The following is a 57,671-nucleotide window of genomic DNA, read 5'->3' on the forward strand; positions in this document are numbered from 1 at the left end:
GATCCGTTTCATCATTCAACGGTAAAAAGCATTCATGGTGTAAGGTTAACCACCGGAATAGTAACAATTAAAGAAGGTATGGAAATAACAAATAACCAAAATGACTAACCGATTTTTCGGGTAAAACATAGTGTTAAAAGTGATTAATTAATTCATTGATTTATAAGAGTTTAAAAACACATTCCTGCTTAAAATAGGCAATACCGGACAGATGCTAGTTTTTGTTAATGCGTAAAATAGTGGTTTCCGGTACTATTCGGCGGTTTTTCGCCCTACTGAGACTGAAATCATGACCACCACCCTGTTTAAAGATTTTACCTTCGAAGCCGCTCACCGCCTGCCACATGTGCCAGAAGGTCACAAATGCGGTCGCCTGCACGGCCACTCGTTTATGGTGCGCCTGGAAATCACTGGCGAGGTCGATGCTTATACCGGCTGGATTATGGATTTCTCCGAGCTGAAAGCGGCGTTTAAACCGACCTATGACAGGCTGGATCACTACTATCTGAATGATATTCCAGGTCTTGAAAATCCGACCAGCGAAGTGCTGGCAAAGTGGATTTGGGATGAGATGAAGCCGCTGGTGCCGCTTCTAAGCGCGGTGATGGTGAAAGAAACGTGTACCGCCGGTTGCGTGTATAAGGGTTGACTCCTCGGCGGTAATGTCGGGTGGCCGCTTATGCCTTACCTGACCTACATGCGAAAAAGAAAGGCACCGTAAAGGTGCCTTTTTTGTTTTAAGCGATATTCAAATACTTATGTGTCTGCATCGACAGTCGCCAGTTACGGGCGATACAGGTTTCGATACACAGACGCGTAGCGTCTTCTTTCTGGCTGATAGGTTGGAGTGCAATCACCCGCTTTTTATCATCAACCAGCGTTGCCAGCAGTTCGTCCAGCGCTTCTATATCACGCATACGTCCTACCGGATGTTTAATTTCATCAGCGCGCTCCAGCGCCTGGGAAAGCACGTCGTAGCCACCGCGCATGTTCACTTTAGGGGAAACCGTTACCCAGGTTCCTGCGGTGCAACGCACTTCATGAGTGCCGCTGGTTTCAATCTGACAGCTATAACCATGATGCTCAAACAGCGAGGTTAACGGGGTGAGATCGTGAATACACGGTTCGCCGCCGGTAATCACCACGTGGCGCGCGGTGTAATCCTGGCGCTGGAAAATCGCCAGCAGGTCTTCAGCGCTGGCGCTGCCCCATTTGTCGCTTTCTTTGGTTTTGGCCAGAATGCTAAACAGAGAGACTTCACGATCCGCGAGTTTTTCCCAGGTGTGTTTGGTATCGCACCACGCGCAGCCCACCGGGCAGCCTTGTAGGCGAATAAAAATGGCGGGCACACCAGTAAAATAGCCCTCCCCTTGCAGGGTCTGGAACATCTCGTTAATCGGATACTGCATAGTCTTCTCAAAAAAGGTGTAAAGAGTAATTATCGCAGATGTGGCGGCTGAGATCATGCAAATGGCCGGGATTATCCCAGCCATTTTAAGTTCACTACAAAAATGCTTACTTCTTAGTTTTAAAATCAATCACCATACGGCCTTTGATTTTCCCTTCTTCCATTTCTTTGAAGATGGCATTGATATCTTCCAGAGGGCGCAGGGTGACTTTAGGCACTACTTTACCTTCGGCAGCAAACTGGAAGGCTTCGGCTAAATCATGACGGGTTCCCACTAATGAACCCACCACTTCGATCCCATCGAGAACCAGACGTGGAATGTTCAAGCTCATAGATTCAGATGGCAAACCCACCGCAACAATACGCGCGCCTGCGCGTACGGCGTCTACCGCAGAGTTAAATGCCGCTTTCGCCACGGCAGTCACTACCGCCGCATGTGCGCCACCCACTTTCTCCTGAATGACTTTGGCAGCATCTTCATTGCGCGAGTTAATGACCAAATCCGCCCCGCTCTCTTTGGCGAAATCTAACTGAGCATCATTCACATCAATAGCAATGACTTTGGCATTAAAGACATTTTTAGCGTATTGCAGCGCGAGGTTGCCAAGGCCGCCTAAGCCATAAATCGCGATCCACTGACCCGGCTTAATGTGGGAAACTTTCACCGCTTTATAAGTGGTGACGCCTGCACAAGTCACACTACTCGCAGCAGCAGATTCAAGCCCATCGGGAACTTTTACTGCGTAATCTGCCACCACGATACACTCTTCAGCCATGCCACCATCGGCGGTATAACCCGCGTTCGTGACGCTGCGACAGAGGGTTTCGTTGCCGGTGTTACAGTATTCGCAGTTCCCACAGCCCCGGAAGAACCACGCAACGCTTGCGCGGTCACCTACTTTCAGGGACGTGACGCCAGGCCCCACCGTCTTCACAACACCAATACCTTCATGCCCGAGGGTAATGCCGGTTACGTCACCAAAATCTCCATTTTTTACATGTAAATCGGTGTGGCATACGCCACAACATTCCATGTTAAGCAATGCTTCGCCGTGTTTAAGGGCGCGAACGGGTTTATCAATGATCCCTACAGAGTGGTCTTTATTCACAACTGCTGCTTTCATGTCGGTCTCCTGACCTGTGATTGAAAAAGTCCCCGTAAGCCTGGTCGACAGGCCAGGGTTGTGCAAACTTTACCCTCAAGGGGAGACATAAAGTGTTCAGAAGCCGACAAAAAAAGAGATAAAAAAACCCGCCGAAGCGGGTTTTTTGTAAGAATTTAAGGCAGTAACGAATTACTGACCTTTAACTTCTTTCAGACCGTTGAACGGTGCTGGAGTACCGGCAGCAGCCAGAGCTTCTTCGATACGAATCAGCTGGTTGTACTTAGCAACACGGTCAGAACGGCTCATAGAACCTGTTTTGATCTGGCCTGCAGCAGTACCAACAGCCAGGTCAGCGATGGTAGCATCTTCAGTTTCGCCTGAACGGTGAGAGATAACTGCAGTGTAGCCAGCATCTTTCGCCATTTTGATCGCAGCCAGAGTTTCGGTCAGAGAACCGATCTGGTTGAATTTGATCAGAATGGAGTTAGCGATACCGTTGTCGATACCTCTTTTCAGGATTTTGGTGTTGGTTACGAACAGGTCATCACCAACCAGTTGAAGTTTGTCGCCCATTACTTTGGTCTGGTATGCGAAACCATCCCAATCAGACTCGTCCAGACCGTCTTCGATAGAAACGATTGGGTACTGTTTGGTCAGCTCTTCCAGGAAGTGGGTGAATTCTTCAGAGGTGAAAGCTTTGTTGCCTTCGCCAGCCAGAACGTATTTACCGTCTTTGTAGAATTCAGAAGCAGCACAGTCCATAGCCAGAGTAATGTCTTTACCCAGCTCGTAACCTGCAGCTTTAACCGCTTCAGCGATTACAGCCAGTGCTTCAGCGTTGGAACCCAAGTTTGGCGCATAGCCACCTTCGTCACCAACAGCAGTACCCATGCCTTTAGATTTCAGAACTTTAGCCAGGGTGTGGAAAACTTCAGAACCCATACGGATGGCTTCTTTCAGAGTTTTCGCGCCAACTGGTTGAATCATGAACTCTTGGATATCAACGTTGTTATCAGCGTGCTCGCCGCCGTTGATGATGTTCATCATAGGCAGTGGCATAGAGAATTTGCCTGGGGTGCCGTTCAGTTCAGCGATGTGTGCATACAGCGGCAGGCCTTTAGAGGCAGCAGCAGCTTTAGCAGCAGCCAGAGAAACAGCCAGGATTGCGTTAGCGCCGAAGTTGGATTTGTTTTCGGTACCGTCCAGGTCGATCATGATCTTATCGATGTTAGCCTGGTCTTTCGCATCTTTACCAGTTACAGCCGCAGCAATCGGGCCGTTAACTGCAGCAACGGCTTTCAGAACGCCTTTGCCCAGGAAGCGAGATTTGTCGCCATCGCGCAGTTCCAGCGCTTCGCGGGAACCAGTAGAAGCACCTGATGGCGCCGCAGCCATACCTACGAAACCGCCTTCCAGATGAACTTCAGCTTCAACAGTCGGGTTACCACGGGAGTCGATGATTTCACGACCGATGACTTTAACGATTTTGGACATTAGATTTTCCTCAGTACAAGTTAAACTAAAACTCCAGACAAACAACGCGCGAACATTCGCGCGTTGTCGTTCTAACTTTCTGCTTACTTCGCCTGACGCTTTTGGTACTCACCTGCGGCTTTAACAAAGCCTGCAAACAGTGGGTGCCCATCACGCGGAGTAGAAGTAAATTCCGGGTGGAACTGGCAAGCAACAAACCACGGATGATTTGGCACTTCGATGATTTCTACCAGTTGGTCATCACCGGAACGGCCCGCAACGCGCAGACCTGCTGTTTCAATTTGCTTCAACAACATGTTGTTGACTTCATAACGATGGCGATGGCGCTCAACGATTGTCGGTTCACCGTACATCTGGCGCACCAGACTACCATCGGTCAACTGACACTGCTGGCCACCAAGACGCATGGTGCCGCCTAAGTCGCTCTTTTCAGTACGAACTTCAACGTTACCTTCTTCGTCGCGCCACTCGGTGATTAAGGCGACCACCGGGTATTTACAGTCTGGCACAAATTCAGTTGAGTTGGCGTTAGCCATGCCTGCAACGTTTCGTGCGAACTCGATCAGCGCAACCTGCATACCTAAGCAAATGCCCAGATAAGGAATGTTTTGCTCACGAGCATAGCGCGCGGTGGCGATTTTGCCTTCCACACCACGGTAACCGAAACCGCCAGGGATAAGGATAGCATCCAATCCCTTCAGCACTTCTTCAGCACCGCGAGTTTCAACATCCTGCGAGTCAATCAGCTTGATGTTAACGGTCAGGCGATTTTTCAAGCCACCGTGTTTCAGCGCTTCAATCACAGATTTGTAGGCGTCCGGCAGTTCGATGTACTTGCCGACCATACCAATTGTGACTTCGCTTGTCGGATTCGCTTCTTCGTAGATAACCTGTTCCCATTCGGACAAGTTAGCTTCAGGAACGTTCAAGCTGAATCGTTTACAAATATAATCGTCCAGCCCCTGTGATTTCAACAGGCCTGGAATTTTATAGATGGAATCGACATCTTTCAGAGAAATTACCGCCTTCTCCGGTACGTTACAGAACAATGCAATTTTTGCACGTTCGTTTGCCGGAACCACGCGGTCAGAGCGGCAGATCAGCACGTCTGGCTGAATACCGATGGAAAGCAGTTCTTTTACGGAGTGTTGAGTCGGTTTAGTTTTCACTTCACCGGCAGCGGCCATGTACGGCACCAAAGTCAGGTGCATATACAGGGTGTGCTCACGACCCACTTCTACCGCCATCTGACGAATCGCTTCGAGGAACGGCAGGGATTCGATATCACCTACAGTACCGCCGATTTCTACCAGTACGACATCGTAGCCTTCGCCACCTTCAAGGATGCGTTCTTTGATAGCGTTCGTGATATGTGGAATAACCTGAACGGTCGCGCCCAGGTAGTCGCCACGGCGCTCTTTACGCAGAACTTCTGAGTAAATACGGCCAGTGGTGAAGTTGTTACGACGCGTCATTTTGTTGCGAATGAAACGCTCGTAGTGACCTAAATCCAGGTCGGTTTCAGCGCCGTCTTCTGTAACGAACACTTCCCCATGTTGAATAGGGCTCATGGTACCCGGATCGACGTTAATGTACGGATCGAGTTTCATGATGGATACGTTGAGGCCACGGGCTTCGAGAATAGCTGCGAGGGAGGCTGCGGCAATGCCTTTACCCAGAGAGGAAACGACCCCGCCGGTCACAAAAATATAGTTCGTTGTCATGCTGAACCTGAAGAGTTAGGTTTAAAGACGATGGAAGTACCAGGACGGGAAAGTAGTATACCCGAACAGTATCGGCGCCACAAACTTTCATTCTGTCTGCAAAGCCCTGACCTCGCACTTTGTCAGGGCAACGAAAATAGCCCGTTTGGCATAAATGTTTTTGACTCAAATCAAGCGCTTGTTAAATCGAAAATGCCATTAAAAGCGCTTGACCACAAAAACACGTTAGATATCAGTTTCCTGGCGTTTAACTTCTTGCCAGACTTCTTCCATGATTTCCAGGTCGACACCGGTCATTGTCAGGCCTCTGGCGGCAATAATCTGTTCCACCTGGCGGAAACGGCGCTCGAATTTGAGGTTAGCTTTTTGTAATGCCGTTTCAGCTTTAGTCCCTAAATGGCGCGCAAGATTGACGGTGGCGAACAATAAATCACCGACTTCTTCTTCCAGTTTTGTTTCATCAACGACGGCCTGTTTCGCCTCAAACATCACTTCGTCGATCTCTTCGTAGACCTTATCTAACACCGGGCCGAGCGTGGTCCAGTCAAAACCAACGGTTGAACAACGTTTCTGGATTTTCTGCGCACGCATTAACGCAGGCAGCGCATGTGGAATGTCATCGAGCGCTGAATGTTGTGCTTTTTCGGCACGTTCGTCCGTTTTAATTTGCTCCCAACGCGCCAGCACTTCAGTGCTGTTTTCAGCCGTTGCGTCGGCAAAGATATGCGGGTGGCGGCGCTCGAGTTTGTCGCCGATCGCCTCACAAATATCATCGAAATTAAAGCGCCCTTCTTCCTGAGCCATTTGCGCGTAGAACACAACCTGGAACAGCAAATCGCCCAGCTCACCGCGTAAATCATCAAAATCTTCGCGGTTGATGGCATCGAGCACTTCGTAGGTTTCTTCCAGGGTGTAGGGCGCAATGGTCGCGAAAGTTTGTTCACGATCCCACGGGCAGCCGGTTTCCGGGTCGCGCAGGCGCTTCATGATGCCCAGAAGGCGGGTGATTTGATTCAATGTCGGTCCTTTACATTTTGCATAGGGTGAATAAACAACGCGCCATCCACTAAATAATGTCGGATGGCGCTCGCGCTTATCCGACCTACAAAGTTACAGGCCCTAAATCAGCCGTGCAGTCGCTTCGCATCGATAATATCCGGCACCTGGTTCAGTTTGCCCAGTACGCGACCGAGCACTTGCAGGTTGTAGATTTCGATATTCATGTCGATGGTTGCCAGTTGCTGTTTGGTGTCGCTCCTGCTGGCAACGCCCAACACATTCACCTTTTCATTTGCCAGAATAGTGGTGATGTCACGCAGCAGGCCGCTGCGATCGTTGGCAGTGACGCGCACCACCAGCGAGTAGCCGCTGGAGTAGCTTTCGCCCCAAACGGCATCTACGATACGCTCTGGCGCGTGAGATTGCAGTTCGGCAAGCTGGTCGCAGTCTGCGCGGTGAATCGAGATCCCCCGCCCCTGCGTGATAAAACCGACAATCTCATCGCCCGGAATAGGCTGGCAGCAACGTGCGATGTGGTGCATCAGATTACCCACGCCTTCCACAACCACGCGGCCGTTATCTTTACTGCGCGATTGCGGCGTGTAGGTTTTCTGCTTCAGTTGACGAAGAGCTTGCTCATCCTGTTCGGCAGCGGTTGGCTTATTAAACTGGGCCTGCAGGTAGTTACTCATCTGGTTAAGACGAATATCCCCGCCGCCAATTGCCGCCAGTAACTCTTCAATTTCATTGAAGTTGTAGCGCGGCAGCAGGGATTTTTCAGCCTCTTTCAGGCTGATACCCAGATGCTCAATTTCGTCATCAAGGATCTGCCGCCCAGCCAGAATGTTTTTGTCGCGATCTTGCTTGCGGAACCAGTTGTGGATTTTGGCGCGGCCACGGCTGGTGGTGATGTAACCCAGGTTTGGGTTCAACCAGTCACGGCTCGGGTTCGGCTGCTTCTGGGTAATGACTTCAATCTGATCGCCCATTTGCAGCTGATAGGTAAACGGCACAATGCGCCCGCCGATTTTCGCGCCAATGCAACGGTGCCCGACATCGCTGTGAATATGGTAGGCAAAATCAAGCGGCGTGGAGCCTGCAGGTAAATCCACCACATCGCCTTTCGGGGTAAAGACATATACGCGGTCGTCAAAGACCTGGCTGCGCACTTCATCCAGCAGTTCGCCGGAATCCGCCATCTCTTCTTGCCAGGCAATCAGTTTACGCAGCCATGCGATGCGGTCTTCATGCCCTGTGCTGCCGCTGCGTGCGTTGCCTTCTTTGTACTTCCAGTGGGCAGCAACCCCCAGCTCCGACTCTTCATGCATCTGTTTGGTACGGATCTGGATTTCGATGGTTTTGCCGTTTGGCCCCAACACCACGGTATGAATCGACTGATAGCCGTTCGGTTTTGGGTTCGCCACGTAGTCGTCAAACTCGTCGGGCATATGGCGATAGTGCGTGTGCACAATGCCGAGCGCGGCGTAGCAATCCTGCAAACGCTCCGCGACGATACGCACGGCGCGCACATCAAACAGTTCATCAAAGGCGAGGGATTTCTTCTGCATCTTGCGCCAGATGCTATAGATGTGTTTCGGGCGGCCATACACTTCAGCCTTCACGCCCTCTTCTTTCATCGATTTACGCAGCGCGCTAACAAATTCATCGATGTAATGCTCACGGTCGATGCGACGCTCATGCAGCAATTTTGCGATGCGTTTGTATTCAGCAGGGTGCAGGTAGCGGAAGCAGTAATCTTCCAGCTCCCATTTAAGTTGGCCGATGCCGAGACGGTTGGCGAGCGGAGCATAAATATTGGTACACTCTTTCGCCGCCAGCACGCGTTCATCTTCTGGCGCGTCTTTTACTTCACGCAGATGGGCGATACGCTCCGCCAGCTTGATGACCACGCAGCGGAAATCGTCGACCATCGCCAGTAACATGCGGCGGACGTTATCGACCTGTTCTGCAGAGACGGAATCGGTATGGGCAGCTTTAAGCTGACGGATGGCCGCCATGTCGCGCACACCGTGGATGAGCGTGACAACCTGGCTATCGATGCTTTCGCGCATCACCTCTTCGGTGACCACGCCCGCATCGGCAAGAGGGAACAATAATGCGGCTCGCAGCGTGTCGTTGTCCATGCTTAACATCGACAGGATTTCCACCATCTCGACACCGCGCCACAGTAGCAGTTCAGCGTCAGGATGGCCTTTGGTCTGTTGCTCGCAATACCGCCAGGTTTCGGCTAAGCGTTCACATGACTGCTGGTTAGTGATCCCGAGGCTAGCAATCCATCTATCGGGCGCAAATTCGCCAGCTACATTGAGATGTGCACTTCTTACCGCAACCATTGTTCTCTCCTATTGGGGATTTATCAGATCGTGATCCGATAACACAATCCTGAATAACCCCTTAATTCCGCTCAAATAACGCCATCGATTCCAGGTGACTCGTATGCGGGAACATATCCAGCATAGCGAGTTGGCGTAATTGGTATCCTGCCGCCAGCAATGCCTCGCTATCGCGGGCAAGCGTTGTCGGATTACATGAAACATAGACCACTCGTTCAGGGGCAAGTGCAATCACATGCTGCATGACGCCTGGCGCACCCGCTCGCGCGGGGTCGAGCAATATTTTGTCAAAACCTTGGGCAGCCCACGGCTGACGCGTCACATCATCTTCCAGGTTTTCGTGAAAGAATGTCACATTTTTCAGCGAATTATGTTGCGCATTATATTCACCTTTCGCCACCAGCGCAGCAACGCCTTCCACCCCAACGACACTTTGGGCGCGGGTGGCAAACGGTAACGTAAAATTCCCCATTCCGCAGAACAGATCCAGCACGCGGTCGGTTGGCTGAATATCCAGCCATTCGATGGCACGAGCCACCATCTGCTGATTCACTTCGTCATTCACCTGGATGAAATCACGCGGGCTGAACGTTAAGCGTAGCCCGTCTGAATGATAGCAGGGCTGGTTATCACCCACCGCCGTGAGTGTCTCACTGTCGGGGGCTAAAAACAGCGCGACGCCCACAGAATGCGAAAAGCGTTCCAGTTTTTGCCGATCGTCATCATGAAGTGCATCTAAATGGCGCAACACCATTAGCGGGCCATTATCAGCCAGCACCAGTTCAACATGCCCTAAACGCCGAACCGCTTTTAACTGTGATAAACATTGGTGCAAGGGTTCCAGCAATGCCTCAAGTTGGGGCGCCAAAACAGGGCACTGGTGAATATTGACCAGCTCACTGTCCTGAGATTTACGAAATCCCATCTGTAAGGTTTGTGTTTTAGAGTGGTAATTCAACCCTAAGCGCGCACGGCGACGATAGCCCCACGGCGAACCAGAAATAATGTCATTGACGACCGCCGGCGCTTCTCGTGTTCCCATCATGCGCGCCAGCGCACGGGATTTTGCTTGCTGCTGCAATTCGATGCTGACATGTTGCTGCTGGCAACCGCCGCACACGCCAAAATGGGGGCAACGCGGTGCAACACGTTGTGGGCTGTCGTTTAAGCGGCGCTTAACCCGAGCCTGGGCAAAGTTACGTTTGTCTTCGGTAATCGTGATTTCGACCTGCTCACCAGGCAGCGCGCCCTGGATAAACAGCGCTTTACCGTTATGCCGTGCAACGCCCTGACCGAACGGATCAAGGTCATTAACATTCACGGTTATGATCTGACGAGTCGTAACCCGTCGCTTTGCAGAGTAGAATTGCGCCATGAGCCTGAGTGCTCTCTCAAAATATTAACTATTGCTTCAATTGTCCCATATCGGAACCCCATGACCAACTACAGCCTGCGCGCACGCATGATGATCCTGATTCTGGCCCCGACGTTAATGATCGGTTTATTGCTCAGTATCTTTTTTGTGGTCCATCGTTACAACGACTTGCAGCGTCAGTTAGAAGACTCTGGTACCAATATTATTGAACCGCTGGCGGTCGCCAGTGAATACGGCATGAGTTTTCACAGCCGGGAATCTATTCGCCAGTTGGTCAGCGTGCTGCACCGTCGTCACTCCGACATTGTGCGGGCGATTTCGGTATTTGATGAAAACAACAAACTGTTTGTGACCTCTAATTATCAGCTCAATGCATCTGTTTTGAGGCTGCCAAATAATGAAAAACCGCCGCACAGTCTAAGCATCTCCCGCCATGGGGATTCGATTATTCTGCGAACCCCGATTATTTCCGAGAGCTATTCACCGGATGAATCTGAAGTGACCGACGCTAAACCCGCGGGGAATACGCTGGGCTATGTAGCCATTGAACTCGATCTCAAATCCGTGCGTTTACAGCAGTACCGGGAAATTTTTATCTCAACGCTGATGATGCTGTTCTGCGTGGGCATTGCCATGTTGTTCGCCTATCGCCTGATGCGCGATGTCACCGGCCCGATTCGTAATATGGTGAATACCGTTGACCGGATACGGCGCGGGCAGCTCGACAGCCGGGTAGAAGGTTTTATGCTCGGCGAATTAGATATGCTGAAAAACGGCATCAATTCGATGGCGATGTCCCTTACGGCCTACCACGAAGAGATGCAGCACAATATTGACCAGGCCACTTCCGATCTACGTGAAACTTTGGAGCAGATGGAAATCCAGAACGTGGAGTTGGATCTTGCTAAGAAACGTGCGCAGGAAGCGGCGCGTATTAAGTCTGAATTCCTCGCAAATATGTCTCATGAATTGCGAACACCTTTGAACGGCGTGATCGGCTTTACCCGTTTGACGCTGAAAACAGACCTGAATGCCACGCAGCGCGACCATCTGCATACCATTGAACGCTCGGCAAATAATTTGCTGACTATCATCAATGACGTGCTGGACTTCTCGAAACTCGAAGCAGGCAAACTGATTCTGGAAAGCATTCCATTCCCGCTGCGTAATACGCTGGATGAAGTGGTAACGCTGCTTGCCCATTCGGCCCACGACAAAGGTCTTGAGCTGACGCTAAACATCAAGAATGACGTGCCGGATAATGTGATTGGCGATCCGCTGCGTTTGCAACAGGTAGTCACTAATCTGGTCGGCAATGCGATTAAGTTTACCGAGAGCGGCAATATTGATTTGGTCGTTGAGAAGCGCTCGCAGGGTAACAATAAAGTCCAGGTGGAAATGCGCATTCACGACACCGGCATCGGTATTCCTGAGCAGGAACAGTCGCGCTTATTCCAGGCGTTCCGTCAGGCGGATGCCAGTATTTCACGGCGTCACGGTGGCACCGGATTAGGGCTGGTTATCACCCAGAAACTGGTGAGCGAAATGGGCGGGGATATCTCGTTCCACAGCCAGCCAAATCAAGGCTCAACCTTCTGGTTCTATATCAATTTGGATCTCAACTCCAATGCGGTTCTGGATGGATATTCCACGGAAAACCTGGCAGGGAAACGTATTGCGTACGTTGAACAGAATGCGACTGCCGCCCAAAGCACGCTCAATATTCTGGCGAACACGCCGCTCGACGTGGTTTACAGCCCGACGTTTATGACCCTTGCTGAAGGGCATTACGATATTATGCTGCTCGGCATTCCCGTTACGTTCCACGACACGCTAACGCTTGCCAATCCTAAACTTGCGAAAGCTGCCAGCATGACCGACTGCTTAATTTTTGCTATGCCAAGCCATGCCCAGGTCGATGCTGAATCCCTTAAAAAAGAAGGCGTTGCCGGGTGCCTGTTAAAACCCGTCACCTCTACGCGCCTGCTGCCATTGCTTGCAGAGCACTCCTTCAACAGCCATACGGCTCTGCCAGACGGGCCAGAAAACCGGAAGTTACCGCTTACCGTTATGGCGGTGGATGATAACCCTGCCAACCTGAAGCTGATTGGCGCCCTGCTTGAAGATCACGTTCAAAATGTCGAGTTATGTGGCAGCGGCATTCAGGCCATTGAACGGGCGAAACAGATGCAGATAGACATTATTTTGATGGATATCCAGATGCCAGAGATGGACGGTATCCGCGCCTGCGAATTGATTCGCCAGATGCCACATCACCAGCAGACGCCGGTTATTGCCGTAACGGCGCACGCCATGGCAGGGCAAAAAGAGAAGTTACTCAGTGCCGGAATGAACGACTATCTGGCGAAACCTATCGAAGAGAAAAAGCTCTATAGTTTGCTGATGCGCTACCAGCCGGGTGCCATTACGGCGCAGGCGGCTCCGGCCATTACAGAAACGCCGGTGCAAATCAGCAATCAAAACCAGACGCTGGACTGGGCGCTCGCGCTGCAACAAGCTGCAAATAAACCCGATTTAGCGCGCGACATGCTGCATATGCTGCTGGCATTTTTACCTGAAGTACGCAACATCGTGGAAGAGCAGCTTGTGGGCGAAAATCCGCAAGAGCTGGTGGATATCATTCATAAACTTCATGGAAGTTGTAGCTACAGCGGCGTACCGCGCCTGAAAAGCTTATGTATGACACTTGAGCAGCAGTTGCGCAGTGGCGTCAGCCCGGAAGATCTGGAGCCTGAACTGCTTGAGCTACTTGATGAGATGAATAATGTCTCTAAAGAAGCGCAGCGAATGTTAGGTTAGCGGGTTATTTATGATTTCCGGGAAACGCTTAGCGTTCCCGGATTTTCTGCCCTACGGCGAGCGTTGCCGCAATATTACGCGCCGCTATACGCAGATTTTCCCCGGCGTTTTCCAACGCCTCTTCCAGCGTGCAAATGCGATACAAGACGCTAAATACCGCATCCAGACCATGATCGTGCACCACGCCCACGTCCGGCGTTAAACTTCCGGCAATACCAATGACCGGGATGTTGTAGCGCTTCGCCACTTTCGCCACGCCAATCGGTACTTTTCCTTGAATCGACTGGCTGTCGATACGCCCTTCTCCGGTAATCACCAGGTCTGCGTCTCGCACCTGTTCATCAAGTTTTAATGCTTCGGTAACGATCTCAATTCCTTGCCGCAGTTGCGCTCCGCAAAAAGCAAAAAGTGCAGCGCCCATACCGCCCGCCGCACCACCGCCAGAAAGCTCAAGAACGTTGATATCAAGATCGCGAGAAATGATTTTTGCGTAGTGTGCCAGCCCTTTCTCGAGTTCGCTGACCATTTCAGGCGTCGCCCCTTTTTGTGGGCCAAAAACCGCCGACGCGCCTTCTTTCCCGGTCAACAAATTGGTGACGTCACACGCGACTTCGATACGGCAACTCTTCAGCCGTTTATCCAGGTTACTGATATCAATCGACGCCAGACGCGCCACTTCACGCCCGCCGTACCCCAGCGGTTCGCCTTTGCTATCCAGCAAATGCGCGCCAAGCGCCTGCACCATGCCGATTCCCCCATCGTTGGTAGCGCTTCCGCCAATTCCGATAAGGATATTCTTCACACCGCTATCCAGCGCACAGCGAATCAATTCACCCGTTCCCCAGGACGTTGTTTTCATGGGATTGCGTAAATCAGGAGGGACTTGTTCAAGGCCACTCGCCGCCGCCATTTCAATAAAAGCCTGCTGCTTATCGCTTGAAATTCCGTAGAAAGCATGCACCGGATCGCCGAGCGGCCCGGTGACATCCACTTCAATAATTTCACCGTGGGTTGCGGCGACCATCGCCTCTACGGTGCCCTCGCCGCCATCAGCCACGGGCAACTTTACATAAGTGGCGTTCGGGAATATTTCCTGAAAACCCGCTTCAATCTGCGTCGCAACCTCCAGAGCGCTAAGGCTCTCTTTATAGGAATCTGGTGCGATTACAATTTTCATATGTCGCCCGCCGCTACAGACCTAAACGTCAAATTAATGTCGGATGTCGCTACGCTAATCCGACCTACAAAACCTCTTTCGTGGAAGCTCCCACCATCGGTTTCGATAATAAGGATAGAGTCTATCGCACCATACAAGGGCGCTTATTATTAAACGTCCATTCTGGGATTAAATACTGCATCGCCATCGCATCATCGCGCGCGCCCAAACCATGCTGCTGATAAAGCTCGTGCGCTTTCATCACCTGATCCATATCCAACTCCACACCAAGGCCTGGCGTTGTTGGCACCTGCACCATGCCGCCTTTGATTTCGAACGGCTGTTTGGTCAGGCGCTGATTGCCTTCCTGCCAAATCCAGTGGGTGTCGATAGCGGTGACGTTGCCAGGCGCTGCTGCTGCAACGTGGGTGAACATCGCGAGAGAAATATCGAAATGGTTATTGGAGTGCGAGCCCCAGGTCAGGCCAAACTCATGGCACATTTGCGCTACGCGCACCGAACCTTGCATGGTCCAGAAGTGCGGGTCGGCCAGCGGAATGTCGACGGATTGCAGCGAAATGGTGTGGCCCATTTGACGCCAGTCGGTAGCAATCATATTGGTTGCGGTAGGCAAACCGGTGGCACGGCGGAACTCAGCCATAATTTCACGGCCTGAATAGCCTTGCTCAGCCCCGCACGGATCTTCTGCGTAGGCCAGCACTCCGCGTAATTGCTTGCCAATGCTTATCGCTTCATCAAGCGACCAGGCACCGTTTGGATCGAGCGTCACACGCGCCTGCGGGAAACGTTTTGCCAGCGCCGTTACCGCTTCGGCTTCTTCGCTTCCGGCTAATACACCACCTTTAAGTTTGAAATCGTTAAAGCCATATTTTTCGTACGCCGCTTCTGCCAGACGCACCACGGCATCCGGCGTCATCGCTTCATCGTGGCGAATGCGATACCAGTCGCATTTCTCATCAGGCTGGCTTTGATAAGGCAGTGGAGTCTGCTTCCGGTTGCCGACAAAGAACAGGTAACCAAGCATCTCGACTTCGCTACGCTGTTGCCCATCGCCGAGCAAAGAGGCGACGTTTACGCCGAGGTGCTGCCCGAGCAAATCGAGCATGGCTGATTCAATCCCGGTAACAACGTGAATAGTGGTGCGCAAATCAAAGGTCTGCAAACCGCGACCGCCGGAATCCCGATCGGCAAATTGGGCACGCACGACGTTAAGAATATTTTTGTATTCGCCCAGCGTTTTGCCAATCACCAGCGCCGCGGCCTCTTCCAGCGTCTGGCGAATTTTCTCGCCGCCGGGAATTTCCCCCACGCCGGTGTGCCCGGAGTTATCTTTGATAATTACAATATTACGGGTGAAGAAAGGAGAGTGCGCGCCGCTCAGATTCATCAGCATGCTGTCGTGACCCGCTACGGGAATCACCTGCATCGCTGTGACTAATGGCGTAGATGTTGAAGTTGTCATGTTACTCATTCCTTGTCATCAAGATGAATTAGCTGCGGCCAAATGCCGGACGTTTACGGTCGAATTCCCAGCCTGGAACCAGATATTGCATTGCCGTCGCATCATTACGCGAGCCGCCTGGCAACGATTTATATACTTCGTGGGCTTTCTGCACCTGCTCCCAATCCAGCTCTATGCCTAAGCCAGGTGCATCCGGCACGGCGATTTTGCCGTTAACGATTTGCAGCGGGGATTTTGTCAGGCGCAGGTCACCTTCCTGCCAAATCCAGTGGGTGTCGATAGCGGTCGGTTTCCCCGGTGCAGCCGCACCTACGTGGGTAAACATTGCCAGAGAAATATCGAAATGGTTATTGGAGTGGCAGCCCCAGGTCAGGCCCCATTCGTCGCACATTTGCGCCACGCGAACCGCGCCGCTGAGCGTCCAGAAATGGGGATCGGCCAGCGGAATATCGACGGCGTTGAGCATGATGGCATGGTTCATTTCACGCCAGTTGGTGGCAATCATATTGGTTGCCACCGGCAGGCCCGTAGCGCGACGGAACTCCGCCATCACTTCCCGGCCAGAATACCCTTGTTCCGCACCGCACGGATCTTCGGCGTAGGTCAGGACATCGCCCATCCCCTTGCATAAAGCGATCGCTTCATCCAGCAGCCAGGCCCCGTTGGGATCAACGGTGATCCGCGCATCCGGAAAACGTTTTTTAAGCTCACGAGCCGCCTCGATTTCTTGCTCGCCTGGCAATACTCCGCCTTTAAGTTTGAAGTCTTTAAAGCCGTAACGGTCTTGCGCGGCTTCGGCGAGGCGCACAATCGACTCGCTGGATAACGCTTCCTGATGCCGCAGATCATACCAGGCGTGGCCTGTAGTTTTCCCTTCCAGATACGGCAAATCAGTTTTGTTGCGATCGCCGATGTAAAACAGATAGCCCAGAACGGTGACTTCATCGCGCTGTTTGCCCGGCCCTAACAGCTCACAAACCGGGACGTTTAGCGCCTTGCCGAGCAAATCGAGAAGCGCGGCTTCAAGAGCTGCCACGGCATTGACACGTAATTCAAAAGTCCATGCACCTTTGCCAAAGGTATCGAAATCCGCAGACTGATTACCTTTATGGACGTTTTGCACCACGCGATTCATACGCGCCACTTCCTGACCTACGACCTGCGGAATCGCATCGACCAGCGTCTGATAAATCACTTCCCCGCCGGGCGCTTCGCCTACGCCGGTGTGCCCGGCATTATCGGTCAGCACCACAATATTGCGTGTGAAGAAGGCTCCGTGCGCACCGCCAATATTGAGCAGCATGCTGTCATTCCCCGCAACGGGGATGACTTTCATATCGGTAATTATCGGGCTTGCCTGAGTATTCATGGGGATCATCCTGTCACAACGGGTTTGAGTTCTACGCGTTTGATATCACCGACGATAACCAGGTAGCTGAGTACCGCAACGATGGCATGAATCCCAACGTAAATCAGTGCACCATTGAACGAACCGGATGTACCGACAATGTAACCGATGGCGATTGGCGTCACGATGCCGGAGACGTTACCGAACATATTGAACAGGCCACCGCTCAGGCCGCTGATCTCTTTTGGCGCGGTATCTGCCATCACCGCCCAGCCCAGCGCGCCAATCCCTTTGCCGAAGAACGCCATCGCCATAAAGCCGATAACCATCATTTCGGACTCAACATAGTTACAGAACACCATGCTGACGGAGAGCAACATTCCCAGCACGATTGGCGTTTTACGCGCGATATTCAACGAACCAGTGCGGCGCATCAGGTAATCAGAAATCACCCCGCCCAGCACACCGCCGACAAATCCACACACCGCCGGAATGGAAGCCACAAACCCGGCTTTCAGAATCGACATGCCTTTTTCTTGCACCAGGTAAACAGGGAACCAGGTAATAAAGAAGTAAGTTAATGCGTTAATGCAGTACTGCCCGATGTAGACGCCGATCATCATGCGGGACGCGAGCAGTTGTTTAACCTGGCCCCATTTCTGCGCCATCGGGATATGCTCTTTGGGTTTCTTCTGATCCATATTGATCAGCGCCCCGCCCTCTTCGATGTACTCCAGCTCTTTTTTATTTACGCCCGGATGGTTGTTCGGCTCATGGATCACTTTCAGCCAGACAAAACTAATAATGATCCCCAGCCCTCCCATAAAGAAGAACACATGCGACCAGCCCACTTCGTGCGTCAGCCACCCCATGATTGGCGCGAAGATAACGGTGGCAAAGTACTGCGCAGAGTTAAAAATGGAGACGGCGGTGCCGCGTTCTTGTGCGGGGAACCAGGCAGCGACTATGCGGCTATTACCGGGGAATGACGGGGCTTCAGCGAGGCCAACCAGGAAGCGTAAAGTAAACAGCGCGATGATAATGCCAAAACCGCTGAAGATATCGACGAACCCTTGCAGCAAGGTAAACAGCGACCAGATAAAAATTGACCAGAAATAAACCCGTTTTGAACCAAAGCGATCAAGTAACCAGCCGCCAGGGATTTGCCCTATCACATAGGCCCAGGAAAATGCGGAAAAGACATATCCCATACCAATGGGATCAAGGCCGATATCTTTTGCCATTTCCGAACCGGCAATTGATAACGTGGCACGATCGCCATAGTTAAACGAGGTGACGATAAACAGCATTACGACTATCCAATAACGAGCGTTGGTTCTTTTCTCGGCAACGCTCGCCGTTTGGCTAATGGTATTCATGTTGCACTCCTGAATTGTAGAGCGAGCTACAGTTCATTCTGAAGAGCACTGTAGGGTATCAGAATGAGGTATCGGCTCATCCGCAGTATTTTTATGACGCTGTATCTGCGGTTTTTTTGTTGGCCGAAAGAGAGTATATGAAGGGAGTTAAAACCCCTCATCGTGCAAAGACACAAGTTTAGAGTTCGTTTGGTGAGCACTTTGTGGCTTACGTCCAAACGATTGGGGGATACTTCACGGATTTAAAAACTGTTGGATAAAGCAGCGAGAGTTGAACGAAAAATCGCTCGTTTTGTGAGGCTGTTCGCTTGACGGCTGAAAGTGTGATGAAGCTCAGAGAAGATAAATGCCCTCCGAATAGAGGGCAAATGAAGTTAACTTAGCAATGAACTCCATTGCTCAACCCAAGGGTTAGAAACCGCCTCGGGTTCGGGATGGTCGTTTGCATCAATAGCCAGAACGGTGCCAACACGTTTGGCTCCCTGCTCTTGCAGTAAAGTGTCGAATTGTTTTCCGCCGCCACAAAAATGTTCGTAGTTGCTGTCGCCCAACGCAATCAAACCGTAACGCAATTCAGGCTGATATCCGATCTCATCTTTTATTGCCTGAAACAGAGGCACGATGCTGTCTGGCAAATCGCCCTGGCCGGTCGTCGAAGTCACAATCAGCACATATTGGTCACGAAATTTCTGCCAGTCAGCCAGTTCCGGGTCTTCGAATACTGTCGCTTTATGGCCCTGCTTTTTTAGGATCGCTGCGGCTTCTTCCGCCACCAGCAGCGAGTTTCCATACATGGTACCTACAAAAATCCCCACTTCCGCCATCAGTTAACTCCTTGCGTTACGGCTGTATTATTCATCCTGGCCGTTGCGTGCAACAAACTCAACCTTTTCGATATCACTCAGCAATCCGCTCCAGCCAAACTGTGACATCATCTGCATCCAGGTATCATCAAGGTTGGCGCGAATGCATAACGGCTCACCAGTAACGGGATGATTTAACGAAAGCTGGCTTGCATGAAGCATCAGTCGCTGGCAGCCAAAATGCTCGGCAGCGGCGCGGTTTTGACGCAAATCACCATGTTTTGAATCACCGATCATCGGGTGGCGCAAGTGAGACATATGGCGGCGTAACTGGTGCTTACGGCCCGTTTTGGGCTCAAGCTCGACAAGACTGTAGCGCGCCGTAGGATAGCGCCCAACCGGCACCGGCATTTCAACCGTCGCAAGGCCACGATAGTGCGTCACCGCAGGCTGTGGGTCTTTATTCTGAGTCGCTTTTTTATCAGCGATTTTATCCAGCTCTTCAACCAGTGGATAATCAAGCAGCGCTTCATCTTCCAGCCAGCCGCGCGTCACCGCGTGGTAACGCTTTTGAATTTGATGATTTTCGAACTGCTGAGATAACGTATGCGCGACTTCGCTGGAGAGCGCCATCAGCAATACGCCAGAAGTAGGCCTGTCGAGGCGATGCACGGTAAACACATGCTTGCCGATTTGGTCACGCACGGTTTGCATCACAAAGACGGTTTCATGCCTGTCAAGCCAGCTACGGTGAACCAGCCAACCAGACGGTTTGTTCACCGCAACCAGCCATTCGTCCTGATAAATAATTTCCAGCATCAGTTGGCGTCACGCGCAAATAAAGCATCGAGGTCTTGCAGCGCTTTTAATAGCGGTTCGCGCTCAATCTGTGCGGCATCCAGCGCCATTTCATAATAAGGCGCGATGGCAAAATCGGCTGGCAAAGGAAGTTGGGCATCAAGAAGCGCATGCATTCGAGGGATCAAAACCCATTGCAGCCATTCGTGAGGCTGCAGGGTATCCATGCAAAAAGGCTGGGTGCTTTCAAAGGCGTCAGCGGTGGGGGCTGCGCTCTGCCAAAGTTGATGGTCACGCAAAACGTGTTCAATGATGTGTAGATGCTGGCGTACCAGCGCGTGGCGTTCCATGAAAACCTCGAGCATCAGTCAAAAGAAGCCGGCAAGGATACCACTTCTTACTTTCTTCATTTCTTAGTGCGGGCAAAAAAAGCATAAAAAAAGGGAGCACTGTATAAACAGTGCTCCCGGTTCGTTTCGCAGCTAATCCGGCTACTTTTGGTGCTCCCTGCTCGTCCGTGACAACTATGTCCTGCGGTCTCCTGACCTACATTCCGTCGTACTCGCGTCCTGCTACCTTCATCCTGAGGTGTTCCGGCATCATCCTGATGCGATATCCTTTGGTCTTCCAGACCCACCGAACGTCCTGGCTCGGCTCTCATTCTCCATCCTGGAGGTGTCCCTTACTCTTCCTGAGTGATCCTTGCTTCGTCCTGAAGCCTTCCTTGCAACACCATCCTGGTGTGTTCCGCTTCTTCAATGAAGTGACATCATCCTGACATCTCCTTCACTTCCCGACTTCCTGTCGACGGACATAGAATCTACTAATTCGTTCAGTCTCGCAAGGCACTCACAACCAATGCTTACGATAACTTTCATTCAAAAGTCGAATAGATAATCATTAACTATATGATAATTAATGGTTATCCGTTCTATCACCAAGAAAAGTCTGCAAGCAAAGTTAGAGATCTCTTACAGCTTGTGTAAGAGATCTCTCACACGCCCAATAGCCATTAACGCTTAAATGACCTGCGGCTGGAGATCCTGAAGGAACACACTCAGTGAAGGCGCGAGCGTAGTACGCTGTTTGGTACCGATTTTCTCCAGCACCACTTCGCCGGTTAAATTGCACAGAGAGACCACTGCCATTTCATCCGGTGTAGTAGCCAGAAACAGCGTTGGGGAAAGTTTCAGGCGTTTTTGGGTGACCAGGTGACCAATAAGGTTTTCCTGAACGCGCTGAAAGTCATCTTCGCTCCAGGCCTGTAATAACGTTAACGCCTGATGGCCCGACGTCGCAGGCATATCACCGGCAAACTGCGTGGTATAAAACTGATGCGCACCGGGCTGCAAGGTAATATCCATCGCCCGCTCAACCGCGCTAAGATCGCCTGCCGGAGTAAATGGCTGCGGTTGCCAACGAACATCATTACCCGTTGTCGTCACGATACACGGTGACGGCACGCCGTATAATTCTTCGCTCGCGGGCCAACCATCCGCCTGCTCACGCCATGCCTGACAAAAACGTTGCGTGAAATCTTCCAGCGCCTGACGTACGTCGTTATCCACCAATTTCTCACTCCCTCAAGGCTGCGGTACAATAAAGGCCAATTGTACCTGCATTCTATCGGTGACACATGTCTTATGAAAAACACCAGGCCCTGAGCGGCCTGACGCTGGGCAAGCCAACGGCTTACCAGGATAACTACCAACCGTCTCTGCTCCAGGCCGTGCCGCGTAGTCTCAATCGCGATCCACTTGGTTTACAGGCTGATAATCTACCCTTTAGCGGCGGCGATATCTGGACGCTGTATGAGCTCTCCTGGCTCAACAGCAACGGTTTGCCGCAGGTTGCCGTCGGGCATGTGCAGTTAGACGCGAACAGCGTAAATCTGGTCGAGTCCAAAAGCTTCAAACTCTATCTAAACAGCTTTAATCAAACGCAATTTGCTGACTGGGAAACCGTTCAGGAAACATTAAAACGTGATTTAAGCGCGTGCGCCCAAGGTGAAGTCAGCGTGGTCTTATTCCGCCTGCATGAACTTGAAGGCCAGGAAATCGCTGCGTTTACAGGCGAATGTATTGACGAACAAAATATCACTATCGATAACTATGAATTTAACGCCGATTACCTGAACGGGGCTGCGGGCGATGAGCTCGTAGAAGAGACGCTGGTGAGCCATTTGCTGAAATCTAACTGCCTGATTACCCATCAGCCAGATTGGGGTTCCGTGCAGATTCGCTATCGCGGCCCGCGCATCGATCGTGAAAAGCTGCTGCGTTATCTGGTGTCATTCCGTCATCACAACGAATTTCACGAGCAGTGCGTTGAGCGCATCTTTAATGATATCCAGCATTTTTGCCAGCCGGAAAACCTGAGTGTTTACGCGCGATATACTCGCCGTGGCGGCCTGGACATCAATCCATGGCGCACAAATACCGATTTCCATCCGGCATTTGGACGGCTGGTTCGTCAATAAGTGCGAAACACCTCGCAAGCTATTGAAGGATTATTGTTTTCAGGTTGTTAAAGTTAACGTAGCAGGGCTATTGTAATCATTGGGAGCGGCACTTTACGCTTCGTAAGGAGTTAACTTGATTACACATATTAGCCCGCTAGGCTCAATGGATATGTTGTCGCAACTGGAAGTCGATATGCTTAAACGCACGGCCAGTAGCGACCTTTATCAACTGTTTCGCAACTGTTCACTTGCCGTACTTAACTCAGGAAGCCAGACCGATAGCAGTAAAGAGTTGTTGTCGCGTTACGAAAACTTCGACATCAACGTGCTGCGCCGCGAGCGTGGCGTCAAACTCGAACTGATCAATCCTCCTGATGATGCCTTTGTTGATGGCCGCATCATCCGCGCCCTGCAAGCCAACTTGTTTGCGGTGCTGCGCGATATTTTGTTTGTAAACGGTCAACTCTCAAGCGCAGGCCGCTTCCAGAATCTCGATCTGGACGAGCCTGCCAATATCACCAACATGGTGTTCTCTATCCTGCGTAACGCCCGTGCGCTGCACGTTGGCGAAGCGCCAAACCTCGTGGTTTGCTGGGGTGGTCACTCCATTAACGAAAACGAATATCTCTACGCACGCCGCGTTGGCACACAACTGGGCCTGCGCGAACTCAACATTTGTACCGGCTGTGGCCCTGGCGCCATGGAAGCACCAATGAAAGGGGCGGCGGTGGGTCATGCGCAGCAGCGCTATAAAGAAGGGCGTTTTATCGGCCTGACAGAACCGTCGATTATTGCCGCCGAACCACCGAATCCGCTGGTGAACGAGCTGATTATCATGCCTGATATTGAAAAACGCCTTGAGGCGTTTGTGCGTATCGCGCATGGCATCATCATCTTCCCGGGCGGCGTGGGTACCGCAGAAGAGCTGCTTTATCTGCTCGGTATTCTGATGAATCCACAAAACCATGATCAAGTCTTGCCGTTGATTCTCACCGGGCCAAAAGAGAGCGCAGATTACTTCCGCGTGCTGGATGAGTTTATCGTCAATACGGTTGGCGAGCAGGCACGTCGTCATTACCAGATAATTATTGACGACCCGTCCGAAGTCGCCCGCCAGATGAAAAAAGCGATGCCGCAAGTTAAAGAGAATCGCCGTGAAACGGGCGATGCTTATAGCTTCAACTGGTCGATTCGCATTGCGCCCGATCTCCAACTGCCGTTTGAGCCAACCCATGAAAATATGGCAAATCTCAAGCTCTATCCGGACCAGCCAGCAGAACAGTTGGCGGCTTCTTTGCGCAGAGCATTCTCCGGCATTGTTGCGGGTAACGTAAAAGAAGGTGGTATCCAGGCCATCGAAAAATACGGGCCATATAAAATCCATGGCGATGCACACATGATGCGACGCATGGACGATCTCCTTCAGGGCTTCGTTGCCCAGCACCGTATGAAATTACCAGGCAGTGCTTACATCCCTTGCTACGAAATCTGTACCTGAACCCCAAGGGCGGAGCCATTCCGCCCTTCTTTTTTTCATCTTTTTTCCTGCCTTTTTATTCATTTTCCTGCTTTAATTCACCGAAAAAATGTTACCCGTATCAGCATTTTTATCTTTATAAAAAGTTATAGAAAACAGCTTAATAACCCTAAAAAATGCTGCTGATACAGTTGATTACACCGCTGAAACAGATCGAAACATCGTTTTATAAACCAAAATAACCCCATTTTTAGGGCGTTAATATTGCATCAAATATCAGTAACAGAGTGAAAATCTGCAAAAAACGGCACAATTAGTAGATTCTTACAATTGCGATCTCGATCACTGATGAATTTACAACATGAATGTATCTTTCCGCCCGCTGATTATCACTGGGCAAAATTACTATAAAAGCGCCTGTGCACAGCATTAAGTTTCAGTAGTCAATGGCAAGTCATCGCGATTGAAGCAGATTTCGAATCATATGTTCCTTTGGAGAAGTAGTAGATGGAAACCACTCAAACCAGCAGTATTGGCTCTGTCGAGAGCAAAAGTTCATGGCGCAAGTCCGATACCATGTGGATGCTGGGCCTGTACGGAACAGCAATTGGGGCGGGCGTATTATTCCTGCCAATTAACGCCGGTGTAGGCGGTCTGATCCCGCTGTTCATCATGGCAATTCTTGCCTTCCCAATGACCTTCTTCGCTCACCGCGGCCTGACTCGCTTTGTGCTGTCAGGTAAAAATCCAGGTGAAGACATTACCGAAGTTGTGGAAGAGCACTTTGGTGTTGGCGCGGGTAAAGTGATTACCCTGCTCTACTTCTTCGCAATCTACCCGATTCTGTTGGTCTATAGCGTTGCAATCACTAACACTGTAGATAGCTTTATTACTCACCAGTTAGGTCTGGTTTCTCCGCCACGCGCGCTTTTGTCTCTGATTCTGATCGTTGGCCTGATGACCATCGTTCGTTTCGGCGAGCAAATGATCGTTAAAGCGATGAGTATTCTGGTGTTCCCGTTTGTTGCGGCACTGATGATGCTGGCGCTGTACCTGATTCCAAACTGGAGCAGCGCTGCGTTCGAAACCATGTCCTTTAGCGCAAGCCCGGCGACCGGTAGCGGCCTGTGGATGACGCTGTGGCTGGCAATCCCAGTGATGGTGTTCTCTTTCAACCACTCCCCAATCATCTCTGCGTTTGCGGTAGCAAAACGTAATGAATACGGCGAAGAAGCTGAGAAAAAATGCTCCCGCATTCTCTCCTACGCACACATCATGATGGTTCTGACCGTGATGTTCTTCGTATTCAGCTGTGTCCTGAGCCTTTCTCCAGAAAACCTGGCTGAAGCAAAAGCACAAAACATTTCAATTCTGTCTTACCTGGCTAACCACTTTAACGCGCCAGTCATTGCGTGGATGGCACCGATTATCGCCATCGTCGCGATTACTAAATCTTTCCTCGGTCACTACTTAGGTGCTCGTGAAGGCTTTAACGGGATGGTAATCAAATCTCTGCGTGGCAAAGGTAAGAGCATTGAAGTCAGCAAACTGAACCGCATCACCGCTATCTTTATGCTCGTGACAACATGGATTGTTGCCACGCTGAACCCAAGTATTCTGGGTATGATTGAAACCCTGGGCGGCCCAATCATCGCGATGATTCTGTTCCTGATGCCGATGTATGCGATTCAGAAAGTCCCGGCGATGCGTAAATACAGCGGCCATATCAGTAATGCATTTGTGGTAATTATGGGTTTAGTCGCTATTTCGGCTATCTCTTACTCTCTGTATCCTCTGATTCACGGCCTGTTCATCTAGCAGCCCTAAACCGCCAGCCTTCTGCTGGCGGTTCCTTCCCCTTTAAGTTACTCAGGCAACGGACGCAACATGATTAGCGTATTCGATATTTTCAAAATCGGGATTGGCCCATCCAGCTCCCATACTGTCGGTCCAATGAAAGCAGGTTTTCAATTCGCTGACGATTTAATCGCGCAAGGGATTTTGCAGAACGTCACGCGTGTTGTAGTAGATGTCTACGGTTCACTTTCCCTCACCGGCAAAGGTCACCATACAGATATCGCCATTATTATGGGTTTGGCAGGCAATATGCCGGACACAGTCGACATCGACGCAATCCCCCATTTCATTCAGGACGTGAATACTCACGGCCGACTGTTGCTGGCTAACGGTCAGCATGAAGTGGAGTTCCCGGTCGATACCAGCATGAACTTCCATGAAGATAATCTCTCGCTGCATGAAAACGGGATGCGCATTACTGCGCTTGCTGGCAACGATGTTATCTACAGCCAAACGTACTACTCCATCGGCGGCGGCTTTATCGTTGATGAGGCACACTTTGGCCTGGAAGATACCCAGCAGGTCGCCGTACCTTATCCATATAAAAGTGCAGCCGATTTACAGCGTCACTGCAAAGAAACCGGGCTGTCCTTGTCGGGTTTGATGATGCATAACGAACGTGCGATGCGTCCTCAAGCTGAAATTGATGCGCATTTTGCAAACGTCTGGGGTGTGATGCGTAGCGGTATTGAGCGCGGCATTACCACCGAAGGTGTGCTGCCGGGGAAAATGCGTGTTCCTCGCCGTGCGGCTGCCTTGCGCAGAATGTTGGTCAGCAGCGATAAAAATAACTCCGATCCAATGGCTGTCGTGGACTGGATTAACATGTTCGCGTTAGCGGTCAACGAAGAAAACGCAGCGGGTGGCCGCGTTGTTACCGCGCCAACCAACGGAGCATGCGGTATCGTTCCTGCGGTTCTGGCTTATTACGACAAATTCATTCGTGAAGTTAATGCGAACTCTTGCGCGCGATATTTCCTGGCCGCAGGTGCCATTGGTTCTCTGTATAAGATGAACGCATCCATTTCTGGTGCCGAAGTAGGTTGCCAGGGCGAAGTTGGCGTAGCCTGTTCTATGGCGGCGGCAGGTCTGGCTGAGTTACTGGGCGGTAGTCCAATCCAGGTGTGTATCGCAGCAGAAATCGGCATGGAACATAACCTTGGCCTGACCTGCGACCCGGTTGCGGGGCAAGTTCAGGTGCCATGTATTGAACGTAATGCCATCGCGGCAGTGAAAGCCGTAAACGCCGCGCGAATGGCGTTGCGCCGCACCAGCGAGCCGCGCGTTTGTCTCGATAAAGTTATCGAAACGATGTATGAAACCGGTAAGGACATGAATGCCAAATACCGCGAAACTTCGCGCGGTGGACTGGCGATGAAAGTCTCCTGCGATTAAAAGCAAAAGGCCCTCGTTGAGGGCCTTTTTTATGGGCGAATATATCGCCCTGATAATATTTGATATGCCGGATGAGCAGTGCCACCCGACATAACCGATAAAGAGTGCCTAGCGCAGATCGCCCACTTTTACGTGGTCCATATCATCAAACACCTGGTTCTCACCCACCATACCCCAGATAAAGGTATACGCACGCGTACCCACACCTGAGTGAATTGACCAGCTCGGGGAAATCACAGCTTGTTCGTTCTGCATTACGATATGACGGGTTTCTTGAGGCTGCCCCATCATGTGGAATACGCAGCTATCCTGCTCCAGACCGAAGTAGAAATAGACTTCCATACGACGCTCGTGGGTATGGCAAGGCATGGTATTCCACAGGTTGCCAGGTTCCAGCTCAGTCAGCCCCATGCTCAACTGGCAGGTTTCCAGCACATCTGGCACGAAGTATTTGTTGATGGTACGGCGGTTGCTCGTCACGCTGTCGCCCAGAGTCACCGGAGAAACATCAGCAGGCGTCACACGCTTGGTTGGGTAAGTTGTATGAGCCGGTGCGCAGTTATAATAGAAACGAGCAGGATTTGCCGGGTCAATGCTCGCAAAGACCACTTCTTTAGCGCCCTTGCCTACATATAAACCATCGCGAGTACCAATCTCATAGCATGTGCCATCAACAGTAATTGTGCCCTGACCGCCGATGTTAATCACACCCAGCTCACGACGCTCCAGGAAGTAGCTCACGCCTAACTGTTTACCCACTTCACCGCCAACGCTCACAGTGCGAGTTACTGGCATGACACCACCAACAATAATGCGGTCGATATGGCTATAGGTCATGGTGTACTGATCGGCAGTAAAAATGGTTTCGATCAGAAACTCTTTACGCAAGCCCGCGGTATCCAGCGTTTTTGCATGATCACTATGAATGCTTTGACGAATGTCCATTACTTTTCCTTACTGGGAATAATAAGCGCGAACACAATCACGCTCGTTACTATGAATAAATTTTAGCAATTAAATTTTGTTGATAACAAAGAATCTACATTTAACCGCACCACGAAGACAGTTTATCACCTGATCAAAAAAATAATGTGATCCAAATTGAAATATTGTTTCAATTTGATTGAAGCGCAATTCCAATCGAGACATAGTTGACGTCAAGAGGAATGACTGAGGCACAACAGCTACGGTAATTAACTCCATAAGGTTAATGAAACTGCCATTAAGAGCAAACAACATCTCTGACCTAAGACCCTATAAACCCAGGGAAAACAACGGTTTTCGCCGCTAACTGTTAAGAGGTTTTTTCACTAACTATTTGTAAGTAGTGAAAAAACAATAAGGAATTATCATGAAGATTAAAGCCACAATTGAACGCATCCCAGGCGGGATGATGCTGATCCCACTATTACTTGGTGCAGTTTTAAATACTTTCGCTCCAGATACGGGTGCCTATTTTGGTTCTTTCACTAAAGGGATGATTAGCGGTACCGTTCCAATTCTGGCGGTCTGGTTCTTCTGTATCGGCGCATCAATTGATTTACGAGCTACCGGTACGGTATTACGCAAATCTGGCACACTGGTTATCACCAAAATCGGTGTAGCCTGGATAATTGCGATGATTGCCGCTTCGTTTATTCCTGAAGGCGGTATTCAGACCGGTATGTTTGCAGGACTTTCCGTTCTGGCTCTGGTTTCTGCAATGGACATGACCAACGGCGGTCTGTATGCAAGCCTGATGAACCAATACGGCACGAAAGAAGAGTCTGGTGCTTTCGTTCTGATGTCTCTGGAATCAGGTCCATTGATGACTATGGTGATTCTGGGTTCTGCGGGTCTGGCATCCTTTGAACCACACCACTTTGTCGGTGCTGTGCTGCCATTCCTGATTGGTTTTGCATTAGGCAACCTGGACCACGATTTCCGCGCCTTCTTCAGCAAAGCAACGCCAACGCTGATTCCGTTCTTCGGTTTTGCACTGGGTAACACCATCAACCTGAACGTGATTATGGACACTGGCCTGCTGGGTATCATGCTGGGTGTGGCGGTTATCGTAATCACCGGTATTCCACTGATTCTTGCTGATAAATATATCGGCGGTGGCAACGGTACCGCAGGGATTGCAGCTTCTTCCGCAGCAGGTGCAGCGGTAGCAAACCCGGTCATCATCGCTCAGATTAACCCGGCGTTTGAACCTGTAGCCGCGTCAGCAACAGCCCTGGTCGCAGCAAGCGTAATTGTTACCGCGATTCTGGTGCCGATTATCACCGCGCTGTATGCAAAACGGATGGGTGGCCCGATTAAGAAGAGTGAAAGTAAAGACGAAGTTGTCGAGCTCTCGCATTAATCCTGAACAGTAAAAGTTTGAATACAAAAATGGAGCCTTTCGGCTCCATTTTCTTATCTTACAAAGCAGCTTTAAGACGCTGCACCGCCTCATGAAGCTGTTCTTCCGTAGCCGTTGCGTAAGAGAAACGCAGCGTTTTCTTATCAGCGTGATCGCTAAAGAAGAACTCACCCGGCACATACACCACACCTTTTTCTAGCGTCTGCTGTAACCAGCGCGTGGTATCAAATTCATAGCGGAACGCCGCCCATAAGAACATCCCGCCCTGCGGCTGGTTAAAGCTAATATGCTCGCCCAATTCCTGCTGCAAAACCGTAGACAAGCTCAGACACTTCTTCTTATACGCATCACGAATAAGTTCGATTTGCGGATTCAGACGATCGAGCGTGAGATACGCTGACACCAGCGACTGCGTGAATGAGTTCGCGTGCAAATCGGTAGCCTGTTTAATGATGGCAACTTTTTGCTTCATCCACTCCGGCAGCACAATCCAGCCCACGCGCAGCCCCGGTGCCAAAATTTTAGAAAAGGTTGAGGTGTAAACCACGTTATCCTGGCTGCCACGTTCCGTTGCAACTTGCAGCAAAGTTTTTTCACGGGCTTCGGTGAAACTGATAGCCCCGTACGGGTCATCTTCAACGATCACAAAGTGATGTTCTTCCGCCAGTTTGACCAGTTGCTCGCGACGGCTGGCGCTTAATGTCGTACCGCTTGGGTTGCCAAATGTCGGCACCAGGTAAACCCCTTTAATGCGCGTCGTTTTCAGCAATTCTTCCAGTTCATCGACGATCATACCGTGCTCGTCGCTGCCCACTGATTTCACATTAGCTTCATTCAGGCTAAGAATTTGCAGCGTGGCCAGGTATGTCGGACGCTCAACAACAAACACATCGCCAGGGTTTACCAGCGCGCGCATCAGCAAATCCAGAGCTTGCTGCGAGCCGGAGGTAATAAGGAGTTGCTCTGAAGTGGTAGTAATTCCACGTTCTTTGCACAATCCAACCAGTTGCTGACGCAGTTCAACATTGCCTTCCGTCAAACCGTACTGGAACGCATCGTTAAAGTTTTCGGCGACCACTTTTTGCGTCGCGATTCCCAGCCCTTCAGTATCAAACAATTCGCTGGAGGGAATGCCGCCGGCAAGAGAAATTACGCCCGGCATTTTACTATGCTTCAATAATTCTCGGATTGCTGATGGCTGTAGGGCCTGGATACGGTGTGCGAGGTGTGAACTATTACTCATGTTGTTGTCTCTGATTTTTCTATTCATTTAAAATATACATAGCAACCTAATTAGTTAGCAATGTATTTATTGCGAGCCGCCTTCCTGATTCATCCTTTCGAATTCGCGGCTACATTACATAAATGTTAGTGTGTGCAAAGCAAATACCGAAAGCGAAATAACCATAATGATTCATTTACTTATCGTTGATGCCCTGAATTTAATCCGCCGTATTCATGCGGTTCAAGGCTCACCCTGCGTTGATACTTGTGTGCATGCCCTTGATGCGCTGATAACGCATAGCCAGCCCACTCACGCTGTTGCCGTATTTGATGACGAAGAACGCCGTGAAGGCTGGCGGCATCAGGTCTTGCCAGACTATAAAGCCGGGCGCGCGCCAATGCCAGAGACCTTGCATCAAGAAATGCCGCTATTGCGGGAAGCCTTTGTAAAACGGGGCGTGGCATGCTGGCATTCACAGGGCAATGAAGCCGATGATCTGGCGGCAACGCTTGCGGTAAAAGTGGCGGCAAGCGGGCATCGCGCCACTATCGTCTCAACCGATAAAGGTTTTTGCCAGTTACTGGCCCCCACAATTCAAATTCGTGATTATTTTCAAAAACGCTGGCTGGATGCGCCCTTTATTGCGAAGGAATATGGCGTGCTACCGGAACAGCTTGTCGATTTCTGGGGGCTTGCGGGTATCAGCAGTAGCAAAATATCCGGCGTTCCGGGAATTGGTCCGAAAAGTGCCACGCAATTAATTAATCAATTTTCAACGCTTGAAGCACTGTATGAACGGTTAGATGAAGTGCCTGAAAAGTGGCGCAAGAAAATAGAGCAGCATCGGGAAAGCGCATTTATCAGCCGCCAGGTGGCGCAGTTGCAAACAGATTTGGTGCTGGATGGGAATTTACAGCAGCTTAGATTGCCAGGTGGGATGCCCTCATCGTAACCCGCAGGTCACATCTTTGAGCACACGTTGACTAGTCAGTGTCGGGAACTAAAGGACCCTCTCCCAGCCTCCCCCTTGCCAGGTGGAGGAGCTAAAAGACATTAAGCTCCCGACTTTGCAGGTGGGGGTTAACTACTCCCTCCCCTGGAAAGGGGAAGGCTGGGGTGGGGTCAGAACACCATTAACGCTCGTCGCGACGCCCGCCCACTGCCGCCCACATACGGCGCACGTGCACGGTCACTTCTTCACGATCGTGGTACAGCTGGCGCGCCTGAATTTGCGCACTGATACCATTTTCTTCTAGTTTTTCACGAATCAGCGCAAGGTTCTGCGACACTTCCTCGTAACGCTTCTTCATTGGCAACTTGAGGTTGAAAATAGTTTCACGGCACCAGCCGTTCACTAGCCATGTCGCCATCAGGCTTGCTACTTTGGCAGGTTTTTCAACCATGTCGCACACCATCCAGGAGATGTTGCTGCGCGTGGGTTTATATTTAAAACCATCTTCCTGCAGCCAGGTTACCTGGCCGGTATCCATCAGGCTTTGCGCCATTGGGCCATTATCAACAGAAGAGACCCACATATTGCGTTTCACTAACTGGTAAGTCCAACCGCCGGGGCATGCCCCTAAATCAACCGCATACATCCCGTTTGCCAGACGTTCATCCCACTCATCGGCAGGAATAAAAATATGGAAGGCTTCTTCCAGTTTTAACGTTGAACGGCTTGGTGCATCTGAAGGGAATTTCAGACGCGGAATGCCCATATAGAAAGGCGAGTTGTTGGTGGTGTAAGAGTAACCGGTATAGCAACAGCCTGGAGCGATAAAGAACACATGCACCACCGGGCGTTTTGGCGTTTCGTAATTGGTGAGAATACCTGCTTCACGAAGGCTTGCACGCAGCGGTACCGTCAGCTTACGGCAGAACTTCATCAGCTCTTTGCTTTCGTTAGTATCTGCAACTTCAACGCGCAGATCGCCACCTTTCTCCACTAAGCCCTGCAGCATTCCGGTGATCGGCGTGATGCGATCTTCTGGGGGAAGATCTTTTAGCAATTCACCGGCAACGATCATCTGACGAGCGAAGATCAATTCGCTAAATGGCAATTCCCGCGCCAGTTTATCAGCGTCATCTTGCTGGTAGCATTCGTAAATAACATAGCCGCTGTTTTCTTTTACACGTGCAAAACCAAAAACGCCGTGCTGACCGGCTTTGTCGGTAATCTCTGCCGCACACTCTTTTTCAAAACCCTGGCGGCAGTACAAAATAACTTTATTCATGGCTTACGCCCCTACGTTTGAGGCGCAATGCACCAATCAACATCAAGATCCAACCGGCAAGGAAACTGATTCCACCGACTGGAGTAACAAACGCCCACAGGCGTAAATGAGACAGCGCCAGGCAATAAAGACTGCCGCTAAATAAAACTGTACCGAGCGCCATAAATACGCTGCTCCAGTAAAACCAAATGCTGATCCGGCGCTGCATCGCCACCGCAAGACCAAAAATCGCTAATGTGTGAAATGCCTGATATTCAAGGCCGGTTTGAATCCAACCCATCTCAACAACACCAAGCGTTTTACTTAATACGTGTGCCCCAAAGGCGCCGAGGGCAACAAAGATAAAACCGCTAATTGCGGCAAAAATCAGCATGAAACGGCTGGTCATGGTGTAACCCTAAATTAAGGCGTAGCGTCATACCTACGCGCTGGTTTGCTTATTGATCGTAGCGAAAACGGAATTTTTCTTGTTCGCTCGCTGTTTTCGCCAGAATCCACTGCCTGAAAGCCGCTATTTTACCGAGTTCTGCCTGGCTGTCATGACAAACAAGATAAAAGGCGTTTTTACTCACTAGAACATCATTGAACGGGCAAACTAAACGGCCCGCTTCAATCTCTGATTGCGCCATCACATTGTTTGCCAGCGCAATACCCTGCCCATGAATTGCAGCCTGGAGCACCATAGCGCTGTGGCTAAATATCGGGCCCTGCTGGACATTAATATGACTCACGCCTAACTGGCGCGTGTACGTCTGCCAGTCACGACGTGATGCATCATGGAGCAAAGTATGATGGGCTAAATCTTCAGGCGTTTTAATGGGTTTATCGCCCGTGAGCAGCATTGGTGAGCAGACCGGCAATAAATATTCCGCGTACAATTTTTCCACACGCAGACCCGGCCAGTTTCCACGACCGTAAAAAATCGCAACGTCGACATCGTCAGAAAGTTTATCTTCCTGACGGTCAACGGCCTGAATTCGGACGTCAATTCCCGGATAAGCTGTATTAAAGCTAGTGAGGCGTGGCACCAACCAATGAATGGCAAAACTAGGCAGCAGACTGACCGTTAACGCCCCTTTCGCGCTGCGCGCCTGGAGTTTACGTGTTGCTTCAGTCAACTGGGAAAATATCTCTTTGATATCGAGATAGTAGCTTTGCCCCTCTTCAGTCAGAAGCAGTGAGCGATTGCGGCGCCGGAACAGCTTGAGGCCCAGGAAATCCTCCAGGGACTTAATCTGGTGGCTGACGGCGGCTTGAGTGACGAACAATTCATCGGCCGCTTTAGTAAAGCTCAGGTGGCGAGCGGCGGCATCGAATACACGTAAGGCATTTAACGGTGGCAAACGCTTGGACATAGTTGATTGGCTTAAATGTTAAAGTCGGCTAACAAACAGGCGAACTTAGTTAACCTATTAGTTTTTTTTATCTGAGCTATTATAAATTGTCCGTTGAGGATGCACCAGCAAATACCTATAGTGGCGTCACTTCCTGAGCCGGAACGAAAAGTTATCTGAAATGCGTGTTTCGGAGGGCTTTTGGCTTACGGTTGTGATGTTGTGTTGTTGTGTTTGCAATTGGTCTGGCATTCCAGACCCTGGTAGCTAAGCTACCCCTTTTTCACTTCCTGTACATTTACCCTGTCTGTCCATAGTGATTAATGTAGCACCGCAAATTGCGGTGCTTTTTTTTACCTGAAATTTACTTCTTCAGTTCAACCATCTCTTTTACATCAGAACGGTTAATCTGCTGCTTGTTCCCATTAGCATCTTTGTACTGAATCATCCCTGTCTCATTATCAGTTTGCGGTTTGCCCTCAGATACGATGGAACGGCCATCATTCGTGTGCATCACGTAGTTCGGGCTGGAACATGCTGAAAGAGCAAAAACCATAAGACCTGCTGATACTGCTGCGGCTGCCTTGTTCATCTTCTTCTCCTTAGTAGCTTTTAATGCTGATTTGTACTCAAAAATAAATAGGGTGAAACATTCCCCTAACACTAATCAGCATAACTCTCTTTCAAAACCTTGCCAGTTGAAGCAGACAATTCCGAAGGTTATTGATCCCTTGTGTGATTAAGACAAATGCGCGACGATCGTCACATTGGATACGAGGAAAATCATGAAAACATTTAATCCAGCCATTTTTCGCAGCCAGTTTCCGGCGCTGACCGATGCAGGTGTCTATCTGGATAGCGCCGCTACCACGCTAAAACCGCTCGCCGTCATTGAGGCCACTGAGCAGTTTTATAGCCTGAGCGCCGGGAATGTGCATCGCAGCCAATTTGCTGCTGCACAGCGCCTTACCGAGCGGTATGAAGCGGCCCGCGACAGCGTAGCGGCGCTGCTCAATGCCCCGACGGGAAAAGATATTATCTGGACGCGCGGAACGACCGAAGCGATCAATCTGGTCGCCCAGTGTTACGCCCGCCCTCGCCTGCAACCTGGCGATGAAATTATTGTTAGCGAAGCCGAGCATCACGCAAACTTTGTGCCGTGGTTGATGGTGGCTGAGCAAACGGGCGCTAACGTTATCAAATTGCCGCTAGGCAAAGATTATCTCGCCGACTTAAACCAACTGCCTGCACTTCTTAACGAGCGCACTAAAATCCTGGCATTAGGGCAAATGTCTAATGTCACGGGCGGCTGTCCGGATCTGGCAAAAGCGATTACGCTTGCTCATGCGGCGGGCGCCGTTGTGATGGTCGATGGCGCGCAAGGTGTGGTGCATAGCCCGCCTGATGTACAAGCGCTGGATATCGATTTTTATGCTTTCTCAGCCCATAAACTTTATGGCCCAACCGGCATCGGTGCGCTATATGGTAAAAGTGAATTGCTGGAGGAAATGTCACCGTGGCTGGGCGGCGGCAAGATGATCACTCACGTCTCATTTGAAGGGTTTAAAACGCAGCCGGTGCCGTATCGCTTTGAAGCGGGTACGCCAAACGTTGCGGGTGTGATTGGCCTGAGCGCGGCTCTTGAATGGTTAGAGTCCGTTGATCTGCAAGAAGCTGAATCTTACAGCCGTGGGCTTGCAACGCTTGCCGAAGCAGAGCTGGCAAAACGCCCTGGTTTTCGCAGCTTCCGCTGCCAGGATTCAAGCCTGCTGGCGTTTGATTTCGCCGGCATTCACCATAACGATATGGTCACGCTACTGGCTGAAGCGGGTATTTCATTACGTGCCGGGCAACATTGCGCCCAGCCATTGCTCGCAGCGCTGGGCGTTAGCGGCACATTACGCGCCTCTTTTGCCCCGTATAACACGCAAAACGATGTCGATGCCCTGATCAAAGCTATCGACAGCGCCCTGGAAATTTTGGTGGATTAAATGACAAGTGGATTTTTAGCCGGGCATCCTTTTGGCACCTCAATTACCGCCGACAGCTTGCGAGCGACATTTGCGCCATTACAGCAGTGGGAAGATAAATATCGCCAGCTAATTCTGTTAGGGAAACAGCTTCCGGCTCTGCCTGCAAACTTAAAGCGCGAAGAAATCGAAATTGCGGGCTGCGAGAACCGCGTCTGGTTAGGTCACGAGCGTGACGCCACCAACGGTAAAATGCACTTCTACGGAGACAGCGAAGGGCGCATCGTTCGAGGATTACTTGCAGTGCTATTAACCGCGGTTGAAGGTAAAACGGCGCAACAACTGCTCAGTGAAGATCCTCTCGCCCTGTTTGATGATTTAGGGCTGCGTAATCAGCTAAGTGCTTCACGTAGCAGCGGGCTTGCGGCATTAGCGCAAGCCGTTCGCATTGCGGCTCAAGCCTGATTGCGAGCTGCTTTCGCCATCATTTTCTTTAATACATGGGAAACCGCCACAAAGCCAAAACTGGCGGTGACCATGGTTGCTGCGCCAAAACCCGATGCGCAATCCATTCTTTTTGGGCCTTCAGCGGTGCTTTTCATGGCGCATACCGATCCATCTGCCTGCGGATAAACCAGCGCTTCAGTCGAAAAGACGCAATCAATTCCGAGCTTTCCTTTGCTGTTTTTCACCACGCTAAAATCGCTTTTTAATCTTTCACGCAGTTTTGCCGCCAGCGGATCCTGAATTGTTTTCGCCAGATCGGTCACCTGAATCTGCGTAGGATCGATTTGCCCACCCGCGCCGCCGGTCGTTACCAACGGGATTTTATTGCGGCGGCAATATGCGATCAGCGCCGCTTTCGGGCGCACGCTATCAATAGCGTCAATCACATAGCTAAAACCTTGATTAAGTAGCTGTGCGGTGTTTTCGGCAGTAATAAAGTCATCCACCACCGTCACGCGGCACTCAGGGTTAATTTCGCGGATGCGAGCTGCCATAACGTCCGTTTTTGCCAGGCCGACGTTATCACGCAAAGCGTGAATCTGGCGGTTGGTATTGGTGACGCAAACATCGTCCATGTCGATAAGTGTAATCGCACCGATACCGGTACGTGCCAGCGCTTCTGCGGCCCATGAGCCCACGCCGCCAATGCCAATCACGCATACATGTGCATCAGCAAAAAGTTGCAAAGCATCACGGCCATACAAACGCGCAGTACCGCCAAAGCGTTGCAGCCAGGCATCGGTCAAAACTACAGACATCAGGAGATCCTCAGGGAAAACAGACGGGCTGATTATACAGCCCGTATTCAGAAGGAGGGAAGATTGCAGCATTAGCCGCTAAATACGTTACCGCCGCTGCCCGGTGCGTTTTTCAAGACCCACACTCGGCCATAATGGTTATACCAACCCGCGCGGTGCCCTGCATCAGGCCCGATACCCTGGTAAATATCAAAGTGCTGGCCTTTAATAGCCCCGCCCACATCCAGCGCCACCATGACACGCAGCTCATATTGCCCGTTAAATTTGCCGTTATTATCCAGCAGCGGCACTTCGGTCAGAAGCGTAGTCCCGGCAGGAATAATAGAGCGGTCTGAGGCAACCGACGCACGGCCAATCAACGGTACCGCACTCGCCCCTTTCACCGGCGCAAAGTTTGCAGGCTTAAAGAAGACGAAAGAGGGATTCTGCTCCAGCAGCTCCTGCACTTCAGCCTGGCTATGGGTTTCGCCCCAGTGACGAATCGCCTGCATCGACATATCTTCTTTCTTCACTTCACCGCGGTCGATCAGCACTTTGCCGATACTGCGGTAGGCGTGGCCATTTTTACCTGAATAACCAAAGAAGGTTAACGGCTGGCCGTCGCCAAAATCGATATAACCGCTGCCCTGCACGTCCATAATGAAGTTATCCATTAAGGAGTTACTGTAGGCAAGAATGTAGCTGTCGCCGAGCGCACCGCGATAAATCTCTGCGCGGGAAGGCAGACGGCCACGTTTTGGTGGCATGCGGTAGATAGGGTACTGGAACTCACCCTGAGGCGTGTGACGTGCCTGAACCACCGGCGTGTAGTAACCCGTGAATTGCACGTTACCGTAGTTGTCCGCGCCTTCCATTTGCCAGGCATCAATGCCGTACTGGCTGAGCTTGCTGGTATCGCCCCCGGCGCGCAGCCACTGCTGAACGGCACTGTAAACATCACTCTTGCTATTATAGAGACGTGGAGACGCAGAACGAATCTGGTTTACTTGCTCAGCAAAGTCGCCGCCGTTAATCGGGGCACCCACCGCATCCGGTCGGTTTACGAGGGAAAAGGGCTGGGTAAATTTCCCATCCTTATATTGCTGACCTTTATCTGTCGGTTTTGAGGAACAGCCTGCCAAAATGGCAACGACCACTCCTGTTACTATGTACTTCGTCCAACGTCCTATCATTACGTCCTCGCCCAGTTTATGCCGCATTACGCCACGGGGAAGATAGCAAACACGCCACAAGAATTAAACGTGTTGCGCCCGACACCAGCCAGATGTGTTCACTATTTGTACTTAAATTAAATTATTATCAGTTAGATGAGACAAATCGCGGATTTTTTAAAAAAAGGGTTGCATCAAAAGCCGAGCAGAGTATAGTGCGCTTCCACGGACGCGGGGTGGAGCAGCTTGGTAGCTCGTCGGGCTCATAACCCGAAGGTCGTCAGTTCAAATCTGGCCCCCGCAACCAATTAAAAAGTCGCTGAACGTAGCGCGATGATGAAAATCATTAGCAGTAGATAGTTATACGGACGCGGGGTGGAGCAGCCTGGTAGCTCGTCGGGCTCATAACCCGAAGGTCGTCAGTTCAAATCTGGCCCCCGCAACCAACTAAGTCGCTGAGTTTCGCGCAATGATGAAAATCATTTGGGTACTAAAGAAGTTTACGGACGCGGGGTGGAGCAGCCTGGTAGCTCGTCGGGCTCATAACCCGAAGGTCGTCAGTTCAAATCTGGCCCCCGCAACCAACATTAAAGCACTCTCAGGAGTGCTTTTTTTGTATCTGAAATTCGTGTTATTTGGTGGATGACGTTTATCAACCCTACGAAATGCTGTTGTAGGTCGGATAAGCGCAAGCGTCATCCGACAAAGTATTATCCACGCCGCGCTAATCGCGAGCTATCCGCAAAATACGCCTTGATACCCGCCAGAATGGACTCAGCCACTTCCTGCTGGAATGTCGCCGTGCGCAGCTTACGCTCTTCTTCAACGTTACTCAGAAACGCGGTTTCTACCAGAATGGAGGGAATATCCGGCGCTTTCAAAACCGCAAACCCTGCCTGATCGACACTGTTTTTATGCAGTTTATTTACGCGACCAAGACGGGTCAGCACTTCTTTGCCAAATTTAAGACTGTCGTTGATGGTCAATGACTGCACCATGTCGAACATTGTATGGTCGAGATACCTGTCGCCACTCTTACTTACCCCACCGATTAAGTCGGCGGCGTTCTGCGTTTGCGCGAGGAATTTTGCCGCGGTACTGGTCGCCCCTTTGGTGGATAAGGCAAATACCGATGAGCCACGTGCCGCCCCAGAGGTAAACGCATCCGCATGAATAGAAACAAACAGATCGGCGCGTTGCTTCTGCGCCTTCGCCACCCTGACTTTTAACGGGATAAACACATCCTCGTTGCGCGTCATATAGGCTCTCATATTCGCTTCTTTATCGATCAGCGCCTTCAGGCGACGAGCGATTTGCAGCACAATGTCTTTTTCACGCGTTTTGTTCGGCCCGATTGCGCCGGGATCTTCCCCACCGTGGCCAGGATCAAGCATGATCACGATAGGACGATCGCGCCCCGCTTTCCCCGGCTGTGGGCCTTGTTCCGGCGAAGGCGGCTTGTCTTTATCCAGCTTGCCGTTATTGTAATCTTCCAGCAGCGCTAACAGCGGGTCTTGCTCGCTATTCATATTTGCCGGATAGAGATCCATCACCAGGCGTTCTTTAAATTCAGCTACCGGCGCCAGAGCAAACAAGTGCGGCGTGACGTTCTGTTTAAGCTCAAAAACCATGCGCACGGTCTGCGGGTCAAACTGCCCGACGCGCGCCGATTTAATAAACGGATCGTCACTACGAACCTGGCCGCCAATACCTTTCAATACTGAATTTAAATTCACACCTTCAATATCTACAACCACCCTATCGGGATTGCTCAAAGCAAACTGCCGATATTTAAGCTGCTTGTTCGATTCCAGCGTGACGCGAGTATAAGAGGATGCGGGCCAAACACGCACCGCAACGACCAGGCTTGAGGCCGCAAAGCCAACCTGGCTCACACTCAGTAGCCACATAGCACCCGCGCCCTGCAATAAGCGGCGACGGCTAATTAATGAACGGGAATCTGGCATAGCTCTCCTGAGCGGTGTATTTCCGTGAATCGTTTAATCACTTTTATTTTTTGAGCCGAAAACTTTAACGAAACACGCTCTGGCTGTCACCCTTAAAAGGGTAAACATTCGCAATCAAGCACATGGGGTGTCGAATGCAGAAATATCTGCTTTGCGGCAATTGCTGCTTGCACCAGAAGCAATAAAAGAATAAAAATACAGAAATTACGAATAATCATGCAATGAGGGCTTGCCGTGGTGAAGGAACGTAGAACCGAACTGGTACAGGGATTCCGCCATTCTGTTCCCTATATAAATGCCCATCGGGGAAAAACGTTTGTCATTATGCTTGGCGGCGAAGCCATTGAACACGAGAACTTTTCCAGCATCGTGAACGATATTGGGCTGCTGCACAGCCTGGGGATCCGTCTGGTGGTGGTGTATGGCGCACGCCCGCAAATTGACGCCAATCTGGCCTCGCATAATCATGAACCTATCTACCATAAACATACGCGTGTCACGGATGCAAAAACTCTGGAATTGGTAAAACAGGCCGCGGGTTTATTGCAGTTGGATATTACCGCGCGGTTATCTATGAGCCTCGGTAACACTCCGTTGCAAGGGGCGCATATCAACGTGGTGAGCGGAAACTTTATTATCGCTCAGCCGCTGGGCGTGGATGACGGCGTCGATTATTGCCACAGCGGCCGCGTTCGCCGCATCGACGAAGACGCTATCCACCGCCAACTCGATAACGGGGCAATTGTGTTAATGGGCCCGGTCGCAGTCTCCGTCACCGGCGAAAGTTTTAACCTCACGTCTGAAGAAATTGCCACGCAACTGGCGGTTAAACTTAAAGCCGAGAAAATGATTGGCTTCTGCTCTTCACAAGGGGTTATCGACGACAACGGTAATATCGTTTCCGAATTATTCCCTAACGATGCGCAAGAACGCATTGAAGAGCTGGAAGAGTCCGGTGATTACCACTCTGGCACCGTGCGCTTCTTACGTGGAGCGGTGAAGGCCTGCCGCAGCGGCGTACGCCGCAGCCATTTAATCAGCTATCAGGAAGACGGTGCGCTGTTGCAGGAACTGTTCTCCCGCGATGGGATTGGCACGCAGATTGTGATGGAAAGTGCCGAGCAAATTCGTCGCGCCACCATCAACGACATCGGCGGCATTCTGGAACTGATTCGCCCGCTTGAGCAGCAAGGTATTCTGGTGCGTCGCTCGCGTGAACAACTGGAAATGGAGATCGATAAATTCACCATCATTCAACGCGATAACCTGACCATCGCCTGTGCCGCACTCTATCCTTTCCAGGAAGAAGGGATTGGCGAAATGGCCTGCGTGGCGGTGCATCCAGATTATCGCAGTTCATCGCGCGGCGAAGTTTTACTGCAACGCATTGCTACCCAAGCCCGTCAAATGGGTCTGAGCAAGCTGTTCGTGCTCACCACGCGTAGCATTCACTGGTTCCAGGAACGCGGATTTATGCCGGTCGACGTTGAGCTGCTGCCGGAAAGCAAAAAAGAGATGTACAACTACCAGCGCCGTTCGAAAGTGCTGATGGCTGATTTAGCGTAATCGACAAGAAACTAGCCCTGCAAAGGGCTAGCTAAAACTCTCCATCAATCCGCTCCGCCGTTCGGTCTTCGTCACTATCGCCTTATCTAACACCCGATCGTCGGCATACAGAGATAATCTATTTCGCGCACGCGTAATCGCCGTATAAACCAGTTCACGCGTAACCACGGCGGTAAATTGATTGGGCAGCACCAGTGCCGCGTGGTCAAACTCCGAACCCTGCGACTTGTGAACCGTCATGGCAAAAGCGGTGTCGTGGCCCGGCAAACGGCTCGGCTGCACGGATTTGATGGAACCATCCGGCATCGGGAACCATACCCGCAGCCCCTCGCCTCTATCCAGGGCGATACCAATGTCGCCGTTGAACAGGCCCAACGCGCTATCGTTACGGGAAATCATAATGGGCCTGCCGTTATACCAGCGCGATGCCGCCTGATTTGGCCGTTCAATCAGCCGTTTTTGAATCAGCGCCTGTTCGATACGATGGTTCAAGCCGCTAACGCCAAACGGGCCGTCCCGCAACGCGCATAAGAGCTGGTAACGTCCGAATGCTTCGAGAATAGCCGCGGGTTCCGCCTGATTACGCATTAACTCCAGATATGGCCGATAACCCTCTACCGCATCCGCAATCATCGCGGCGTAATCGTCCGTCTCTCGCAGCGGTTGCTTCGTAATATCACCAAAACCTTGCGTGAATAGGGCTTTAGAGCGTTTTGCGTCACTGGCATTCACCGCAAATGCCAGTTGCCCGATACCGGAACGGCTATCAAAACGGTAACTTTTTTGCAGCAGGCAAAGCCCGTCACGCAGCACGCTTGCCTGATTTCCATCTCCTGCGGGAAGTGAATACCCCGTCAGTTGGCTTAACTCTGCCGCCCTTGCGGGCGAATATCCATGCGTAACGTAATGGCAGATATCCCCGAGCACCGCCCCCGCTTCTACCGAAGCCAGCTGATCGCGGTCACCGAGGAAGATAACCCGCGCATGCGCGGGCAGCGCGTTGATCAGTTTTGCCATCATCGGTAAATCCACCATTGAGGCTTCATCAACCACCAGCACATCAAGATGCAGCGGATTCCCGGCGTGATAACGCAGGCGCTGGCTATTGGGCTGCGCGCCCAATAATCGGTGCAACGTACACGCATCGTCAGGTAACGCAGCTTTTTGTTCATCATCGAGCGGCAATCGGCGTAACGCCGAACCTAATGATTCCGTCAGACGCGCCGCCGCTTTACCGGTCGGCGCCGCTAACTGGATACGTAAAGGTTTGGCATCTGAAAGCTGAACCAGGGCGGCGAGGAGCTTAGCGACGGTTGTCGTTTTGCCGGTACCTGGCCCGCCAGAAATCACCGAAATGCGTCGCGTCAGCGCCACGGCTGCCGCCACTTTCTGCCAGTCGGTCTCGGCCATAGGTTCAAAAAGCTGATTCAGCACGCTAATGACTTTGGTTTCATCCAGCGATATCGCGCGGTTTTCCTCGCCAAAAAAACGCGCGACCGACTGCTCGTTTTGCCACATCCGGTTCAAATAGAGCCGTTCCCCAATCAGCTTCAACGGCGTGGCCCCGTCATGCTCACTGACCGCAGGCGATGCAAGCAGCGCCTCGCGCCATTCCGTTTCTATTCCAGCCTGAGCAAAGAGTTGTGCCGCCAAATCTGGCTGTCGTCCGGCAAAACAGAATTCCGGGCTAAGACGTGAAAGAGGAATGCACACATGGCCTTCGCCCGCATCGTGGCTGACCAATGCGGCGGCAAGCATCACGGCAGGCTGTTCGTCGCTGGCAATCATCATCGCGAACTGCGAATCCAGGGCACGCAATAACTTTTGCTCGACTGCCGACTGTAAAAGCTCAGACATTTTCATGGCGTGACCTCATCCGTTTTGCAGGCAAAAAGCGCATCCATTTTTGTAATCAATTGCACATCAGGGCATGTCGAAAATATCCCTTGCGGCGAACCGTTGTTTTCAATCCCACGCAAGAAAAGATAAATAACGCCGCCGAAATGGCGCTGGTAATCGTAATCAGGAATACGGTGGCGCAGATAACGGTGTAGCGCCAGCGTATAGAGTTGATATTGCAGGTCATAGCGATGGGATTGCATCGCACCCGCCATCGCTTCCGGGGTATAAGCGCTGCTGTCTTCGCCTAGCCAGTTGGACTTGTAATCCAGCAGGTAATAGCGCCCCTGCCAGCGGAACACAAGATCGATAAAACCTTTCAACATGCCGCGCACCTGCCTGAAATTTAACGGCGGGCAACTGGCTGAGAGCGGGTCATATTCGCGCACCAGGGCGTCTAAATCTGTGGCCTGCAAATCACTCTCTATCGGCAGATAGAATTCCAACTCGACCTGTTTTTCTTGAGGCGTTAACTGGTTTAGCGACACGCCTGTTTCATTCAACGGAGCCTGTAAAATTGCCTGCAACCACTGCGTGATAATCGGCTGCCACTCTTCACCAAAACCTTGAGACGCCAGGTGCTGTGCAATCCAGACGTCATCCAGCGGCTGAGTAAAATCAATCCCTTCAAAAAGGCTATGCAAGAATGTGCCAGGCCCTGCACCACGCGGGAAGGTGTGCGGCGTAAGTAATGGCTCACTTTGCACCGGTGCCACACCTGCGGCATCCACATCCAGACGCGGCAATAAATCTAACGCCTGACTACCACCATGCTGCTGCAAGCCGGAGTAACTGGTCACGCGCCAGGTATCTACAACGTACCTTTTCATCTTCCGGGCGCTGAGTTCAGGCCGGTCTGCACTCACCGGTTTCCATGGGGTGTGATCTTCCGACTCAGGTTCTTCGACGCTGATTGACTCACCGGCCAGTTCCATCAGGCACGCCTGCAACCCCGCCGCATCTTTCGCCTCACCTTTTTGCAGAAGATAGCCGAGCGCGCCCAAATGGAGATCGCTGTTCCCTTTTTTGGCGCGATTTCCTTTAAACAACGGAGCGACACCGAGGCTGCAATGCCAGACGGAGCGCGTCAACGCTACATACAGCAGACGTAAATCTTCAGCCAGACGTTCTTCTTCCGCAAGGCTCAGGCTTTCCGCATCATCGCTTAAATCCAGTAACGGCGAAAAGGTTGAGCGGTCGTGGTACAGGCCGCTGCTCTGCGCACGGTAATTAGCAATAAATGGCAACCAGACCAGCGGATATTCCAGCCCTTTGGATTTATGGATAGTTACGACCTGAACCAGATGCCGATCGCTTTCGAGACGCAGTTGTTGGCTGGCTGCGTTGTTATCAGGCTCAGCCACCTGCTGCGCCAGCCAACGAACCAAAGCGTGTTCGCTGTCGGTTTGCGCGGACTCTTCCTGCAACAATTCGCTGATGTGCAGAATATCGGTAAGACGCCGCTCGCCGCCCGGTGTCGCCAGCAGGTTTTCGGCGACCTGGCGATGTGCGATCAACGCCCGTAGCATGGGCATCACACCCCTGCGGAGCCAAATTTGGCGATACTCCGAAAACTCTTCGACCAATCGATCCCAGGCATTTTCGTCATTGTTTAACGCCTCAATCATTCTGGCATCGAGGCCTAACATACTGGTTGCGACAGCACTACGCAGCGCGGTTTCTATTTCAGGTGCCAGCACCGCCTGTAAAATCCACAGGATTTCACGGGCTTCCGGTGTGGCAAATACCGAGTCACGATTTGAGAGATAGACCGAGGGAATATTCAGGGCGCCCAACGCTTCGCGCACAATGGATGCTTCGCCGCGGCTACGCACCAAAATCGTAATGTCTGAAGACTGCACCGGGCGAGATTTTTCACCTTTCCAAAGCAATGCTTCGCCGCGCTGCCCGGCACTCAGCCAGTCACGAATCTGCTGGGCACACTGCATCGCCATGGTTTGTTGGTAATCACTTACACCACATCCATCGCCGGGCTTAACCCAAAGAGACAGCGCCGCCTGTGTTTTTCCTTTAAAAGTAAAACGCAGGCCGCTGTTCTTCTCCGCCGCTTTCACGGGCAAGAAGGGAATTTGCTGAAATAAGAAAGGATTATCCAGTTGTTGGAACAGAGTATTTACGCTGTTTATCATCATCGGCGATGAGCGCCAGTTAGTGTCCAACGTATAGTGGGCACTTACCTCGCGGCGGGCTTTCATATAGGTAAAAATATCCGCGCCACGGAATGCGTAAATAGCCTGTTTTGGATCACCGATAAGCAGGAGCGCCGTATCTGGCTGATTGAGATACAAGCGCCTGAAAATGCGATATTGCTGCGGATCGGTATCCTGGAACTCATCGATCATTGCCGCCGGGAACCGGCCACGAATCGCAGCAGCAAGTGCATCACCGCCAGGTTTGCGTAACGCTTCATCAAGGCGAGTCAGCATATCGTCAAAACCTAACTCGCCACGGCGGCGTTTTTCTTGCTGCACGGTATAGCGGATTTCAGCCATCGCACGGGCGATAACTAAATCACGCAGCGTCAGCGGTTCGCCTAGCAGGCTGTTAATCGCTCTGAAAATAGGATGTTGCGGCGGCTGCCCTTCTTTGGTTTTCTCATCAAGCATCGACTGAGAAAAGCGCTCTAATTGCTCGGGCAATTTGTAGGTTGTGGTTTCTGACTGCGCCCATGTACCGACGATATTCAGCCAGTTAGGTAAGTTTTTACTGCTGTAACTGCGGCGATCTATTTTAGCCACGTTCAGGATCTGCGCAATTTCATCCGCGCAGGCACGCCACTGTGCTTTCACATCCTCAATTGCGTCGATGATTTTTTGATGACGGGCGAGCAGCGTTTCGTCGTCGGCCGGGGGCTGTTTCAGAACCGGTTGTTCGCCTTGCAGCCAACTGTTGATATCCCGGAGCAGTTCATCAGGCCCCGCCCATTCATCCGCCATAACCTGGGCAACAGGTTTAGGTAATGGGTAACAATGGCGTCGCCAGAAATCCGCACATGCGTGGCGGCGTAACAGCGATTCATCTTCAATGAGCTGTTGTTCAAACAGCATGCCCGATTCAAAAGCATTCAGGCTAAGCATGCGCTGGCAAAAACCATGGATGGTGAAAATGGCGGCTTCGTCCATTTGCTGTTCGGCGAGTCGCAGAATTTGGGCAGCCTGCTGAAGGTCAGGGATTTCTGCCAGCAAGTTTTGGAACAGGGGATTTTCCGTGCGATTGCGTATACAGGCGATACGCAGCTCATGAATATTGGCGCGAATACGGCCTCGGAGCTCTTCAGTCGCGGCCTGAGTAAAGGTTACGACCAGTAATTCTTCAACGGAAAGAGGCCGGGGATGGGCATTTTCCCCACCCAGGCCAAGCAACAAACGCAGATACAGCGCCGCAATGGTGAACGTTTTTCCGGTACCGGCAGAGGCTTCAATCAGTCGCTCCCCCGTCAAAGGTAAACTTAGGGGATCAAGAGGCTGCGTAGTTCCGGTCATTATTCCTCACGTTTTATCCCCGCAGGCGCGGGGAACATGTTATTTAGCGTCTACCTGTGGTAACGATTGTTGCAATCCGCTGACCTCCTTCCAGGTTTTCCAACCGTCCGGAGCGGCATACTCTGCCTTACCATTGTGGCTACCAGAAACTTGCGACAGGACAGCCATTCCCTGCGGTTCAATCACCGCCTGGTGGAAGAAATCGGCCAGTTTTTGTGGGGTCAACTTTTTAATTTCGGCGACTACTTTATCACGCGAATCAAAGTCCAGGTTTCCACGATCAAAATCTTTGCTCAATTGCGAGGCTTCCTGAGACAAAGTTTGCGGCGCCTGCATTATTTCGGTGATCATTCCTTGCTGCAACTGCGCGAAATCTTCCGCACTCATATTACGTAATTTTTGCTCAGCGATTGGGTAAAACGCTTTAAAACGCTGATACAAATAGGCCGGTTGCTTATCATTGCTTTGCAATAAGAAGCCGATTCCCCATTGACGGCCAATCGACATTGGGAAGGCAAATACCGCATAGCCCAACTGTTCCTGTGTGCGCAACTGGTTGTAGAACCACGGCTGAATGATCTGCCCCAACATTGAGCTATAAGCCGTACTCGCCATCTCGTCATAACCTTTCGGTACATAAACCGCGGCTAATGCTGAGTCAGTGCTGCTCCCCGTTTTTTCGAACATCGCTAAATGTTGTTTATCCACCAGCACGTCTTTATTGCGGCACCACTCATTCCCTTTGGTACCAAGCTGGCTTTGTACCCGATGCGCCAGATCTTTAGCCTGATCCGCAGACATATTACCCAGGACTAAAAACTCAGGTTTCGCATTGGTTTTTAATACTTCACGATATTCGAGCACGTCTTTTAAGGTCAGCGTTGGCAATAATGCCCGGCGTATTTCACGCTGGAAATACGGCACCTGCGACACCATTTGTACAGGCATAATCGCCTGATCGTAGGCTTTGCCTTTTTCAGCAGAATCCATCATCTGTGCATACCATGACTTCGCCTGCTCAAGCTGTTCTTCCGTCGGTGTATAAGAGAAATACCCTTTTAACAGCGCTTCAAAAAGCTGCGGTAAACGTTGGGTGTAACCGTTGGCATTCACCATTAAGCCGCTGTTAGCGTTGGTCGAAAAACCAATTCCGCCGATGGAAGCCTGATTACTGAGCTCGTCGAGGGCAATGCCCGCCAGGTAGTCATTTAAGGCAAACAGCACCTGATTTTTTGCACTGTCCATCGCCTGCGGGTTACGCAGCACCATGGTCACATCAGCTTTAGGTTCGCTGGCAAAGTAGTGACTTGGCATATACAGCACGCGTAATCCCGGTTCTTTCACCAGCAGCTCTGGATGAGAATAGGTTTTGTCAGGTTTTACCAACGTAAAGTCGTCAGGAATGTACGGGTTCAACCGCGGCAACTCCAGCTTGATGGCCGCTGCTTTTTGCTGCCAGGTATCAAATACCTGCGGGGTAATTTTGTCGACCTGATAAGGGGCTTCGACAAAATAGGCCATTTTGTTGTGAGGCTCTTTCGGGCTGATATACCAAACGCGAGCATTTTGCGGCGTCATCATATCCAAACGGGATTTAATCGCTGCGGGATCGTATTGATCGGCAATGTTTACGGCATCCAGCGTATGCTCGACAGGAACACGCAGCATGGTGTCAGCTAACCATTCAACGTAATCCATATCACGAGTAATCGACGGATAACGGAAGTCGAGATCCAGCACATGAGCCAGTTCATCGAAATAGCTTTTATCAACGCCCGTTTCACGCAATTTATTCAAATAGCTGAATATAGCGGCAACCACTTCATCCCGCTGTGCGAGGCCTTTGTCGGTTAACGAGACAGAAATGGCGAACACGCCACTATTCCCATTCACCAACGGGTCAGAATCAGCACGAATGCTGTCTGCAAGCCCCTGCTTTTGCAGCCAGTCAGAGAGCGTATTGTTGCTACGGTTGCCAATCAAATAGCCAATTAGCTCATCCGTTTTGCTGCGGAATTTATCGCTATTATTGTCGATGCGAAATTCAACGCGGACCACTTTACGCGGCAGCGCTGGCACATAATGAATGACGATGCCTTTTTGCGCCTCGGTCACAACCGGCACATCAATAACAGGCCGTTCGATATTTTTATTCGGCACGCGACCATAAGTTTCTACAGCAATTTTAGCCAGTTCAGGCAGAGGCTTATTGCTGTAAATAACCGCTTTCATCAGGTTCGCGGAATAGTATTTATCCCGAAAAGCCACCAGCGCATCCAACAATTTACTACCCGGTTTATCACGCAGAGTTTCCAGATTCCCGCCAGAAAAACGCGAACCAGGGTGCGCTGGGTTAATGGTTTCTGCACTAACCTGCGCCATACGCATACCGTCACGAGCGCGGGCCAGGGTCAGCTCGGCGTTCACCGCGTTACGTTCACGCTCGGCATACTCAGGGGCAAGGTTTGGCTCAGCGATAGCATCCGACAAGCGATCTACCGCTCCTTCCAACGCGTCATTTTCCACTTCGAGATAAAATGCGGTGCGGTAGGTCGCGGTGCTGGCGTTATGGCTGCCACCGTGCTTTTTGAGGAATTCTGACAGGCTATCCGGCTCGGGATATTTTTTGGAGCCCATCAGCGTCATGTGTTCAAGGTAGTGAGCCAGGCCAAGATGGTCGTCAGGATCTTCAAGGGATCCAACAGGCACCACCAGCGCAGACAATGACTTAACAGCCTGCGGATCAGAAACCAGCAGAACCGTCATGCCGTTATCAAGGCGCACAGCCTGATATTGGCGATTGTCTTTCTCACTTTTACGGATAGTTTCCTGGATAGGTTGCCAACCCGTGTCTGCCTGACTTAATGGTGCCCAAAGAGCAACTAACAAGAAAAGCGGTTTTAACCAGGTGCTGCATTTAGGCATTCACGAACCTCATAATCACGAAACTTCCTAACTCACTCATCATTAACAACTTTTAAAAACAATCTGTTATTTTAGTTGTTTCTTTTTTCGCCAATCCTGAGCAAGTTGCGCATCATAAATGAACCTGCCGGATTGTGCAATTTTTATACTATTATTTAGGCTTTATTGAAGCGAAACATCGGCAGCAAGTAACGCTCAGCTTCGGTAATAATCGCTTCGTAGTAATCAGGCTCCAGAGTTCGATACAGGCGTTGCAACCACATATCTGCCCCCTCGCCTTCTACTCGCTGATTACCTTCCCAGGCGGCCAATAGCTTACTTTTGGCTTTCTGTTGCGTTTGCTCATCCCATAAAATGGCATCATTTGCCGGTTCATAACAGGCTTTTATCCATGCCCCACCGCTTACAGGCAGTAATATGAGCGGCTCAACCCATCCTTTCCGGTATCCCTCAACCAGTTGCCTGAGGTACTGTTGCGCCTGTTTCACCTCCAGTGCAGTGAATTTCCACTCGGTTGAATCACGTCCATAAAGACGGCTTTCGCCCTTTCCACCCATCGCGCACCAAACCACATGTTCAATCCACAATTGCAGACCGTGTGCGGGGTTCAGAATTGACGGACGCCAACGCAGCAGCCCATCGTCCTGAACATCCGACAACCACCCTTCCAGACTTGTTCCATCAACCTGCAGTGAGACTTCCAGGCTGCTACCATTTTGCCGCTCGGCTCTCACTTTTTGCGCCAGCTCCTCCATTTCGAGTAACTGGTTTTCCCATAATATTTCGCCAAATGCGCCATACGGCAACGTGCCTGCCGCCCGGTAACGACGGAACAACTGCTGCGTATCGCCTTCCTGAACCAGGGTATTCAGCAATTCCTGATTCATCTGGAAACGTTCAAGGCTATCTAATGTGAAAGGTTCGGCGTCAGGAAGATCGGTTTCTTCAAGCCTGAAGTGAATCCCGAGACGCATCTGGAAGAACGCGCGTACAGGGTGTCGCCAGAAACGTTGTAACTGATCCAGCGTAATGATCTCATGAACCTTTTCTTGCAACGGCTGAATAAACGGCACCTGGGTTTGGCCCTGCTCACTCGCAGCGGGTAGCCATTCGTTAGCGTAACTTTGCGATGTCGTTCCTGGTAAAAAATTACCTGCTTCAAAGGGAGTGCGGTGGTGCTGTTGAACCAGATGCTTTTTCACCTGTTCGCTGCTTTCATCGCAGGTACGTTCAACGTCTCGCGGCAAGCAGTGGCTTTGCGCGATGTAATCCAGCAGTTCGTCAACCAATACAGAAGGATAGCGTTGACTGTTATCCTGGATTGAGCGCCCAATATAGCTGATATAAAAACGTACCTGCGCGGAGTTGAGGGCCTCCAGGAACAAATAGCGGTCATCATCCCGGCGGCTACGATCCCCACGCTGCGGTTTTTGGCTCATCAAATCGAACCCAAGCGGCGCTAAAGTACGCGGGTAAATGCCGTCATTCATGCCCAGCAAGCAAACCACTTTAAATGGGATAGAACGCATCGGCATCAGGGTGCAGAAGTTGATTGGCCCGGCTAAGAAGCGTTGGCTGATACGCTCCTGGTCAAGCCGTTGAGCCAGATCATCCCGCAATAAAACCAGCTGAACGTTTTCCTGATATTGCGATTCCACACCGTATTTGATGATTTCTTGCCACTGCTGCTCAATAAGCGCCAACGCAGCTTCAGTTTCCGTATCAGGCAGGAAGAAACTCGTTAACATCTCGCGACAGACGGTCGTCCATTCCGTTAATGGCCGCGCCACGGAAAGCTCACGCCGCCAAATATTCAGCTGCATTAAGAGCTCAGCCAGTTGTCCAACAAGTTCAGCAATTAAACCGCTCGATTCATCGTAAGGAAGGATCGACTGCCATTCCCCCGCCTGGCTTTCCATCGCATAGCCAAGCAGCATACGGGTTAAGCCAAAGCGCCATGTATGCTGCCCGGTTGCCGGGAGATCCAGTTCTCTCACGTTGTCATCATCAATCCCCCATCGGATTCCTGACTCATTGACCCATAGACGTAAATAACGCAGTCCTTCTTCGTTAATAGAAAAACGGGCGGCTAAGGCAGGAACTTCAAGCAGAGCAAGAACATCTTGCGCAGCAAAACGGCTATCAGGGAGTGAAAGTAATGAGATAAAGGCTTGTAGGGCCGGGTGCGCCTGACGGGCACGACGGTCAGAAATAGCAAAAGGAAGCCTGCGCTCGCCAACGGCGCTGCCAAATACCGCCTGGATAAAGGGGCTGTAACTGTCGATATCTGCCACCATCACGATAATATCGCGCGGGGTTAGCGTCGGGTCAGCATCCAGCATCGCCAGAAGTTGATCGTGCAGGACTTCAACTTCGCGCTGAGGGCTATGACATTCGTGGAAAGTGACAGAACGATCGTCCGCAGAAAGAATGCGTTTTTTATGGCTATGTTCAAACTCGTCTTCGGTTAGCCCGGTAACCGCATTGTTCTGAAGCTCAAGCAAATCAAACTGCAAACAACTCAGCAGGTTAGTAGGTTCAAGATCGACAAATACGTCAATTTCCTCAAAATGTTGTAGTTCAGCTAACAGGAAAGTGTAATCCCGTCCTAACTTTCCCCATGACGCCAGCAACGGGTTGCCAATATCTTGCTGACCGTCATCGTTAAACAGCGAAGAAGCTGTCTCGCTATCTTTAAACAATGGAAGAGTGATCTCTTCCTGGGCATGTTTCCGGCGGCGGCGACTAATCAACCGGGCAAAATAGGCAGGGTCTTTAATATCGCCCCAGTAGTAACGACATGGGTTGGTAAACAGCAAATGCACATCAATATGTTTACCCAGCGCCTGAAGTGCCTGAAGGTAGACCGGAGGCAATGCCGAAATACCGCAGATAAAGACGCGGGCAGGCAAGCCCTGAGGGCATTCACGGCTTGATTCCAGGGTATCAATGAAACGTTGATACAGGTTTGCACGGTGCCATTCTGGTTGCCCAAGTTCATGCGTATGGCGAACTAATGCTGCCCACAGCGGGGCCTGCCACAGTTGCGCTTCCCCCACATTGTCGACAAGCTCCCCTTTTTCCCAATGGCTTAACCAACCCGGTCGATATACTAAATATTGGTCATAGAGATCGGCAATTCTTGAGGCCAACTGAGAGAGTTTTCTGCCATTTTCATCCTGTTCCAGATATTGGTTCAGCAAGGCAAATTCAGGCCTTTCGAGCATCGTGGGGATGAGCGTCATCAACTTCCAGCTCATACTCTGCTTATTGAACGCACTTTGTTCCGGGATGTTTGGTAACACCCGTACAAACATATCCCAGATAAAACTCGCCGGAAGCGGGAAACTAATGTTCGCCGCAATACCAAATTTTTGAGCCAGCGTCATTTGCAGCCATTGCGCCATACCAGTGCTTTGTACCAACACAACCTCTGGTTGGAAAGGGTCCGGCAGCGGTTGCCTTTCCACAATAAATTCCATAATTGCTTCCAGCACATCCAGGCGGTTGGAATGGTAAACACGCAACATAGAATCGCTACTCCTGACTTTTCTCGTTCTGAGGACAATGTAACCGCGCCAACTGCCCGGTTCGCCCAACAGGGCTGGTAATCGTAACGGTGATGCTGACACATCCCGCCGCTGATGTCTGCTGCCGACTGACTTTCCATTCACTGGTTGGCAATGGTGATTCGGGTTCCCCCATTTCGGCGGCTAATCGCCAAAGCTGACGGAATTGCCATTGTGACTGGAATCCCTGCTGTAAGACGCGGTGATAACCCAATAAGGCCAGCATCACCACTGAAAACAGCGCCATCGCACAAAGCACTTCAATCAAACTGAATCCACTCTGGATTGATTTTACTGGGGTAACTGGCACTGGGCAGCCTCCGTTAGCGGGCAAAAATCAAGCCAGCCATGTGGCATTGATAACCAACGTGAGTTATCTATCGTTCCCCACTGCCAGAGCGTTAAAGGTGTTTGCTGGCCTGAAATAACGCCATATACAGCCAATACAAACTCACTCTTTTCTACGTGTAATACACACGCTTTCCAGCCTTTTTCTGGCCGGTGTTGGCATTGCCATTTTTGCTGCGGTTGCCACAATAGCTGGCTCCCCCAGGCTTGAGCTGAAGCGGCGGCTACATATTGTTTAATAAAACTGACTTCACTGGTCACCAAATGGCGTTGGTGACTTAGCTGCTGTTGCAATCCACTGAGCATAAGTATCCCTAAAGAAAACAATAGCAGCACGAACCCAAGGGTAGAGTTTCCTTTCTCAGCGAGTCTGGTCACAGGTTGTATCCCGCAACGATATGGCGTAAAGACACCGGGGTTTCGCCCTTTCTGAAAGCGGCTGCCAACTCAATTACCAGTAGTGGAGGCAGAGAATGTCGCGCCATCTGGGTTACTGAAAATTTTTGTATCACCATAGTGGCGGGATCGGAGATCTTCTCCCAGCCGCTACCTTCACAGCTGGTTGCACCACGCATCGCTTCCAGAGTGTTATTGTTAAGACGAAACCCAGTCTGCTCAGCTTCCGAATGGCCGGAAGGTTCCCATCGACCATTACTGTTGCTATCCCATTGCAACAGAACACACTCGCCCCCCTTGCGCAGTGCCAGCCCATTGCCCTGGCACTTTCCGTGACAGTAACCTGCACGTTGCAATTGTTTTCCCACGCTAAACGCCAATTGCCACAGCGATTCTTGCAAGGTTTCTTTTTGATATTGTTGCAGCACTGCTCGCTGTAAAACAGGAAATAACCGGCCTGCGCCCAGCAAAACAATACTGCTCAATGCCATCGCAATAAGTGTTTCAAGTAAGGTGAATCCATGCTGATTTAGCTGCATTTGTTACTCCCTGTCACTTCGCAGACACGAATTCGTCCCTGAGCCGAAAGTATAATGCGCCACTTTCCGGTAGGACTTTGTACCGTAATATGCCCGGGCCAGGCGGTGTTTCTTACCCCATAAAAACCAAGCCCCGGCGTTATCTCTGTGATATCAACATCTGCAAAAGGCTGGACCAACTGCCAGCGCCCCCCTGGCTTACAGGTGTTTACATCAATCTGTTTGCTCGACAAACACCAGCCTCCCGCACTGCGATTTACCCTAAGCAAATGGTCGCGGTTATGCCAGTTAGCGTCGCTGCGCAACTGTTCAAGCAGATTGCGAATCTGCTGCGTAGCGATCCCCAGCCGCTGCTGTTGCTGCCACTTTTGCCAGCCGTAAACCCCGCCTGCGCTAAGCATTGCAACAAGGGCCATCACCACCATCATTTCTATCAGGCTGAAGCCATGTTCTTTTGTTTTCATGGCGGCATTGTGCCCACTGCCAGATTCTCCGCTACTGGCAAAGGTTTGTTTTTCGAGAGCTCTCGAAGGAAAGTTTTGCTGTTGCAATAGATTACAAAAGCGCAGGAAGGCGGCTCGCAAAGCTATCTTTTGGGCAAAAAAAACCGGCGCACAAATGGCACCGGTTATGGCAGGCTGTCAGCGATTAGATAGCCACAGGAGCTTTAATCGCTGGGTGAGGATCGTAGCCTTCTATTTCGAAATCTTCAAAACGGTAGTCAAACAGAGATTCAGGTTTGCGTTTGATGACCAATTTTGGCAGCGCACGCGGTTCGCGAGTTAATTGCAAACGCGTTTGCTCCAGGTGATTGCTGTACAGGTGAGTATCCCCCCCGGTCCAGACAAAATCGCCCACTTCCAGGTCGCACTGTTGCGCCATCATATGCACCAGCAAAGCGTAGCTGGCGATATTAAATGGAAGACCTAAGAAGATATCGCAAGAACGCTGGTAAAGCTGGCAGGAGAGTTTGCCGTCAGCAACATAGAACTGGAAGAAAGCGTGGCACGGGGCCAGCGCCATTTTGTCCAGCTCGCCCACGTTCCATGCAGAAACAATGATACGGCGTGAATCCGGATCGTTTTTAAGCTGGTTAATTACGGTGGTTAGCTGGTCAATGTGACGACCATCAGGCGTAGCCCAGGAACGCCACTGCTTACCATACACCGGGCCAAGGTCACCATTTTCATCTGCCCATTCGTCCCAGATTGAGACGTTGTTTTCATGCAGATAGGCCACGTTGGTGTCACCTTTCAAAAACCACAGCAGTTCATGAATGATGGAGCGTAAATGGCAGCGTTTAGTGGTAACCAGCGGGAAACCATCTTGCAGATTAAAGCGCATCTGATGACCGAAAATCGACAGCGTACCCGTGCCGGTACGGTCATCTTTTGGTGTGCCGTTTTCCAGCACATGTTTCATCAAATCAAGATACTGTTGCATGTTTCCTCACGAAAGCTGTTGCTGTGGACGGCGACGATACGCCCAAACCATCATAATCACACCCGCGACAATCATCGGAATCGAGAGGATTTGCCCCATGCTGATGTACTGAACCCAGGCACCGGTAAACTGTTGGTCCGGCTGGCGGAAGAATTCAACGATGATACGGAATGCGCCATAGCCAATCAGGAACAGGCCAGAAACGGCCCCCATTGGGCGCGGCTTGCGGATAAATAGGTTAAGAATGATGAAGAGCACAATGCCTTCCAAAACCATTTCATAAAGCTGGGAAGGATGGCGCGGCAGTACGCCGTAGGTGTTAAACAAAGACTGCCATTCTGGATGAGTGGCAAGCAGGCCGATGTCTTCGCTACGGGAGCCCGGGAACAACATGGCCCACTGGAAGTTTGGATCAACACGGCCCCACAATTCACCATTGATGAAGTTGCCAAGGCGGCCAGCGCCCAGGCCAAATGGAATCAGTGGCGCAATGAAATCAGCGACCTGGAAGAAGGAGCGCTGGGTTCGACGCGCGAACCAGATCATCACGCAG

At 51.1% G+C, this 57,671-nt stretch carries 45 protein-coding genes and 3 tRNA genes (1 of these 48 running past the window's edge); 14 read left to right on the plus strand and 34 right to left on the minus strand.

Annotated elements, in window-relative coordinates; all coding sequences use genetic code 11:
* The first annotated feature begins 286 nt into the window (after positions 1-286).
* A complete protein-coding gene (gene queD / locus AB1E22_RS04985) occupies positions 287-649 on the plus strand; it encodes a 6-carboxytetrahydropterin synthase QueD (protein ID WP_367597331.1) in 363 nt (120 codons plus the stop codon).
* A gap of 88 nt (positions 650-737) precedes the next feature.
* On the opposite strand, the gene queE is transcribed toward queD, so the two are convergent.
* The 7 genes from queE to rlmD form a co-directional block, all read right to left on the minus strand.
* The gene (queE, locus tag AB1E22_RS04990) at positions 738-1,409 is read right to left on the minus strand and encodes a 7-carboxy-7-deazaguanine synthase QueE (protein ID WP_367597332.1); all 672 of its coding nucleotides are present in this window, start codon (positions 1,407-1,409) and stop codon (positions 738-740) included.
* A 106-nt stretch (positions 1,410-1,515) separates the two neighbouring features.
* Complete coding sequence (gene adhP / locus AB1E22_RS04995) at positions 1,516-2,532, minus strand: alcohol dehydrogenase AdhP (protein WP_367594342.1); 1,017 nt, start codon at positions 2,530-2,532, stop codon at positions 1,516-1,518.
* Between the two features lie 171 nt (positions 2,533-2,703).
* Positions 2,704-4,008, minus strand: a complete 1,305-nt coding sequence (gene eno, locus AB1E22_RS05000; RefSeq protein ID WP_034457492.1) for a phosphopyruvate hydratase — start codon at positions 4,006-4,008, stop codon at positions 2,704-2,706.
* 83 nt (positions 4,009-4,091) lie between these two features.
* A complete protein-coding gene (gene pyrG, locus AB1E22_RS05005) occupies positions 4,092-5,732 on the minus strand; it encodes a glutamine hydrolyzing CTP synthase (RefSeq protein WP_367594343.1) in 1,641 nt (546 codons plus the stop codon).
* Between the two features lie 225 nt (positions 5,733-5,957).
* The gene (gene mazG / locus AB1E22_RS05010; RefSeq protein ID WP_367594344.1) at positions 5,958-6,749 is read right to left on the minus strand and encodes a nucleoside triphosphate pyrophosphohydrolase; all 792 of its coding nucleotides are present in this window, start codon (positions 6,747-6,749) and stop codon (positions 5,958-5,960) included.
* A 107-nt stretch (positions 6,750-6,856) separates the two neighbouring features.
* Positions 6,857-9,085, minus strand: a complete 2,229-nt coding sequence (gene relA / locus AB1E22_RS05015) for a GTP diphosphokinase (RefSeq protein WP_367594345.1) — start codon at positions 9,083-9,085, stop codon at positions 6,857-6,859.
* Positions 9,086-9,146: 61 nt separating this feature from the next.
* Positions 9,147-10,460 carry a 23S rRNA (uracil(1939)-C(5))-methyltransferase RlmD gene (gene rlmD, locus AB1E22_RS05020; RefSeq protein ID WP_367594346.1) on the minus strand — a complete coding sequence of 438 codons (1,314 nt, stop codon included), beginning with the start codon at positions 10,458-10,460 and terminating at the stop codon, positions 9,147-9,149.
* 60 nt (positions 10,461-10,520) lie between these two features.
* Between rlmD and barA the strand changes: the two genes are divergently transcribed.
* The gene (gene barA / locus AB1E22_RS05025) at positions 10,521-13,280 is read left to right on the plus strand and encodes a two-component sensor histidine kinase BarA (protein ID WP_367594347.1); all 2,760 of its coding nucleotides are present in this window, start codon (positions 10,521-10,523) and stop codon (positions 13,278-13,280) included.
* A gap of 28 nt (positions 13,281-13,308) precedes the next feature.
* On the opposite strand, the gene AB1E22_RS05030 is transcribed toward barA, so the two are convergent.
* From AB1E22_RS05030 to syd, 8 genes are all read right to left on the minus strand, one after another.
* The gene (locus tag AB1E22_RS05030; protein ID WP_367594348.1) at positions 13,309-14,457 is read right to left on the minus strand and encodes a glycerate kinase; all 1,149 of its coding nucleotides are present in this window, start codon (positions 14,455-14,457) and stop codon (positions 13,309-13,311) included.
* A gap of 121 nt (positions 14,458-14,578) precedes the next feature.
* Positions 14,579-15,919 carry a glucarate dehydratase gene (gene gudD, locus AB1E22_RS05035; RefSeq protein ID WP_367594349.1) on the minus strand — a complete coding sequence of 447 codons (1,341 nt, stop codon included), beginning with the start codon at positions 15,917-15,919 and terminating at the stop codon, positions 14,579-14,581.
* Positions 15,920-15,947: 28 nt separating this feature from the next.
* Complete coding sequence (locus AB1E22_RS05040; protein ID WP_367594350.1) at positions 15,948-17,288, minus strand: enolase C-terminal domain-like protein; 1,341 nt, start codon at positions 17,286-17,288, stop codon at positions 15,948-15,950.
* 5 nt (positions 17,289-17,293) lie between these two features.
* A complete protein-coding gene (locus tag AB1E22_RS05045) occupies positions 17,294-18,646 on the minus strand; it encodes an MFS transporter (RefSeq protein ID WP_367594351.1) in 1,353 nt (450 codons plus the stop codon).
* 374 nt (positions 18,647-19,020) lie between these two features.
* Positions 19,021-19,470, minus strand: coding sequence for a flavodoxin (locus AB1E22_RS05050; protein ID WP_367594352.1), 450 nt, complete (start codon positions 19,468-19,470; stop codon positions 19,021-19,023).
* Positions 19,471-19,497: 27 nt separating this feature from the next.
* Positions 19,498-20,268: a tRNA pseudouridine(65) synthase TruC gene (gene truC, locus AB1E22_RS05055; RefSeq protein ID WP_367594353.1), complete on the minus strand. Its 771-nt coding sequence runs from the start codon at positions 20,266-20,268 to the stop codon at positions 19,498-19,500.
* Complete coding sequence (locus AB1E22_RS05060) at positions 20,268-20,597, minus strand: YqcC family protein (protein ID WP_367594354.1); 330 nt, start codon at positions 20,595-20,597, stop codon at positions 20,268-20,270. The genes truC and AB1E22_RS05060 overlap by 1 nt, the downstream gene beginning before the upstream one ends.
* Positions 20,598-21,266: 669 nt before the next feature.
* Entirely contained in the window at positions 21,267-21,815 is a 549-nt protein-coding gene (gene syd / locus AB1E22_RS05065) for a SecY-interacting protein (RefSeq protein ID WP_367594355.1), read from the minus strand.
* Between the two features lie 68 nt (positions 21,816-21,883).
* Between syd and queF the strand changes: the two genes are divergently transcribed.
* The 4 genes from queF (at position 21,884) to AB1E22_RS05085 (ending at position 27,437) form a co-directional block, all read left to right on the plus strand.
* Positions 21,884-22,726 (plus strand): NADPH-dependent 7-cyano-7-deazaguanine reductase QueF, encoded by an 843-nt coding sequence (gene queF / locus AB1E22_RS05070; protein ID WP_367594356.1) that lies wholly within the window; start codon positions 21,884-21,886, stop codon positions 22,724-22,726.
* A gap of 115 nt (positions 22,727-22,841) precedes the next feature.
* Complete coding sequence (ppnN, locus tag AB1E22_RS05075) at positions 22,842-24,206, plus strand: nucleotide 5'-monophosphate nucleosidase PpnN (RefSeq protein ID WP_367594357.1); 1,365 nt, start codon at positions 22,842-22,844, stop codon at positions 24,204-24,206.
* 486 nt (positions 24,207-24,692) lie between these two features.
* Positions 24,693-26,003, plus strand: a complete 1,311-nt coding sequence (locus tag AB1E22_RS05080) for an HAAAP family serine/threonine permease (RefSeq protein WP_367594358.1) — start codon at positions 24,693-24,695, stop codon at positions 26,001-26,003.
* A gap of 69 nt (positions 26,004-26,072) precedes the next feature.
* Positions 26,073-27,437, plus strand: coding sequence for an L-serine ammonia-lyase (locus tag AB1E22_RS05085; protein WP_367594359.1), 1,365 nt, complete (start codon positions 26,073-26,075; stop codon positions 27,435-27,437).
* 108 nt (positions 27,438-27,545) lie between these two features.
* On the opposite strand, the gene kduI is transcribed toward AB1E22_RS05085, so the two are convergent.
* The gene (gene kduI / locus AB1E22_RS05090; RefSeq protein WP_367594360.1) at positions 27,546-28,382 is read right to left on the minus strand and encodes a 5-dehydro-4-deoxy-D-glucuronate isomerase; all 837 of its coding nucleotides are present in this window, start codon (positions 28,380-28,382) and stop codon (positions 27,546-27,548) included.
* Between the two features lie 406 nt (positions 28,383-28,788).
* Between kduI and kdgT the strand changes: the two genes are divergently transcribed.
* The gene (gene kdgT / locus AB1E22_RS05095) at positions 28,789-29,784 is read left to right on the plus strand and encodes a 2-keto-3-deoxygluconate transporter (RefSeq protein ID WP_367594361.1); all 996 of its coding nucleotides are present in this window, start codon (positions 28,789-28,791) and stop codon (positions 29,782-29,784) included.
* 58 nt (positions 29,785-29,842) lie between these two features.
* On the opposite strand, the gene AB1E22_RS05100 is transcribed toward kdgT, so the two are convergent.
* The gene (locus tag AB1E22_RS05100; RefSeq protein WP_367594362.1) at positions 29,843-31,027 is read right to left on the minus strand and encodes a PLP-dependent aminotransferase family protein; all 1,185 of its coding nucleotides are present in this window, start codon (positions 31,025-31,027) and stop codon (positions 29,843-29,845) included.
* Positions 31,028-31,190: 163 nt separating this feature from the next.
* Here AB1E22_RS05100 and xni point away from each other — a divergent pair, with 163 nt between their 5' ends.
* Positions 31,191-31,961, plus strand: coding sequence for a flap endonuclease Xni (gene xni, locus AB1E22_RS05105; RefSeq protein WP_367597333.1), 771 nt, complete (start codon positions 31,191-31,193; stop codon positions 31,959-31,961).
* A 181-nt stretch (positions 31,962-32,142) separates the two neighbouring features.
* Here the strand turns inward: xni and rlmM are convergent, their stop codons facing one another.
* The 4 genes from rlmM to AB1E22_RS05125 all read right to left on the minus strand — a co-directional run bounded on the left by rlmM (position 32,143) and on the right by AB1E22_RS05125 (position 35,169).
* Positions 32,143-33,243 carry a 23S rRNA (cytidine(2498)-2'-O)-methyltransferase RlmM gene (gene rlmM, locus AB1E22_RS05110; protein ID WP_367594363.1) on the minus strand — a complete coding sequence of 367 codons (1,101 nt, stop codon included), beginning with the start codon at positions 33,241-33,243 and terminating at the stop codon, positions 32,143-32,145.
* On the minus strand, positions 33,236-33,631 hold the full coding sequence (locus AB1E22_RS05115) for a DUF423 domain-containing protein (RefSeq protein ID WP_367594364.1): 396 nt from the start codon (positions 33,629-33,631) through the stop codon (positions 33,236-33,238). Before AB1E22_RS05115 ends, rlmM begins: the two co-directional genes overlap by 8 nt.
* Positions 33,632-33,680: 49 nt before the next feature.
* The gene (gcvA, locus tag AB1E22_RS05120) at positions 33,681-34,598 is read right to left on the minus strand and encodes a glycine cleavage system transcriptional regulator GcvA (protein ID WP_139882203.1); all 918 of its coding nucleotides are present in this window, start codon (positions 34,596-34,598) and stop codon (positions 33,681-33,683) included.
* Between the two features lie 343 nt (positions 34,599-34,941).
* Positions 34,942-35,169, minus strand: coding sequence for a YgdI/YgdR family lipoprotein (locus tag AB1E22_RS05125; protein ID WP_367594365.1), 228 nt, complete (start codon positions 35,167-35,169; stop codon positions 34,942-34,944).
* 193 nt (positions 35,170-35,362) lie between these two features.
* On the opposite strand from AB1E22_RS05125, the gene csdA reads away from it, so the two are divergent.
* Together csdA and csdE are read left to right on the plus strand one after the other, a co-directional pair.
* Complete coding sequence (gene csdA / locus AB1E22_RS05130; RefSeq protein WP_367594366.1) at positions 35,363-36,568, plus strand: cysteine desulfurase CsdA; 1,206 nt, start codon at positions 35,363-35,365, stop codon at positions 36,566-36,568.
* Positions 36,569-37,012 carry a cysteine desulfurase sulfur acceptor subunit CsdE gene (gene csdE / locus AB1E22_RS05135; protein WP_367594367.1) on the plus strand — a complete coding sequence of 148 codons (444 nt, stop codon included), beginning with the start codon at positions 36,569-36,571 and terminating at the stop codon, positions 37,010-37,012.
* On the opposite strand, the gene tcdA is transcribed toward csdE, so the two are convergent.
* Positions 37,003-37,812, minus strand: a complete 810-nt coding sequence (tcdA, locus tag AB1E22_RS05140) for a tRNA cyclic N6-threonylcarbamoyladenosine(37) synthase TcdA (protein ID WP_367594368.1) — start codon at positions 37,810-37,812, stop codon at positions 37,003-37,005. The two genes, csdE and tcdA, sit on opposite strands and share 10 nt — an antisense overlap.
* A gap of 71 nt (positions 37,813-37,883) precedes the next feature.
* Positions 37,884-38,984 (minus strand): murein transglycosylase A, encoded by a 1,101-nt coding sequence (gene mltA, locus AB1E22_RS05145; RefSeq protein ID WP_367594369.1) that lies wholly within the window; start codon positions 38,982-38,984, stop codon positions 37,884-37,886.
* Between the two features lie 209 nt (positions 38,985-39,193).
* On the opposite strand from mltA, the gene AB1E22_RS05150 reads away from it, so the two are divergent.
* From AB1E22_RS05150 to AB1E22_RS05160, 3 genes are all read left to right on the plus strand, one after another.
* A tRNA-Met gene (locus AB1E22_RS05150) sits at positions 39,194-39,270 on the plus strand.
* Between the two features lie 62 nt (positions 39,271-39,332).
* Positions 39,333-39,409 (plus strand) — tRNA-Met (locus tag AB1E22_RS05155).
* 61 nt (positions 39,410-39,470) lie between these two features.
* Positions 39,471-39,547: transfer RNA gene (locus AB1E22_RS05160), tRNA-Met, on the plus strand.
* 126 nt (positions 39,548-39,673) lie between these two features.
* On the opposite strand, the gene amiC is transcribed toward AB1E22_RS05160, so the two are convergent.
* On the minus strand, positions 39,674-40,930 hold the full coding sequence (amiC, locus tag AB1E22_RS05165) for an N-acetylmuramoyl-L-alanine amidase AmiC (protein WP_367594370.1): 1,257 nt from the start codon (positions 40,928-40,930) through the stop codon (positions 39,674-39,676).
* A 234-nt stretch (positions 40,931-41,164) separates the two neighbouring features.
* Between amiC and argA the strand changes: the two genes are divergently transcribed.
* The gene (gene argA / locus AB1E22_RS05170; RefSeq protein ID WP_367594371.1) at positions 41,165-42,496 is read left to right on the plus strand and encodes an amino-acid N-acetyltransferase; all 1,332 of its coding nucleotides are present in this window, start codon (positions 41,165-41,167) and stop codon (positions 42,494-42,496) included.
* A gap of 27 nt (positions 42,497-42,523) precedes the next feature.
* Here the strand turns inward: argA and recD are convergent, their stop codons facing one another.
* The 10 genes from recD to lgt form a co-directional block, all read right to left on the minus strand.
* Complete coding sequence (gene recD / locus AB1E22_RS05175; protein ID WP_367594372.1) at positions 42,524-44,359, minus strand: exodeoxyribonuclease V subunit alpha; 1,836 nt, start codon at positions 44,357-44,359, stop codon at positions 42,524-42,526.
* On the minus strand, positions 44,356-47,898 hold the full coding sequence (recB, locus tag AB1E22_RS05180; protein WP_367594373.1) for an exodeoxyribonuclease V subunit beta: 3,543 nt from the start codon (positions 47,896-47,898) through the stop codon (positions 44,356-44,358). Before recB ends, recD begins: the two co-directional genes overlap by 4 nt.
* Positions 47,899-47,937: 39 nt before the next feature.
* On the minus strand, positions 47,938-50,823 hold the full coding sequence (ptrA, locus tag AB1E22_RS05185) for a pitrilysin (protein ID WP_367594374.1): 2,886 nt from the start codon (positions 50,821-50,823) through the stop codon (positions 47,938-47,940).
* 155 nt (positions 50,824-50,978) lie between these two features.
* Positions 50,979-54,353: an exodeoxyribonuclease V subunit gamma gene (gene recC / locus AB1E22_RS05190; protein ID WP_367594375.1), complete on the minus strand. Its 3,375-nt coding sequence runs from the start codon at positions 54,351-54,353 to the stop codon at positions 50,979-50,981.
* 7 nt (positions 54,354-54,360) lie between these two features.
* Positions 54,361-54,702, minus strand: coding sequence for a prepilin-type N-terminal cleavage/methylation domain-containing protein (locus AB1E22_RS05195; protein WP_367594376.1), 342 nt, complete (start codon positions 54,700-54,702; stop codon positions 54,361-54,363).
* A complete protein-coding gene (locus tag AB1E22_RS05200; RefSeq protein ID WP_367594377.1) occupies positions 54,684-55,046 on the minus strand; it encodes a DUF2509 family protein in 363 nt (120 codons plus the stop codon). The genes AB1E22_RS05195 and AB1E22_RS05200 overlap by 19 nt, the downstream gene beginning before the upstream one ends.
* Positions 55,047-55,114: 68 nt before the next feature.
* Entirely contained in the window at positions 55,115-55,675 is a 561-nt protein-coding gene (locus AB1E22_RS05205) for a prepilin peptidase-dependent protein (RefSeq protein WP_367594378.1), read from the minus strand.
* Positions 55,666-56,139: a prepilin peptidase-dependent protein gene (locus AB1E22_RS05210; RefSeq protein WP_367594379.1), complete on the minus strand. Its 474-nt coding sequence runs from the start codon at positions 56,137-56,139 to the stop codon at positions 55,666-55,668. Before AB1E22_RS05210 ends, AB1E22_RS05205 begins: the two co-directional genes overlap by 10 nt.
* 184 nt (positions 56,140-56,323) lie before the next feature.
* A complete protein-coding gene (gene thyA, locus AB1E22_RS05215) occupies positions 56,324-57,118 on the minus strand; it encodes a thymidylate synthase (protein ID WP_120063226.1) in 795 nt (264 codons plus the stop codon).
* Between the two features lie 6 nt (positions 57,119-57,124).
* Positions 57,125-57,671, minus strand: partial view of a prolipoprotein diacylglyceryl transferase gene (gene lgt / locus AB1E22_RS05220; protein WP_367594380.1) — the 3' portion only. Its footprint extends 329 nt past the window's final position; only the last 547 of its 876 coding nucleotides appear in the window; its start codon lies beyond the right edge, outside the window — the gene reads right to left on this strand; it ends in the stop codon at positions 57,125-57,127.

This window comes from Buttiauxella gaviniae (assembly GCF_040786275.1).
Lineage (GTDB): Bacteria > Pseudomonadota > Gammaproteobacteria > Enterobacterales > Enterobacteriaceae > Buttiauxella > Buttiauxella gaviniae_A.

What these genes read in the sequence shown, in the direction of transcription:
- queE (WP_367597332.1), bottom strand. Translation starts at nt 1,409, where the DNA reads ATGCAGTATCCGATTAACGAGATGTTCCAGACCCTGCAAGGGGAGGGC.
- adhP (WP_367594342.1), bottom strand. Translation starts at nt 2,532, where the DNA reads ATGAAAGCAGCAGTTGTGAATAAAGACCACTCTGTAGGGATCATTGAT.
- eno (WP_034457492.1), bottom strand. Translation starts at nt 4,008, where the DNA reads ATGTCCAAAATCGTTAAAGTCATCGGTCGTGAAATCATCGACTCCCGT.
- pyrG (WP_367594343.1), bottom strand. Translation starts at nt 5,732, where the DNA reads ATGACAACGAACTATATTTTTGTGACCGGCGGGGTCGTTTCCTCTCTG.
- relA (WP_367594345.1), bottom strand. Translation starts at nt 9,085, where the DNA reads ATGGTTGCGGTAAGAAGTGCACATCTCAATGTAGCTGGCGAATTTGCG.
- rlmD (WP_367594346.1), bottom strand. Translation starts at nt 10,460, where the DNA reads ATGGCGCAATTCTACTCTGCAAAGCGACGGGTTACGACTCGTCAGATC.
- barA (WP_367594347.1), top strand. Translation starts at nt 10,521, where the DNA reads ATGACCAACTACAGCCTGCGCGCACGCATGATGATCCTGATTCTGGCC.
- AB1E22_RS05030 (WP_367594348.1), bottom strand. Translation starts at nt 14,457, where the DNA reads ATGAAAATTGTAATCGCACCAGATTCCTATAAAGAGAGCCTTAGCGCT.
- gudD (WP_367594349.1), bottom strand. Translation starts at nt 15,919, where the DNA reads ATGACAACTTCAACATCTACGCCATTAGTCACAGCGATGCAGGTGATT.
- AB1E22_RS05040 (WP_367594350.1), bottom strand. Translation starts at nt 17,288, where the DNA reads ATGAATACTCAGGCAAGCCCGATAATTACCGATATGAAAGTCATCCCC.
- AB1E22_RS05045 (WP_367594351.1), bottom strand. Translation starts at nt 18,646, where the DNA reads ATGAATACCATTAGCCAAACGGCGAGCGTTGCCGAGAAAAGAACCAAC.
- AB1E22_RS05050 (WP_367594352.1), bottom strand. Translation starts at nt 19,470, where the DNA reads ATGGCGGAAGTGGGGATTTTTGTAGGTACCATGTATGGAAACTCGCTG.
- truC (WP_367594353.1), bottom strand. Translation starts at nt 20,268, where the DNA reads ATGCTGGAAATTATTTATCAGGACGAATGGCTGGTTGCGGTGAACAAA.
- AB1E22_RS05060 (WP_367594354.1), bottom strand. Translation starts at nt 20,597, where the DNA reads ATGGAACGCCACGCGCTGGTACGCCAGCATCTACACATCATTGAACAC.
- queF (WP_367594356.1), top strand. Translation starts at nt 21,884, where the DNA reads ATGTCTTATGAAAAACACCAGGCCCTGAGCGGCCTGACGCTGGGCAAG.
- AB1E22_RS05080 (WP_367594358.1), top strand. Translation starts at nt 24,693, where the DNA reads ATGGAAACCACTCAAACCAGCAGTATTGGCTCTGTCGAGAGCAAAAGT.
- AB1E22_RS05085 (WP_367594359.1), top strand. Translation starts at nt 26,073, where the DNA reads ATGATTAGCGTATTCGATATTTTCAAAATCGGGATTGGCCCATCCAGC.
- kduI (WP_367594360.1), bottom strand. Translation starts at nt 28,382, where the DNA reads ATGGACATTCGTCAAAGCATTCATAGTGATCATGCAAAAACGCTGGAT.
- kdgT (WP_367594361.1), top strand. Translation starts at nt 28,789, where the DNA reads ATGAAGATTAAAGCCACAATTGAACGCATCCCAGGCGGGATGATGCTG.
- AB1E22_RS05100 (WP_367594362.1), bottom strand. Translation starts at nt 31,027, where the DNA reads ATGAGTAATAGTTCACACCTCGCACACCGTATCCAGGCCCTACAGCCA.
- rlmM (WP_367594363.1), bottom strand. Translation starts at nt 33,243, where the DNA reads ATGAATAAAGTTATTTTGTACTGCCGCCAGGGTTTTGAAAAAGAGTGT.
- AB1E22_RS05115 (WP_367594364.1), bottom strand. Translation starts at nt 33,631, where the DNA reads ATGACCAGCCGTTTCATGCTGATTTTTGCCGCAATTAGCGGTTTTATC.
- gcvA (WP_139882203.1), bottom strand. Translation starts at nt 34,598, where the DNA reads ATGTCCAAGCGTTTGCCACCGTTAAATGCCTTACGTGTATTCGATGCC.
- AB1E22_RS05125 (WP_367594365.1), bottom strand. Translation starts at nt 35,169, where the DNA reads ATGAACAAGGCAGCCGCAGCAGTATCAGCAGGTCTTATGGTTTTTGCT.
- csdA (WP_367594366.1), top strand. Translation starts at nt 35,363, where the DNA reads ATGAAAACATTTAATCCAGCCATTTTTCGCAGCCAGTTTCCGGCGCTG.
- csdE (WP_367594367.1), top strand. Translation starts at nt 36,569, where the DNA reads ATGACAAGTGGATTTTTAGCCGGGCATCCTTTTGGCACCTCAATTACC.
- tcdA (WP_367594368.1), bottom strand. Translation starts at nt 37,812, where the DNA reads ATGTCTGTAGTTTTGACCGATGCCTGGCTGCAACGCTTTGGCGGTACT.
- mltA (WP_367594369.1), bottom strand. Translation starts at nt 38,984, where the DNA reads ATGATAGGACGTTGGACGAAGTACATAGTAACAGGAGTGGTCGTTGCC.
- amiC (WP_367594370.1), bottom strand. Translation starts at nt 40,930, where the DNA reads ATGCCAGATTCCCGTTCATTAATTAGCCGTCGCCGCTTATTGCAGGGC.
- recD (WP_367594372.1), bottom strand. Translation starts at nt 44,359, where the DNA reads ATGAAAATGTCTGAGCTTTTACAGTCGGCAGTCGAGCAAAAGTTATTG.
- recB (WP_367594373.1), bottom strand. Translation starts at nt 47,898, where the DNA reads ATGACCGGAACTACGCAGCCTCTTGATCCCCTAAGTTTACCTTTGACG.
- ptrA (WP_367594374.1), bottom strand. Translation starts at nt 50,823, where the DNA reads ATGCCTAAATGCAGCACCTGGTTAAAACCGCTTTTCTTGTTAGTTGCT.
- recC (WP_367594375.1), bottom strand. Translation starts at nt 54,353, where the DNA reads ATGTTGCGTGTTTACCATTCCAACCGCCTGGATGTGCTGGAAGCAATT.
- AB1E22_RS05200 (WP_367594377.1), bottom strand. Translation starts at nt 55,046, where the DNA reads ATGCTCAGTGGATTGCAACAGCAGCTAAGTCACCAACGCCATTTGGTG.
- AB1E22_RS05205 (WP_367594378.1), bottom strand. Translation starts at nt 55,675, where the DNA reads ATGCAGCTAAATCAGCATGGATTCACCTTACTTGAAACACTTATTGCG.
- AB1E22_RS05210 (WP_367594379.1), bottom strand. Translation starts at nt 56,139, where the DNA reads ATGAAAACAAAAGAACATGGCTTCAGCCTGATAGAAATGATGGTGGTG.
- thyA (WP_120063226.1), bottom strand. Translation starts at nt 57,118, where the DNA reads ATGCAACAGTATCTTGATTTGATGAAACATGTGCTGGAAAACGGCACA.